The 57,671-nt window shown below is 39.2% G+C and carries 37 protein-coding genes and 2 pseudogenes (1 of these 39 cut by a window edge); 14 read left to right on the top strand and 25 right to left on the bottom strand.

Annotated features, from left to right (window positions below; translation table 11 throughout):
- Both FC85_RS02855 and FC85_RS02850 read right to left on the bottom strand, forming a co-directional pair.
- Window positions 1-109: the 5' portion of an MFS transporter gene (locus FC85_RS02855; RefSeq protein WP_057864052.1), read on the bottom strand. The gene continues 1,259 nt to the left of window position 1, outside the view; 109 of the gene's 1,368 nt are visible here — the first part of the coding sequence; the start codon lies at window positions 107-109; its stop codon lies beyond the left edge, outside the window.
- Between the two features lie 28 nt (window positions 110-137).
- On the bottom strand, window positions 138-1,682 hold the full coding sequence (locus FC85_RS02850) for an alpha-N-arabinofuranosidase (protein WP_225427578.1): 1,545 nt from the start codon (window positions 1,680-1,682) through the stop codon (window positions 138-140).
- 240 nt (window positions 1,683-1,922) lie between these two features.
- Here FC85_RS02850 and FC85_RS02845 point away from each other — a divergent pair, with 240 nt between their 5' ends.
- Window positions 1,923-2,816: an ArsR/SmtB family transcription factor gene (locus FC85_RS02845; RefSeq protein WP_057864050.1), complete on the top strand. Its 894-nt coding sequence runs from the start codon at window positions 1,923-1,925 to the stop codon at window positions 2,814-2,816.
- A gap of 48 nt (window positions 2,817-2,864) precedes the next feature.
- Here FC85_RS02845 and FC85_RS02840 read toward each other — a convergent pair whose 3' ends face one another.
- From FC85_RS02840 to FC85_RS02830, 3 genes are read right to left on the bottom strand one after another with little or no spacing between them, the layout of a single operon-like run.
- A complete protein-coding gene (locus FC85_RS02840) occupies window positions 2,865-4,616 on the bottom strand; it encodes a nuclease domain-containing protein (RefSeq protein ID WP_057864049.1) in 1,752 nt (583 codons plus the stop codon).
- Window positions 4,606-6,513 carry an McrB family protein gene (locus tag FC85_RS02835; RefSeq protein ID WP_057864048.1) on the bottom strand — a complete coding sequence of 636 codons (1,908 nt, stop codon included), beginning with the start codon at window positions 6,511-6,513 and terminating at the stop codon, window positions 4,606-4,608. The genes FC85_RS02840 and FC85_RS02835 overlap by 11 nt, the downstream gene beginning before the upstream one ends.
- Complete coding sequence (locus FC85_RS02830; RefSeq protein WP_147008519.1) at window positions 6,513-7,694, bottom strand: hypothetical protein; 1,182 nt, start codon at window positions 7,692-7,694, stop codon at window positions 6,513-6,515. Before FC85_RS02830 ends, FC85_RS02835 begins: the two co-directional genes overlap by 1 nt.
- Before the next feature lie 514 nt (window positions 7,695-8,208).
- Between FC85_RS02830 and FC85_RS02820 the strand changes: the two genes are divergently transcribed.
- Window positions 8,209-8,643: a MarR family winged helix-turn-helix transcriptional regulator gene (locus FC85_RS02820; protein WP_057864045.1), complete on the top strand. Its 435-nt coding sequence runs from the start codon at window positions 8,209-8,211 to the stop codon at window positions 8,641-8,643.
- Between the two features lie 9 nt (window positions 8,644-8,652).
- Window positions 8,653-9,093, top strand: a complete 441-nt coding sequence (locus tag FC85_RS02815) for a GNAT family N-acetyltransferase (protein WP_057864044.1) — start codon at window positions 8,653-8,655, stop codon at window positions 9,091-9,093.
- Window positions 9,094-9,210: 117 nt separating this feature from the next.
- Here FC85_RS02815 and mmuM read toward each other — a convergent pair whose 3' ends face one another.
- The 5 genes from mmuM to FC85_RS02790 are packed head-to-tail and all read right to left on the bottom strand — an operon-like array spanning window position 9,211 to window position 14,719.
- Window positions 9,211-10,158 (bottom strand): homocysteine S-methyltransferase, encoded by a 948-nt coding sequence (gene mmuM, locus FC85_RS02810; protein WP_057864043.1) that lies wholly within the window; start codon window positions 10,156-10,158, stop codon window positions 9,211-9,213.
- A 15-nt stretch (window positions 10,159-10,173) separates the two neighbouring features.
- Entirely contained in the window at window positions 10,174-11,538 is a 1,365-nt protein-coding gene (locus FC85_RS02805) for a Sapep family Mn(2+)-dependent dipeptidase (RefSeq protein ID WP_057864042.1), read from the bottom strand.
- On the bottom strand, window positions 11,532-12,386 hold the full coding sequence (locus FC85_RS02800) for an energy-coupling factor transporter transmembrane component T family protein (protein WP_057864041.1): 855 nt from the start codon (window positions 12,384-12,386) through the stop codon (window positions 11,532-11,534). The genes FC85_RS02805 and FC85_RS02800 overlap by 7 nt, the downstream gene beginning before the upstream one ends.
- 20 nt (window positions 12,387-12,406) lie before the next feature.
- Window positions 12,407-14,107: an ABC transporter ATP-binding protein gene (locus tag FC85_RS02795; protein ID WP_057864040.1), complete on the bottom strand. Its 1,701-nt coding sequence runs from the start codon at window positions 14,105-14,107 to the stop codon at window positions 12,407-12,409.
- 24 nt (window positions 14,108-14,131) lie between these two features.
- On the bottom strand, window positions 14,132-14,719 hold the full coding sequence (locus FC85_RS02790) for an ECF-type riboflavin transporter substrate-binding protein (protein WP_057864039.1): 588 nt from the start codon (window positions 14,717-14,719) through the stop codon (window positions 14,132-14,134).
- Between the two features lie 955 nt (window positions 14,720-15,674).
- On the opposite strand from FC85_RS02790, the gene FC85_RS02785 reads away from it, so the two are divergent.
- The gene (locus tag FC85_RS02785) at window positions 15,675-16,178 is read left to right on the top strand and encodes a thioredoxin domain-containing protein (protein ID WP_057864038.1); all 504 of its coding nucleotides are present in this window, start codon (window positions 15,675-15,677) and stop codon (window positions 16,176-16,178) included.
- A gap of 275 nt (window positions 16,179-16,453) precedes the next feature.
- Here FC85_RS02785 and FC85_RS15400 read toward each other — a convergent pair whose 3' ends face one another.
- Entirely contained in the window at window positions 16,454-18,793 is a 2,340-nt protein-coding gene (locus tag FC85_RS15400) for a BspA family leucine-rich repeat surface protein (RefSeq protein WP_225427579.1), read from the bottom strand.
- 288 nt (window positions 18,794-19,081) lie between these two features.
- The gene (locus FC85_RS02775; protein WP_057864037.1) at window positions 19,082-19,435 is read right to left on the bottom strand and encodes a hypothetical protein; all 354 of its coding nucleotides are present in this window, start codon (window positions 19,433-19,435) and stop codon (window positions 19,082-19,084) included.
- Window positions 19,436-19,731: 296 nt separating this feature from the next.
- Between FC85_RS02775 and FC85_RS02770 the strand changes: the two genes are divergently transcribed.
- Together FC85_RS02770 and FC85_RS15395 are read left to right on the top strand one after the other, a co-directional pair.
- Window positions 19,732-20,055: a type II toxin-antitoxin system MqsR family toxin gene (locus tag FC85_RS02770; RefSeq protein ID WP_057864036.1), complete on the top strand. Its 324-nt coding sequence runs from the start codon at window positions 19,732-19,734 to the stop codon at window positions 20,053-20,055.
- A gap of 18 nt (window positions 20,056-20,073) precedes the next feature.
- Window positions 20,074-21,063, top strand: a complete 990-nt coding sequence (locus tag FC85_RS15395) for a type II TA system antitoxin MqsA family protein (protein WP_225427574.1) — start codon at window positions 20,074-20,076, stop codon at window positions 21,061-21,063.
- Window positions 21,064-21,377: 314 nt separating this feature from the next.
- On the opposite strand, the gene FC85_RS16245 is transcribed toward FC85_RS15395, so the two are convergent.
- Together FC85_RS16245 and ppdK are read right to left on the bottom strand one after the other, a co-directional pair.
- The gene (locus FC85_RS16245) at window positions 21,378-21,545 is read right to left on the bottom strand and encodes a DUF5776 domain-containing protein (protein ID WP_307726100.1); all 168 of its coding nucleotides are present in this window, start codon (window positions 21,543-21,545) and stop codon (window positions 21,378-21,380) included.
- 297 nt (window positions 21,546-21,842) lie between these two features.
- Complete coding sequence (gene ppdK / locus FC85_RS02755) at window positions 21,843-24,500, bottom strand: pyruvate, phosphate dikinase (protein ID WP_057864035.1); 2,658 nt, start codon at window positions 24,498-24,500, stop codon at window positions 21,843-21,845.
- A 270-nt stretch (window positions 24,501-24,770) separates the two neighbouring features.
- Between ppdK and FC85_RS02750 the strand changes: the two genes are divergently transcribed.
- A complete protein-coding gene (locus FC85_RS02750; protein WP_057864034.1) occupies window positions 24,771-25,400 on the top strand; it encodes a helix-turn-helix transcriptional regulator in 630 nt (209 codons plus the stop codon).
- Window positions 25,401-25,558: 158 nt separating this feature from the next.
- On the opposite strand, the gene FC85_RS16055 is transcribed toward FC85_RS02750, so the two are convergent.
- From FC85_RS16055 to FC85_RS02725, 5 genes and pseudogenes are all read right to left on the bottom strand, one after another.
- Window positions 25,559-27,661 (bottom strand): DUF5776 domain-containing protein, encoded by a 2,103-nt coding sequence (locus tag FC85_RS16055; protein WP_225427575.1) that lies wholly within the window; start codon window positions 27,659-27,661, stop codon window positions 25,559-25,561.
- Between the two features lie 403 nt (window positions 27,662-28,064).
- Window positions 28,065-28,541: pseudogene (locus FC85_RS16290) on the bottom strand (DUF5776 domain-containing protein); the annotation flags it as partial.
- 2,474 nt (window positions 28,542-31,015) lie between these two features.
- Window positions 31,016-33,016 carry a DUF5776 domain-containing protein gene (locus FC85_RS15385; protein ID WP_147008521.1) on the bottom strand — a complete coding sequence of 667 codons (2,001 nt, stop codon included), beginning with the start codon at window positions 33,014-33,016 and terminating at the stop codon, window positions 31,016-31,018.
- A gap of 307 nt (window positions 33,017-33,323) precedes the next feature.
- Window positions 33,324-34,298 (bottom strand): serine hydrolase domain-containing protein, encoded by a 975-nt coding sequence (locus tag FC85_RS02730; protein WP_225427576.1) that lies wholly within the window; start codon window positions 34,296-34,298, stop codon window positions 33,324-33,326.
- A gap of 99 nt (window positions 34,299-34,397) precedes the next feature.
- On the bottom strand, window positions 34,398-35,462 hold the full coding sequence (locus FC85_RS02725; protein WP_057864032.1) for a hypothetical protein: 1,065 nt from the start codon (window positions 35,460-35,462) through the stop codon (window positions 34,398-34,400).
- Window positions 35,463-36,553: 1,091 nt separating this feature from the next.
- Between FC85_RS02725 and FC85_RS02720 the strand changes: the two genes are divergently transcribed.
- On the top strand, window positions 36,554-37,909 hold the full coding sequence (locus tag FC85_RS02720) for an MFS transporter (protein ID WP_057864031.1): 1,356 nt from the start codon (window positions 36,554-36,556) through the stop codon (window positions 37,907-37,909).
- A 124-nt stretch (window positions 37,910-38,033) separates the two neighbouring features.
- On the opposite strand, the gene FC85_RS15945 is transcribed toward FC85_RS02720, so the two are convergent.
- Together FC85_RS15945 and FC85_RS16050 are read right to left on the bottom strand one after the other, a co-directional pair.
- On the bottom strand, window positions 38,034-39,689 hold the full coding sequence (locus tag FC85_RS15945) for a DUF5776 domain-containing protein (protein WP_057864030.1): 1,656 nt from the start codon (window positions 39,687-39,689) through the stop codon (window positions 38,034-38,036).
- Window positions 39,690-39,878: 189 nt separating this feature from the next.
- Entirely contained in the window at window positions 39,879-41,960 is a 2,082-nt protein-coding gene (locus FC85_RS16050) for a DUF5776 domain-containing protein (RefSeq protein ID WP_225427577.1), read from the bottom strand.
- Window positions 41,961-42,467: 507 nt separating this feature from the next.
- On the opposite strand from FC85_RS16050, the gene FC85_RS02705 reads away from it, so the two are divergent.
- From FC85_RS02705 to arfA, 3 genes are all read left to right on the top strand, one after another.
- Window positions 42,468-44,828 (top strand): DUF5695 domain-containing protein, encoded by a 2,361-nt coding sequence (locus FC85_RS02705; RefSeq protein ID WP_057864029.1) that lies wholly within the window; start codon window positions 42,468-42,470, stop codon window positions 44,826-44,828.
- 15 nt (window positions 44,829-44,843) lie between these two features.
- Window positions 44,844-46,214, top strand: coding sequence for an MFS transporter (locus tag FC85_RS02700; protein ID WP_057864028.1), 1,371 nt, complete (start codon window positions 44,844-44,846; stop codon window positions 46,212-46,214).
- 89 nt (window positions 46,215-46,303) lie between these two features.
- A complete protein-coding gene (gene arfA, locus FC85_RS02695) occupies window positions 46,304-47,803 on the top strand; it encodes an arabinosylfuranosidase ArfA (protein ID WP_057864027.1) in 1,500 nt (499 codons plus the stop codon).
- A 220-nt stretch (window positions 47,804-48,023) separates the two neighbouring features.
- Here the strand turns inward: arfA and FC85_RS02690 are convergent, their stop codons facing one another.
- Both FC85_RS02690 and FC85_RS02680 read right to left on the bottom strand, forming a co-directional pair.
- Entirely contained in the window at window positions 48,024-48,908 is an 885-nt protein-coding gene (locus FC85_RS02690) for an AraC family transcriptional regulator (protein ID WP_057864026.1), read from the bottom strand.
- A gap of 799 nt (window positions 48,909-49,707) precedes the next feature.
- Window positions 49,708-51,324, bottom strand: coding sequence for a hypothetical protein (locus FC85_RS02680; RefSeq protein ID WP_157051261.1), 1,617 nt, complete (start codon window positions 51,322-51,324; stop codon window positions 49,708-49,710).
- Here FC85_RS02680 and FC85_RS02675 point away from each other — a divergent pair.
- Window positions 51,303-52,682: a hypothetical protein gene (locus FC85_RS02675; RefSeq protein WP_157051260.1), complete on the top strand. Its 1,380-nt coding sequence runs from the start codon at window positions 51,303-51,305 to the stop codon at window positions 52,680-52,682. The two genes, FC85_RS02680 and FC85_RS02675, sit on opposite strands and share 22 nt — an antisense overlap.
- Window positions 52,683-52,842: 160 nt before the next feature.
- Here the strand turns inward: FC85_RS02675 and FC85_RS15635 are convergent, their stop codons facing one another.
- Window positions 52,843-53,016, bottom strand: a complete 174-nt coding sequence (locus tag FC85_RS15635; protein WP_157051257.1) for a hypothetical protein — start codon at window positions 53,014-53,016, stop codon at window positions 52,843-52,845.
- A gap of 177 nt (window positions 53,017-53,193) precedes the next feature.
- Between FC85_RS15635 and FC85_RS02670 the strand changes: the two genes are divergently transcribed.
- Both FC85_RS02670 and FC85_RS02665 read left to right on the top strand, forming a co-directional pair.
- Window positions 53,194-54,750, top strand: a complete 1,557-nt coding sequence (locus tag FC85_RS02670; protein WP_057864022.1) for a glycosyltransferase — start codon at window positions 53,194-53,196, stop codon at window positions 54,748-54,750.
- A gap of 2 nt (window positions 54,751-54,752) precedes the next feature.
- The gene (locus FC85_RS02665; protein WP_057864021.1) at window positions 54,753-56,285 is read left to right on the top strand and encodes a glycosyltransferase; all 1,533 of its coding nucleotides are present in this window, start codon (window positions 54,753-54,755) and stop codon (window positions 56,283-56,285) included.
- Between the two features lie 239 nt (window positions 56,286-56,524).
- On the opposite strand, the pseudogene FC85_RS15810 reads toward FC85_RS02665, so the two are convergent.
- A pseudogene (locus tag FC85_RS15810) lies at window positions 56,525-57,671 on the bottom strand (hypothetical protein); the annotation flags it as partial.

Here is a 57,671-nt window from a genome sequence, read left to right as displayed (position 1 = left end):
ACGAAGCAAAGGTGAAATTAATCGCCATATCGCCAAATCCAAAGCCAACATAATCTTTAAAGCCAAGATTTTCTTTAAATGAAACTGCTTTTTGATGTGTAGCGTCCATTCATTACATCACCTTTCTAGTGACCGGCTTATTCAGCAACATCAAATGTCAAAACGTTCCAGGAAGCTTTTGGTAAGGTTAGGTTATCAAGGCTTTCATTTTCCGTTGATAGTTTAGTTGGTATGACATTATTAGGATTTTCAAACGTATTAATTGCTTTCAAATCGTCACCGGTAAAGGTAATGTGTTCAGTTAAGTTGATTGATTTAAATCCGGTCAAATGAAGGGCTAGCGTAGATGACTGCTTAGTATCTGAATTTAAGGCAAATACATGTAACTGTTGGTTGGCTTTGTCATACACCGTAGCGGTTTCAACTACCGGAATGTCACCATAGTCGGTTGATTGCGTGTCACTTTCAATGTGTGGCTTCAAAACTTCACCACGCCCGTATTCCGTTAATAACTGGAATGGATAATAAATGGTTTGCTTGAGTAAATGACCATCTTCATCCGTTGTAATGGGCGAAATAACGTTAAGTAACTGCGCTAAACAAGCAATTTCAACCGCATCCACATTATTCAAAATCGTAATTCCTAAGCCACCCACAACCAAGGCATCAAGTAAGGAGTACTTTTCCTGTAAAATTGCTGGATGCTCTTCCCATTTCTTAGCATCAGTTAATTCAAAGGTGGTCATCCCATTCAAATCATCCAAGCTATCCATCTTGATATCCTGCATGTTCCAAACATTCCACTCATCAAGACAAATCTTAATATCTTTATCCTTGAACTTCGGTTGCAGTGACTTCGAATAGTTCAACACGTTCTTCGTATTTTGAATGTGGTCATCCAGCTGTTTCCAAGAAGCCAAGAAATTTTGAGCGCCTTGGCCGGAATTCATATTGTAATTATGAGTTGAGATGTAATCAACGTATGGGTATAGCTGCTTCATAATGGTCTCATCCCATTTGAGATAGGTTGGTAACATTTCATAACTACTCCCACAGGCCACCAGTTTAATATCGGAATCGACCCACTTCATCATTTTGGCGGCTTCACGGGCTTTGTCAGCATATTGGGCAGCGCTCATATGCCCGGCTTGCCAATCGCCTTCCATTTCGTTACCTAAACACCAATACTTAATGTTGTATGGTTCTCGATGGCCATTTTTAATTCGCAGATCACTCCAGTAAGTTCCAGAATCATGATTACAGTATTCAACTAGTTCGGCGGCACTCTTAATCGAACCGGTACCCAAGTTAACCGCGATCATTGGCTCAACACCAACTTCCTTTGCCCAGGCGCAGAAGTCATCGATACCAAATTGATTGGGTTCAACGGTCGACCAAGCGAAGTCCATCCGCTTCTTGCGATCCTTCTTAGGGCCAATACCATCTTTCCAGTCATAATTGGAAACAAAGTTGCCGCCAGGATAGCGGATGACCCCAAGGTTTAAATCTTTAACGGCTGTTTTAACATCGTTGCGAAAGCCATTTTTATCCGAAAACGGCTTGTCCGGATCATAAATGCCACCGTAAATTGAACGGCCTAAATGTTCAGTAAACGAGCTCCAAACTTTTGGATCAATATTGCCAATCGGAAAAAGCGTATCGTAACTGTAAGTTGATTTCATCACTAATCAGTCTCCTTAGATAAATTATATTTTATAAGGTCTTATATCCTGTGCACATTTTTATTATATGGGGTGCTGATAACGCTTTCAATACTAATTAGTGTATTATTTTAGAAATATCGGCTTTTAGAAAACTAAACAGTTTGTTTTAAAGAGAGATAAAAACTAATTAGGTTGCATATTTACACCTTTAAGTTATATGATGTTACTAAAACAACTAAAAGGTTAGGTGATATTTCTATGTTATTAGATATGAATGATCATTCCTTACCCGTTTATAAAGCCCTTTCGAGTCCAGCAAGATTAAAAATCATTCGTCTGTTGGCAGCCAGACCATACAGTATTAAAGAATTATCGGCAAAGTTGGGAATCAGCCAGACGATCACTCTCCGACACGTCAATCAACTAAAGGCCGCGGGTCTGCTTAAATTCACTAAAGAAGGAAAAAGTAAGATTTCGCATTTAACGGTCGATGATATTAAGATCCAGTTTCCAAGCCAAGTCCAGGCATCTTCGTTAAGTTCGCATAAGGTAGACATCCCCGTTGGCCTACATACCGATTTCCAGATTGAACCAACCTGTGGGTTAGCTGACTTAAACGGCTTCATTGGTAAAGTCGACGAGCCCAAATACTGGATGGCCCCAGAACGCCGAAACGCCAGAATTATCTGGTTTGCCAAAGGTTATGTTGAATACGAAGTTGGTAACTTTCTCGAACCCGGTGAACAGGTGCAAATGCTGACATTATCAGCGGAAATGGGTAGCGAAATTCCAATGTCAAATGAAGATTGGCCCTCAGATATCACATTTACGTTGGATGGTAAAGAGCTGGGCACTTGGACCAGTCCCGGCGACTTTGCGGACATCCGTGGTAAGTTCACACCATTATGGACACCAGCAAAATTCAATCAGTATGGTACCCAAGTCACGCTAATTGTCTCGCACGAAGGAACTTGGATTTCTGGGCAAAAAATTAGCGGCACCACGATTGACGATCTCACCCCACTACCTAGTCGGATGAAATTGAGAATTGGTGTCGCTCAGGATGCGAAAAATCAAGGTGGCTGTACAATTTTTGGTAAAGGATTTGGAAACTATGATCAAGAGATGTGTTTGACGTTGTATTGCTCGTGAAACAGATTTCTAATCGAATACTTTTGTGATCTCATTAAAGTGTATGATCTAAAACAAATTATTAAAACGAGTTAAATAAACTACTTTATCGATAAGTTTGCCTATTTGTTTATCAAAAAAATGGTTCAGATCGACCGTACCATTTCCCGGAATCAATCCTATTGGTATGATATCTTTTCCTGAAAATCTTTGAACTAAATCATCATCTTGATCAGAAACGATTCTAGGGTAAAGAATGCCAACAGCTGACACAATTGATTTGGAGAAGTCAATTATGCTATGATTCTTTGCCCTCTCATAACGTTTCAAGGTAAAAGCATACTTCTCACTTGTCTTTATTTGATCTAAATATGACGCAAGTTGGTCCCACGCATCACGTTCAACATCTTTTAATCTACGATATTTTGTGTCTAAAACCAGCATTCCAATTAAGGTTTTGCTGCCATCTACATCACTTGCATCATATAAATCAACCCTAATATCAGGCCAGTTATGGCTTCCATTTGTCCAAACAGTAACATTTTTGTTAGCCGAAATTCTCTGATTATAAATAATTCTAATTTTCAAGTGGTGATCTTCTGAACTTAAAACACGATCACCAACCATCGTGACGGCTGTCCCATCTTTAAGCTCATCAAAGCACTCACGGCCTTTATTGAAAATCCAGCCGTCAATTGGCTTGAACCCTATGTTTTCTAAGGACTTTATGACTTGAATGTATCCCCATATTTCATACAAAAGATCTGTTCGATGCCAGTAATATTCATACTGGCGATGAAAATCTGTCTGCTTTGAAGCTGCTAATTTTAACTTCTTAACAAATTTTGTCATAAAGATATATTTATAGTTCATATTTCCTAATAAGTTGACTTCATGTGTGTTTTTAAGAGACGTGTTCCGCATCCACGAACAATTCAAGAAATCTAAGATTTCATCCTTATAGGACTTGAGCCTGGATAGATCATCTCGAAAACTATTATGTTGAGAATTTACTTTTCTATGAAGTAATCCTGAAGAATTCTCTATCTTTTGAATTAAGTAATTCACTCTTTTCAGAACATAAACAAGTTGCTCTTTCAATAATTTATTTTGTGGAATGTTAAAATTGATCAAGCGTGTCTTGGCAAAATTTTGCTTATTTTTTGCTGGATGGCTTGCCATTTTTTGAACAGACCGGTTGTCAAGCGGAGAAATTGATTTCACCGTCCATCTATATTGAGCCGCAATGTTAAATTTTGGGAAAGTACGAATTCCATACAGAGTTTGTCGAAAATTTTGTTCCTCTCGGTGAAATATTGCAAGCAGCTCATAATCTTCACTAGTTAAATCGTCATTATAGCTGGTTAACGTTCCATTTACGTTAGCATCGAACGATCTTGCTAATCCACGAATAGTGTTTTCAACATCAAGACGGAGTTGATGCAACTCGCTATTGCTTAGAAATTTTGGATCAATCTTAATCCATGAATAAAGCGGTTCCTTTCCTGTTCGAACCATTTTTAACCGATAAATTCCAGGTAAATAGTTGGACTGATTATTCTTTTCATTGTTATAAAGATGTAACGCTACTTTACTAGGTGAGACATACATCTTATTATTTTCATCTCGTTTGATGCGACTATCACTAATCAAATCTAGCCCATCAATATAAAGCTTATCCTCAGCATCTCCTTCAAATATAATTGAATATAAACAATTCTCCTTAGCGTTGAGCGTATTGAATGCAAACTCATCTTCACTAAACGTAAAAGTTTGTGAAGGCTCATTCCTGTTATTTACAAGGTTAACCTTATCTAACAAATCCATTCACCTTCAGTTCTAATTCTTTCTTACTCAGGATACGCTTCGATAATTCAAAATTAGACATCTCTGAATATGTATCCAATAACTGTACAATTTGACCCTTTTTGTCATCAGAAGAAGTATTGAGAGTCAACAAATCCTTGAGCATGGATTCCGTTCCCCTAACTTTTGGCAGGATTCGTTGTGCTACCTGATAATCAAGAGCCACCTTTCGATCAAATTCTTTGTAATTTGGCACATTAGCCAAAAAGACTTTAATACTGTTTAAAACACGCCACCCCAATCCAACGTTAGGTAAATGTTTTTCTATCAATTGATCAAATTTCCAAAAGAAAGTGAGTTCTTCTTTGCTAAGCTCAGAGTGATCGGCCTTCATATTATTGTACTGATCCAAAGTGATTTCAGAAAAGCTACTAGAGTCAACTTGTAAGGCAGGTTGTTTGTCCATAAATGGAATGATTTCTAGACTGATTATGCTTGCACGATCTAGTAGCTTATCAGATAGCTGGAAGGTGGATTCATCAGTATTCATTGTCCCCACAAATTTAACATTAGAGCCAATATTAATTTGGGATGGATATTTATCCGAATTATAAAGTCGACGTTCAAGTGACTTATCATATAATTTGATGTTTCGTTCCCTGCCTTGTTTCATTTCCAACACCGAAAGAAACTGTGAAAAATAATGTTCAACTTTAGCTAAATTCATTTCGTCTAATAAAACCATATAAATTTTATCTGGATTCTTATTCGCAGCTATTAATGTATCAACTAATCCAGAATCCCCTGGATGATAATTATTACTCAATGTGTCAACGTACCCTAATAGATCTGCATCATCTTGCCAAAAGGGACGAACTGAGACTAGATTAAATTGATCACTATTAGAATCATTATTTGACAAGATTCCAATTGCTTCCGCATATGCAGAAGCGATTTTTGACTTCCCCGTACCACTCAAGCCTGCGAGAATCGTAAATGTATTGCTCTTAATTGAATTATGGAAGTTAAGTAAATCCAAGAGATTAAATGTTAAATCATAATCGGGTGATTTTGTTATTTTGATAAATCGGTCAATGAGCCTATATTCTAAGGCTCGATCACCTTCAGGCTTTGATTTAACCACATTTTCACTATCAGAAACCGTATTAACAAGTTCCTCAGTTTTAGGGGCTATCTTTTCCAACTTTTTTGCCATTAAGTAACGACTGGGAATAAATGCTAAGTTTAAGTCCTCAACTTCATAAATGGCATCGATCCAATCACGTTTATTCCAATCACGTTCTGTGATGGCAGTGTTCTCGCTAGGAACATCATAAGTAATGTATTGATTCTGGATATCATGAATAATCAAATTCTCATATATTCGGTCAGTATCTGAATTATCAACTTCACCATCCGATTGAAAAATAGCAAAAGATTCATCATCGTTTAATAATTGAGCGTCATTAAACTCAACTGCACTACCATTCAAAAGAGCATGATTAAATGCTTTAAAATCAAGAATGTCTTCGGTCTTGTGGAAAACAGGTACTAATTCAAATTTATCCATATCTTGAAAATCATTATTTCTAGGTAGCCGTTTAACGTTAGTCGCAAACACATTATCTCTAGGCTCTTTTTTAATTTCCAAATTAAATGTAAAAACCCACTTTGGAAGTTCTTCTGCCATTTCATTAGTCGTCAAAATTTTATCAAATCCTATTTTCTCAAGTTCTTGGGGATACACATGAATTTCCATGTCATGATACTGATTATTGCTTAGTTCATTTAAAATCTTCACATTAAATAAAAGCTTGCCGCTTTTTTCCCTAATAATACCCCCTGTATCCCTTATAGAACCATATTCATCCCGCTGATCCCAAATTCCGATAAACAATTGTTTATTTTGCATTATATTTTTTGCCTCCAAAAGTCTTCTTTATTTTTAATTTCAATTACCGATTCAATATCTGGATTGTTTTTTAACGCATAACGATCCCCCGCTGTGAGAATTTCAGTGTATAACGAAACATAATCATAAAATTGCCATTCATGTCCAGTCACTAACGGAATTTCATTTACCGAATTATATTTTTTTGCTTGCATTTCGGGCTTATAGAATATAGCTGGAATAAGTATGTCTGCTTGCGGATATTGAGCTTTAAACTTTGCTGTATTTATTGTCTCTGGGGCACCAATTTGTAAAAATGGATGCCGACTCCTAGCAACATTTTCTTTCGAAGAGACAGTGGAAGTGGCTTCTGATTCACTTTCCTTCTTCTTAGGATGACTTAATGGAACGGATGTCTTTAATTTCGTGATTTCATCAACTAATTGGTCGTTATGTGACTCTAAGTTTGCCACCTTATCTTGAAACTTCTTATTATCACTGATTAGCTTATTAATCCTTTTCGTTAACTTTTCATAATATTTATCATTTCCTTCCTGCTTTTTTTTCATCTTATCTTCATTGGTACTTCGAACTTTTGTTAACTCTTCTTTTAATTTGGCAATTTCATTTTCATTATTTTGATCTTGCTTTTTTGGCTTCTTTTGCTTTTTTTTAACTTCCAACTGCTTTTTTAAAGATGTTACTTGATCTGATAATTTAGCGTTTTGCTTCCTCAAAGCTTCGTTTTGAATTAATGTATTTTCCCTTTCTTCAACGGGCTTTTTATTTTTCGACACGCGATCTTCTCTTTGCTTATTTAGTTTAATTATTCGATCATTGCTTTTAGTATTTTTCTCTACCTGTTTTCGTTTTTCAAATTCTTCAATTAATAAAGTTGCTTTGTCTACTTTCTCCTGAGAAAAATCTGACAATATTTGATTGAAAATATCTTCATTGGAAAGGTCAGACAATTGTTGTCCGTCTTTTATTGTCGGTTCATCCTCTTGGAAAACCTTGACTAATAATCGATGAACTTGATGGTAATTCTTACTATTCATCATTCTAGTGATATAAACTCGTCTTGTTAGATTGTTCATCTTATGTGGAACTGGACCCGCTTTTTTATATAACTGAATTATCTTCATAAAAATTTTTGTTGGTATATGCTCCAAAATCCATTTAGTTAACTTTTGCTCTTCCAAAATATACACCACTCTTCTCTTTCTCTTAGCAATAAAATGGTCTCAGATAAAGTCTCATCCTATGCTTAGTTATTTATAATGATTAATCTTCTATTTCACAACCTCGCTCATTATATTTTCAGTTAATAAAATGTTGGCTACCTGCAGTAACCAACTCTTTTTTCATGATTAGAAAATGTTCCAAGAAACGTCAATTTTGCACTCTTAAGAAACCAATCTGTCTTATATGTATTAACTAATATTTGTATTATATACCTAATAACGATGTGAAAAACTAATTTTACTAAAATCAAAATTTTGTCTGATAAAACTTCATTATTTTCAAAGTTGATTAAAAGATCTGGTGATAAAACCATACTGTGATCCTCAAGAAATTATTATTTAATCTTCACAGTTCACCTAACTCAATTCACGAAAATATATTATTTCAGCCAATAAAGTAGTGGACAAAAGCCACTACTTTATCTATAATTAAAAATAATCTAACCCAATCCCAACCATAAGGAGACACGCCTTGCTACCTTTAGATAAAGTTTCAAAAGTCCGTGAGTTCAATCGCTCATACACCGAACTCCTTGGCTTACTAAATAAAAAGGTCTTCGATACCAACATCAGCTGGCAGGAAGGCCGGATTTTACTAGAAATTAAGCTCAATCACTTGATCAATCCTAAGGAGATCGCAACCACACTCAAAATCGATAAGAGCTACACCAGCCGGATTATCAATCGACTTACCAAACAGGGCTTCTTACAAAAGATCCCCTCCCCAACCGATTCGCGTTCAGTGCAACTCAAATTAACATCTTCCGGTGAGGCAATGGCCAATGATCTGGATCGTAAGTCAGACGACCAGGTTGAGCAACTGGTCGCCAACTTATCAGCCGAGCAGCAAGCTCAATTTTACCAAGCCGTCGAAACAATCAATCAACTATTATTCCCTGGAAAGTAGGCCGTTATTATGTGGATAATCAAACCATTCAATGAATTAACAACCAATGAACTATTTGGCATTCTGTATTTAAGAACCAGAATCTTTGTGGTCGCCCAAAAACGAATCTATCAGGAAGTCGATCTGAACGATCCTAAAGCGATTCATGTTTTTAAAATGGTTGACGGTAAAGTGATCGCTTATGCCAGAATTTTTAAAGAAGCAGACCACGTGACATTTGGTCGAGTTGTCACAGCCCCGGAATATCGAGGCCAAGGATATGGGAAGGACCTACTTGACCAAGTCATGACCACTATCAAAAACGACTTTGCTGGGATGCCAATCGAGATTGAAGCCCAGACCCAAGTTCAAAAATTATACACGAAGTTCGGCTTTATTAGCCATGGCCAACCATTTATTTTTGAATCGACTCCTCACATTCAAATGATTCATGAACCGTTGGCGGGGTAATTTTCGTAATAACAAGTTTAAGTTAAACTATTATAAATACGAAAAAGAGTCATCAAGATAAATCCGGCAAGTCAGGCTTCGGGCCTAATTATGTGATTTATTTTAATGGCTCTTTGTTTATGCAAAAACGCGATCAGAATGAACGACGGTAAATATGTTATGAATATCATCAGGCGTGGTCCTGCAACAACCACCAATAATTCGGGCACCCTTATCGATCCAGTTTGAGGTGATATCAGCGAATTTAGGTTTATTGGGTGAAGACACCCATTTGCCCAAATTTGAATCATAATCATCCCCATTGTTAGGATAAACAACGATTGGCTTCTCAGAGATCAGATTTACTCGGTCCAAAATCGGCGTGATATTTTCGATATCAGTACAATTAACGCCAACTGCCGAAATTTGAGGAACCTGATTCAGATAAGTAATTGCTTGCTCAAGGTTAGTCCCATCGCATAAATCAAACACGTGATTAACGCTAAATGATACCCACGCACTAATCCCTTTAAAGTTATCCCTTAACAGTTCAACCAGAGCCTGAACCTCGGTAAAATTAGGAATGGTTTCAAAGGCAAAGAAATCAACACCTGCCTGCTTTAGTAATCGCAAATGCGGCAGGTGAAAGGCTTTGAACTCATTTTTCGATAAGTGATAGTTCCCGGTATATTCGCTGCCATCATTTAAATAAGCCCCATAAGGCCCGACACTCCCTGCAATCAAAGGCATTTGCGCCTTCGGATGATCCCTACCGAAATCACTTTTTGCCCGTCTAGCGATCTCAACTGCTTTTGTGATCAGTGGCTTATCAGTCGATGTCGACAATCGTTTTTTTAAGAATAGCGGGTTAGCCTGATAAGTCGCCGTCGTAATGATATCAGCCCCCGCTTCCAAATAAGCCCTATCAATATCGTATACCGCATCGGGATGGTGCAATAAAGCATCTGATGACCATAAGCCAGAATCATTGATGACGCCCAGTTTTTCTAATTCTGTTCCCATGCCACCGTCGGAAATTAGAATTTGCTTTTGATTCAATTTCTCTTCTAAAAGATCGCAAGTCAATCATCACACCTTCTTTCAAATAACCGATAACTCGTAAAGTGCCCGTGTGTAAATTGATAGTGTTTTAGGAATTATCGATAATGGCACATGTTCATCAGTTTGGTGAGCCAATTTCGGAATCGATGAATCAATTCCTTCAATACCAAAAGCCACACACCGACCTGAATAGGCTTTCGAATAACTGACACCACCCGAATAATACGGTTCTCTTGAATCATCGGGATTCTCTTGATAATAAACTTTCAACAACTTATCAACAAAGCGATTATTCATATCCGTCTTGGTAACCGGATCAACGTAAACCGTGGTGACCAATGCATCCGGTAAAGACTTAGCCGTTAATTCTTCAAGTTCCCGATCGTCAGTATCGTCGTTGTACCGAGCATCCAAAATCAAAGTTAACTGAGAGTTGTCCAACCGGATTCGATTCAAACAAAGGGTGGTTTTCCCCATTCGGGATTGCCCATCCCCAATTCCAATCTCAGTACCATAATAATCGGTAAACACTTTAACGTATGTTTTTGCCCAATCTTCTTGATAAAACACATCAATAAACTTTAATGCCGGAATAATCGCATTTTCGCCATCTTTGGGCAATGAGCTGTGCGCAGACTTGCCTAAGAAGATAATCCGCTTATCTTCACCTAAAGTGAAAGCCACTTGTTTGGCCACCAAAAATTCAATTGCCCTTTTATTATCATTCTCGGGTATCCAAACATCAACCCGATCGCAGATTGCGTTACTACTTTGATAGGTTCTAATCTGACTAACCCGCGTTTGAACTCTCTGAAAAACCTTCGCTGTCCAAACGCCCTTTTCCCCAAGGCAAAGTGGAAATGACCCATCGGGAGTATACGCAAATTCCGGCAGTCCGGCTTCATCGATATAGCGTTTAATATCGGTCATTGTTCTTTCTTCATCAGTTCCAATCACCAATCGAAGCGTCCTATCTGGAATAATACCCTGATCTTTGATAATTTTTAACGATAGCAAATTACTCCATAGTTGAAACTTCATGTCTTGTGTCCCTCTGCCATACAAATTGCCCTCGCTAACTTCTGCGCTGAAGGGAGCGAAACGCCATTTCCCCGATACAGATACAACGTCGACATGGCAAACTGATTCAATCCGATTTGAACTTTTGCCATCAAGTTGAATCCCCAAGACTTCATTTCGATACAAATGGGTTTTCAATCCCCATTTTTCAGCAATCTTTTTTAACCAGAGCAAAACGTCTTTCAACGCCTTACCATGAGGGGATCTTTTCGATACCGTTTGTTTGTCGTATACCGTCGGCCACTTGATAAGATTTACCAGCAAACTAATATCACCGGTATACGGTTGAACGATTTTATCCCAATCAGTTGGTTTAATTACCATGGATACCACACCCTTCCTGCACCAGCGGGTCTTAGGAAAACAACGACTACTAAATAGATCGCAAAAACAATCAATTGAATGATCACAATCAACCTGAAGAACTGATCATTTCTAGTGGGCTTCTTGTAAGAATAATAGGAACGTTTCTTACCAATTCCGTACAATCGTAAATCCATTGCACTGGCAATCACATCAACTCGTTCAAACGTTGACAGTAAAAGCGGAATCAAAATTGTGACACTTTGTTTTAAACGTTTAAACACCGACACTCTCTTTTTATCCAGTTCCAAGCCACGCATCTGAAGCGAATTCTTAATTTCACGATAGTTTCTGGAAATGTCCGGAATTGATCGTAAACCCAATGAAACCACCGTACAAATCTTATAAGGGACGTGGAGCCGATAAAGCCCAACGCCAAGCTCACTGGGGGTGATACTTAAGACAAACCAGAGACTGGCAATAAACATGCTGAATATTTTGAGCAACCTGACGCTTAGATAAAACAGGGTTTCAGGAGTCACCACATACCGGCCGATAATCGAAAACCAGACATCACTATGGCCAATTTCACTAACTCCGATTGTTGGTGAAACCAGGTACATCAAAAGGATATTAAATAAGTTCATGAAAACAATGAAATAGGTAATCCCGCGAATCTGCCGCCATTTAGGCTTTACTGAAATTAAAAAAATGATATTCAGTGCAAAAGTGGGGATCAAAATTCTGATATCAAACGAAATCATTATTAAAGAAAGCGATGAAACCAAAAGCAACAGTTTGGTCGTGCCATTCAGTTTTTGAATCAAATGTTGGCCTGGTAAATAACTAATTACAAATGAATTTTCCATTTTATTTCCCTCGATTACCTTCAGACGTTAATACTTGCACGAGCAAGGTTTTCACCGTTAACCCCAATTCTTTCAGCCAGTCGATAGATCGAAGTCTGCCTTAGGCCGGCCTGACGAACAATCCACTTATCGTTTAACACTTTAAACGGATCATCATCCGCAATAACGGCGCCTTGATCAATAACGATCGCCCGATTAGTATGCTCCAAGGCTAACTGCATATCATGAGTAATCACAATTAACGTCATCTGTTTCTGTTGGATAACATGATCAACAAACGCCATCATTCGCTGATAATGCTCAAAGTCCTGCCCAGCCGTTGGTTCATCCATGATTAAACATGCCGGATTTAATACCAATAATGACGCAACCGTCAAACGTTTCTTTTGACCATAGCTCAAGGCGTTAACCGGCCAGTGACGCATTGCGTATAAATCAGTTACATTCAAAGCTTCAGCGACCCTGTCACCAAGTTCCCTGCCTGAAATGCCACGCAGTTGTAACGCTAGTCCCACCTCATCCTCGACAGTATCCTTCACGATCATTTTGTTTGGATCCTGCATGATATAAGCCATCTGCTGGCCAATTTGTTGAATAGTTTGGTGTTTAATCGATTTTCCCAATTCCAAAATGTCACCGGTTGTTGGCCGCAAAATCCCGGTAAGCAACTTGGCAAACGTTGATTTACCAGAGCCATTCTTACCAATAATACTTATTTTTTCACCCCGTTTGATGTGTAAATGAACCATATTGATCACTTGATGCTGGCCATCATAACTGTATCGAAGGTCAGCCACGTCAATGATGCCTTTAGCATCTTTTTGAGTGAGTTTATCAGGTTGACTGGATCGGTTATTCAAGAACTTTTGAAAGTCACTTTGATAATCACTCGGGTTGATTAAGTCAACATTCCACAGGTCATGGTCCTGTTTGAGGTTCCCAGAAACCTTTCTTAGGGCGTCAAGATACAATGGATTTCTAATTCCGTATTTCTCTAAAATGTCATCCTTCAAAAAATCATCAGGTTTTCCAATCTTAACAATTTGGCCTTCATTCAACAGAACGATTTTATCAATTTCTTTGTGAAGCACTTCTTCAAACCGATGTTCAACGATCACAACCGTTTTATGTTCCTGATGGTTGAGTCGATCAATCAAATCCACAATGCTTTCGCTCATACTGGGGTTTAAAGCAGCCAAGGGCTCATCGAACAAGAGAATTGGCGCGTTGCCATGCAGGATTCCGGCAATTGACGTCCGCTGCTTTTGACCACCTGATAAATCAAACGGCAAACTACTCAAGAAAGAATCCAACCCAACGACCTCAGCAGCTTTCGTTACCTTTGCCTGCATATCATGAAGCGGCACATTCTTATTTTCCAAATAAAATGCAATGTCTTCTCCCACACTCAAGCCAACAAACTGGGCATCCGAGTCCTGCAAAACAGTCCCAACATCGTTGCCTCGTTGAAAAATACTGGTGTGGTTGATCTCTTTGCCGTTAATGACACATTTTCCAGAAATCATTCCCTTATCCTGGTTGGGAATTAACCCATTAATGCATTTAACCAACGTGGTTTTTCCACTCCCACTCGGCCCCAAGATCAATACCTTTTCGCCGGGGAAAAGGTCTAAATCAAGATGTTTTAAAGTGGCTTCCTGCTGAGTTTTATACTTGAACGAAAAATCTTTAAATGAAATGATCGGCTGACTTTGGCTCATAGATCTCCACTCCCCCTCGTTACCTTATTCCTTAGTTAAATTTGAATTTTTCTTATACCTTCGTGTCAATGCGTAGAGTAATGGTAAGCCGGCAACAACCGCAACAATACCGTCGGAAACAACGGCGATCCATCCTTGAGCAAAGTTAATTGCCTTTTCACCCCCATAAAAGACAGTGTTAAGAAATGGTGAAATGAATCCAAAGGAGATTAATAGGCCAATAATCGTCGTAATGGTGAAAATGGTTGCATGCTTAACGTTAAAAATGCCGTCCTTAATTCTTGCCCCGTAGAGCGGAAGTAATCCAATTACAAAACTTGCGATAAAGTTGCCAATCCACCAATCCGGCCAAAATCCGGAACCGGCAAGTAGGTCCGCAAAGATATTTCCAAATAATCCAACCAGCCCAGCTGGAAGTGGGCCAAATAGTGCCCCAACAAATACTGGAATCAAATACGCTACCGATAACTTAGTGTTGGTAAAAACAGGGATGCTCACGAAATCAAGCAATACACCAAACAATGCAGCCCCAATTGCCACTGACACAACGGTTTTTGTATCCCAACTGCCAAGTAACTTTTTTGAATAGCTTTCTTTCTTTTCAATTAACATATCAATCTCTCCATTCTGAATTTCAAATAAATAATAGCCAACTTTCGCAAATTAAAAAGCGCCCTCGTATATTTACGAGGACGCTTTTCACGTGGTACCACCTTGTTTTGAACATTACTGTTCCTTAGAGTTGGCTTTCCGGAAAACCAACTACACATGCTGATAACGAAGCGAACCGTCTAAAATTAATTTAGCCTTTAACGCGAAACACTCATGACCCATATTCGATTATTTGGAAAGGCTGACTCTCACCTGACACAGCTCTCTTGAACAATCCGCATTAATCTACTCAGTCAATCAACGTGCTTTAATTTGTATGCATTAAACTAACACTCATTTAATGTGAATGTCAAGATATTTTTTAAATTACTTTTAATTTTTGCTGCTGACATTTGACATTTTTTCTGGTTCTTTCTTATATCATTTTTCTTAAAATAACCTCGCTGATAAAACAAGCATAACCACCAAGTCAAAATTTAGTTCGCAAGATTCTTAGTCTCTAACTGATATTTGGTACGGGGTCTTAAATAATTATCGATCAAAACTCCCCCACCATTATTCCATTTCAGTAAACGGCATCCTGCATCGGATAAAAGATGCCGGAAATAATTCCAATAATTTAGGGTTGACAATCAGAAGTTTGGCCTCTAAGATGATTAAAACAATATGATACAACATGGTGTTGATGGAAAGAGTAAACCACATTAGTAAATTCAAAGCGACTGCTGTTAGTGAAAGAGCAGGCTGAACATGTGATTGAAGATGAGTCCGGAGCTTTGTTGCCAGTGCAAGCTGGTAACACGTGAGGGTCCGATAAAGCCCCAGGCATATTTTGTGCCTTTGAGATAGTTAGTGCGCTAACTATAAACTTGGGTGGTACCACGGGAAACCGTCCCTGCATATTTGATATGCGGGGACGGTTTTTGTTTTACAACTATGAAAGTGAGGGACGGTTATGAGCGAATTTAACTTTAATTTTTCAGATCAATCTACATTAAATTTTGGGGAAGCGGATGCGGATCATGAACTAATCGCCATTTTAAATTTGGCATGTCCCGACAGCCAAAAATGGTTTCTGGAAAACAAATCGGTTTTACTAAATAGTGTCGGTACCAGACAGCTACTACTCCATTTAAAATTTTGGAACAAGCCTAAACCGTCGTTACTTAACGGCAACGTTGCCAATGAGTACGTCGATTATGGCCATCCCAATCAAGCCCTTGATTTTATAACCCGTCTCTTTCAACATCAAGAACAGCTACGCAATCAAGCGCTTGAAAATGTTGAGTTATATTTACAAGATACTTTTAATGTTCAACCATATGAATTAGCGGATAAAGTTGCTAAACAAATCTTAGTAGAAGTTAATCAGAACAATATCACAAGTGTTCCAACCATCATCACCAACAACCGGTCTTACTTTGATGATGGCCTAATTCCTGTCTCACAGCTTTTCTAGGGAGGCCAATGTCCATGAATCGAAAACGATCTCAGAAAGTGATCCGCTGGCTATCCCTCTGGCGTGGAAAATCACTGGTGGATACTGCCATGTCCCTCGTGTGATTGCTAATTAAATCCACGACATACAGGAAAGCAGGCGCTATCAATGAAAGCTATTCAGAAGATTTCATTACCTAACAATTATTAATCGCTTTAGTGTTGGGCATCATTTTATCTACTTACCAAGACTAAAAAGCCTGCCAACTTCATATCGGCAAGCTTCTCAAGTTAAAGTTATTTATAAACATGAACATATTTAGGATTAGCCGTAATGAAACCACCGGCAACCCGGTAACGCAACACACCACGTTTTGTATGATTGTTTGCGTTCGAATAATCATACCCATAAACTTTGAGGATCTTATTTTTGGCAATTGCCCGGCTTTTCTTCGTCAAATTAACATTTCGATAACGATTAATTGACCGCTTCGTCTTAACCGACTTCACTTGCTGATGACGGCCCATATTAACCAATTTACGATTAGCGGTAACATAGTTGCCATTTGCTAACACATATCGAGTCGTCAAGTTATGTTTAACAATTCGCTTAACTCGCAAAACAATTCCTTGACGATAATTTTTAACTTTATTTGTCAAATTGGCATTGCGGTATGCATTAACGCCACGCGGATTAATGACCGTGATTGTTGAATACTTGTTTGCATAGTAAACCGGCTTTACATACTTCTGACTTGCAGTAACGTATCCGGTCTTACCAGCAGCCTTGGCCAAATGATTAACATCACGAACCTGATATCTTAAAACGCCGTCCGCTGATCGCTTATAACCAGTGACAACAAACATTGGCCGGTCAATCCGCGGTTTCTTGGCATACCATGTGAGTCGATTAGCCGTTGAAAAACCGGTTGACTTGTATAAACCAATCTTTTTGATTGCGTAAATAACTGTTCCTTTAGTCGCCACATAAGTTGGTGTTGTTGGCTTGTCAGGTTCGGTTGATGGCGTTTCAGGCCTCACTGGCGTACTTGGTCCAATTGGCGTTGCAGGTGTGGTAGTTCCTATCGTTGAACCTGAGCTACCAGTGGAACCAGACCCACTATTTTCAGTATAGACAAACGTAACGACTTGAACGTCTCTACCAAAAATTATGTTTTTAGGTAATTTGGTTTCATCCAGCGTATACCCATTAATACTTAATTTGTACGTTGGATTATTCACGTCAAAAACATCATCAACAAAACCAGTTACAGTTTGCGGATCATGAATTTGCTGACCATTCTGATCAACGTACTTAACTGTTATCTTACCAGCTTCAATGCCGTTTTGCTCCCAAACATATGTCTTATCGGTCGTTGGTTTGCTAGGATTCGCCATTGTATACAAATTAACCAAGTCGGCTGCTTGATATTTGTTGCCGGTTGGATGATGGACACCGCCATTACCAATTCCCCGCCAATTCTGACCAGTATTTTGAAATGTAAAGCCTGGAGTGTCAACATCATAAAATGGTTTAGGATTACTGCTGGTTCCAGTCGGATCTGTTAAATAAACATCCGGATGAAGCAGTGTGTTCGGACTTAGCTTCAATTCCCATAAATTCGGCAGGCCCTGGAGCATCCCATCAAAGTTCGTCACATTCTTGGTATTAAAATTTCCGGAAAGGTCAATCTTCTGTAACGCACCGTCATAACCTGGCATAAAGAATAACCCATACATAGTTGTGACTTGGCTTGTATCGTACTTTGATAAATCTATCTTTGTCAGCTTAATACTATTACTGAACATCGAATTCAGATTGGTAACTTTAGATGTATCAAAATTTTCATAACCTTTAAATTTTGAACTTTCCAGATTCTTCATTGCCATAAACATGCCACCCATATTTGTGACATTCTTGGTATTAAAGTTAGAAACGTCCAGCCCTGTGAGCGATTGAGTTCCAACAAACATGTCTTTCATATTCGTAACATTTTCAGTATCAAATTTAGAAACATCCAACGTCTTGAGTCCAGAATTATAGGTAAACATGCCCGACATATCTTTGACCTTTGCAGTATTAAAATTACCAAGATCAAGTGCCGTTAGACCACTATCAGAATCAAACATATTAGCCATTGTTGTGACATTTTCAGTATTAAGATGATTTAATCCCTTGATTTCATTTAAGTTGGTATCGTTCGAAAAGAGATTAGCCATGTTCGTTACAGTTGCTGTATCAATGTTCTGAAACTCGATCGATTTAATGTTAATCAAGGTTGCAAAAAGGAAGGAAGAATCTTGTGGTAATTGAGCACCCTTTTCAACAATAATCTTGGTAACATTATAAGCCTCAGGATGATCAGCGATCGGTGACTGTCCCCCCTTCGCTGGATCAGCAGGTGTCAACGTTCCAGGGCCAATCGTTAACGTATCACCAGAGACGGTACATGTACTGCTTCCCCAATCAAAAGTTGCTTCATCGTCAGGACTGGCCTTGGTCGACCTGACAACGGGATTGTCAACTTGACTGGCACTAACATTCACTGATGGTACAGCCATCCCGCCACTAATTGCTAATACGCCAACACAAACAAATAACCATTTGTAACTTTTAGTAATTTGACAATTTACCATATGCACTATCATAGCCCCCCAAAAAATAATTACAACTTTGAAACCACATTCAACAATTGTAATCATTAATGCTAATTATAAATAAAGTTGATTAATAAAAGTTAACCCCTTTACATTTAGTGTAACAGTTTTATATCTCCTTTTAAACTAACTATGATGGCGTTTTCACTTTTTACTATTCTCACAGTGAATCCACTTAATGAGCAATAAAAAGGGCCAAGAAATTGATTGACGCAATCTCCTTGGTCTTCAAATATCAATATTCTCTTGTAATGGTTCATATCCGGTTTACCGAACTGAAGTCAACCAATGATTGCCAAAGACGAAAAAGAATGTTCGGTAATTATGATAATAGCGGTACTTGGATTTAATCACCCGGCCACCCCCGGTACTCATCAAATATCCCGAAGCAAAGACTTTTGATCCTTTATGCAAATAGCCGGCAAAATGAAATCGATTGCTGGCTTCACTGTTTCCGGTTGTTACCCGGTAAACCCGGACTGTCTTTCTTGCCCGAACTAAATGAGTCGCCTCACGGGCATAGCCGTTTCCATTCAAATACGCAGCATTTGTCCCAATGGGCATTGCAAAGAACAGCAGCCCCAACGCCAACGTTGTCAGTAATATTAAATGTTTTTTCACAGTATTATCCCTTACTTTCTCCAATTGATTCTTTAATTACGATTCAAGTATAGTATAACGATTGAAGGATGATCGTTCTTATTCGAAAAAAATTAGTAATTTTCAAAGCCGCAAAAGTCCTGATCATTACGTTGCGTGTGATCATCCGCCCTGTAACGGCTACCCCCCCAATTTTTCAGTCCAATGATTAATAAATTACTATCACTAATGGAAATTAATTCAATATTAAGGCCAAAATCATTGCTACAATTTTGTAGCAATGATATTCTATATATATAAATAGCCGGAGGAATCGAATGGTAAAAGCAAGTACTCAAACCATCACCCGCTTCTTAATTGATTTCAAAAAAGCTTTGTCGCATGGTGATTGGGAAATCGTTGAACGCCGAGCAGATTACGCACAGATGACCGAAATGCCCGCAAAAGCCATTAAAATTGTTTTGCTGGGGCTAACACCAAAGGATTATGTGCGGGGACCGGAAGCTGACCGCAATGGTTCGGGTGAATATGTTTGGGTGTTTTTAAAAAATGGCGTTATTGAACGCAAGTTGTACATAAAATTAAAATTAATCAACGGTCACGCGAAAGTTCTTTCTTTCCATGAGTCGTTATATGACTAAGCAGGGGAGATGATTTTTATGGAAACAACTTATGTAAAGTCAATTGATGAAATTTATACAATTCGGGGTGAAAAGATTATAGTTAATGCCCCAACACGATTTAATAGCAAAACCAATGAACAAGTTTTTGATGAAGAACTGGACAATCGGGCTGTAAATCAGGCTTTAGATGTTTACCGTGCCAATCATAACGTGATTAGTCCCAGCCGGATTAAAGCTTTGAGACATAAATTTGGTCTTAATCAGCGGGACTTTGCATCCCTTCTAGCATGGAGTCCAACGACCATTGCAACTTATGAAACGGGCGCATTGCCATCAACGGCTAACGATCAATTCCTAAAAAGCCTAGAGTCGGATGATTCAAGTTTCGTTAATCGTTTGTATGAAAACACTAAAAGCAAGATGACTGAACGAGGCAGAAAAGCCTTCGAACAAAGCATCAGGAAATCAAACCCAAATAAGGCTTCAGACCTTATTGACAAGGGGATTAACGAATATTTTGCTGATACAAATTTTACTGAGTATTCAGGCTTTAGCAAGTTTGATTTAAAAAAATTTACCAGCATGGTTCTTTTCTTTGTGAACAAGGTACCGAAGTTAACTAAAACTAAGCTAAACAAATTAATGTTTTATTCGGATTTTAAATACTTTAACGATCATACTGTCTCTATAAGCGGTGCTTCGTATGCTAAATTACCGCATGGTCCAGTTCCTAATCAGTACAGTTTATTGTATGCTTCCATGGAAAGCGCCAATTTAATTGATGAAGACGTAACCAGTTTTCAGCAGTATCAATGGAATTATTACCAAGCCAATAAAGATACTGATCATTCCCTTTTTAACGAGGATGAGCTGGCTACTTTAAACGCTGTTGCTGAGAAATTCGGTAATTTGTCAACTAAATCCGTTTCCGAAATTTCACATGAAGAAAAAGCATGGTTGGAAAATGAGACTGGGCAATTAATTTCATATGAATATGCCACTGAGTTGTCGATTCTTAATGGGTAAAATTGTTTATGCTGAATTTTAATGAATTGTGTGACCTATCGAAAACAAAAAATTCTTAAAGTACCAAAGCCACCGACCAAACTACAATTAGGATGTATGGCAAAAACAATGGCTTTTATAACAAATGGTCAATTGCAGAATAACCTCATTTGCGGATTGATACCGTGGATAAACTGGATAAGGTGCTACGAAAAATTAACAAAATGAAATATTTATCTCTCCGTTAATGGTTACGTGTTCCTAACACAAAAAGGATTCCGACAAATTTTTGTCAGAATCCTTTTATTTTTATTCACACGCAACCCACGAAAGCTCTAATAATTACCAACAATAACCAACTTCTTAACGGTCAACCGAGCGCCCTTCTTATAGTGCTTAGCTTTGCCAGTTAAACTAGCTGACTTGTAAGTATTCACACCCTTACGAGAAATAATCGTAATCTTCTTCGGTTTTGGAACACTAGCATAATAAACCGGTACCACATACTTCCGGCTGGCAGTAATGTAACCGGTCTTGCCAGTTGTCTTGCAACCATGATTGACATCGCGAACCTGATATCTTATTTTGTCTCTACCATATTGTTACCTCAGCGTAGAAACCAATTACACCACAGCCGACATCTACGTCCAATAAATTCTGAGGATGACATTTAATACTTGAACTGGTTATTTTTGCGAACCGTCTTTAAACCAAAAACCAGTCCACCATTTAAGGTAACCGTATATTTGATTGCACGTATCATTCATCATCCTCTTTAAAGGACAACCACTATCATCAGATTAGTTAACTGATTTGACACTCACTGTTTGAGAAACAACCCGATTATTTCTCAGAGATGCTTGAGCGGCCGCCAGCCGGGCAATCGGTACTCGAAACGGTGAACACGAAACGTACGAAACATCAATTTGCTCAAAGAATTCAATTGACTTAGGATCGCCACCAATTTCACCACAAACACCAATTGGTAATTGTGGCTTAATGGATCTCCCCTTTTCGACAGCCATCTTCATAAGCTGACCAACGCCATCAACATCAACAGTTTGGAATGGATCAGCTGGTAAAATGCCTTGTTTAATATACTCTGGCATAAATGACCCAACATCGTCCCGTGAATATCCAAATGTTAATTGGGTCAGGTCATTGGTACCAAAACTAAAGAAATCTGAAACTTCCGCAATCTCATCGGCAGTTAAACAAGCCCGTGGCATCTCCATCATTGTTCCAACCGTGTATTCAAGACGAACATTTTTATTCACCAGAAGTTGTTCAATCCGGTTCACAACCAGATCCTTAACCCAGCTCATTTCAGACTTCAAAGCCGTTAATGGAATCATAATATGCGGTTCAATGATCACATTCTCATCCAACAATTGCAGTGCAGCACCAATAATGGCATCAACCTGCATTTGATAAATGTCTGGAAAAGTTACTGCTAATCGATCTCCGCGATGACCCAACATCGGATTCAATTCTTTCAAAGAATCAACCCGCTGCTCCAAATACGTTGGCGTAACATCCAGTTGTTTCGCCACTTTGCGAATTTCTTTCTCATCATGCGGCAAAAATTCGTGAAGTGGCGGATCAAGCAATCGAATTGTTACCGACCGGCCGGCTGATAATTTGTATAGCTCATAAAAGTCTCCCTGCTGCATTTTCAATAATCGCTTTAATGGCAACTGCCTTGCTTCAGCATTTTCAGCGATGATTAGCCGTCGCATCTCAAGCAGTCGCTCCGGCTTAAAAAACATATGCTCAGTTCGGGTCAATCCAATTCCATCGGCGCCAAACCTCAGAGCTTGGGAGAAGTCTGCCGGAGTATCAGCGTTAGCATAAACCCCAAGATGGCTTTCCTGTTTTGCCCATCCTAACAACGTTGAGAGGTTCTCATTAACAACCGTATCAGCAGTTTTAATCTGACCAATATAAATATGACCCTGAGTGCCATCAACTGAAAGCCAGTCTCCTTCATGTAGCTGATGGCCTGAAATCGTTGCACTTCTTTTTTGATAATCAACTTGCAGTTCGTTAACGCCAACAATGGCTGGCGTTCCCATTCCACGAGCAACGACAGCCGCATGAGAAGTCATGCCGCCACGTGAAGTGACAATGCCTTCACTAACCACCATTCCTTCAATATCCTCCGGAGAAGTATCCTGGCGAACAAGGATAACGGTCTGTTGCTTCTCATCATGGGCAGCCTTAGCCGCCTCGGCGGTAAAATAGATTTGCCCAGTTGCAGCACCCGGAGAAGCTGGTAAGCCACTAGCAACAAAGTCATGATTAGCAAGATCCTTCTCATCAAACTCGGGATACAAGATTGATTGAACAGATTCCGGCTTAATTCGCATGAGCGCTTCTTGCTTAGAAATCAAATCTTCATAAACCATGTCCACCGCAATCTTAACAGCGGCGGTTGGCGTCCGCTTACCATCTCTGGCTTGTAGCATGTACAGCTTCCCGTTTTCAATCGTAAATTCCAAGTCTTGCATGTCTCGGTAATAGAACTCAAGCTTAGCCGCAATTGCTTCAAATTGTGCATAAAGGTGTGGCATTGCTTCTTTTAATGTACTAATCGGCTGTGGGGTTCGAATTCCAGCAACCACGTCTTCTCCCTGAGCGTTCAGTAAATATTCACCAAATAAATGCTTTTTACCGGTCGCTGGATCTCTGGTAAAAGCAACCCCGGTGCCAGAATCTTTACCTGCATTGCCAAAGACCATCATTTGAACATTAACAGCTGTGCCCAAATCACTGGGAATATTATTTTCACGGCGATAAACTTCTGCCCGGTGATTATTCCATGATTCAAAAACCGAGTTAATGGCGGCTAATAACTGCTCAGTGGGATTTTGTGGGAATTCATGATGCAACTTATTAATATAAACTTTTTTGAATTCGCTTACAATTTGTTTTAAATCATTTGTTGTCAAATCCAAGTCAGATTGATAATGATTTTGATGTTTCATATCTTCGATCACAGTATCAAAGGTTGCTTCAGAAATGCCTTCAACCACATTGCCGTACATGGCCAATAAACGGCGATAACTGTCATACGCAAACCGTTCATTAGCCGTTATTTTGGCAAGTGCGACCACTGTCTGATCATTTAAACCAATGTTTAAAATTGTATCCATCATCCCTGGCATTGAAATTGCAGCCCCTGAGCGAACCGATACCAGTAATGGCTTACTTAGGCTATTGAAGCTTTTACCAACATTTTGGCTTAACTGATCCAAAGCCGTTTTTAATTGGGCTAAAGTTTCATTATTCAACTGATTATGATTCTTATAAAAAGCATTGCAAGCCTCGGTTGAAATTGTAAAACCGCTCGGAACAGGGAGACCTAAATTAGTCATTTGCGCTAAATTAGCCCCTTTTCCTCCTAATAAGCGTCGCATGTCTTTATTGCCTTCTTTGAATGTGTAAATATATTGCATTCTATTACGCCCTTTCTTAGCTTATTGAAACATTTTATTAAGCACCATAATCATATATGAGACGTATTAATAATGCAAGGACGTTTTAAAAGAACGTTTCTCTCTGTGAGCGCTAAATACTTTTCCAATACCATTTTGCTGCCACAAAAAAATATTTTAATTAACTTATCTAAAACCAATAAGACGTTTTACTTAAATCATTTTATGGTATGATGAATTTGTGATTTATCCTATTATGGATAATTTAATCTAAAATATGGAGCGATGACGTTGGAATTAACCCCGCGACAGGAACAAATTATTAGTATTGTTAAAACAGCTCAGCCAATCACCAGCAAAAAGATTGCCGACAAACTTCAGCTCAGTATGCCGACAATTCGAACAGATTTAAGACTTTTAACGGCGTTTGGAATTCTGGATGCCAAGCCTAAAATTGGTTACACATATGATGAATCACCCAAGAAAGTTTTGAACTACCAGCAATTGTTTGAAACACCCATTTCAGAGATTCTCCAAAAACCAACTGAAATTGAAGAAGCCGCTACGTTAACTGAAGCTGTTAACACGCTCTTTATTGAAGATGTTGGGTCACTTTACGTGGTCGATAATCATCTTCATCTAGTGGGATTGATTTCCCGCAAAGATTTGTTGCGAGCAACATTAAACAATACAAACGCCTCATTAACGCTTGCAAGCACGGTGATGACACGTATGCCCAATATTTTTACCGTAACACCAGATATGCCAATCATCGATGCAGGCAAATTATTATTAGATCGAAAAGTTGATTCGCTACCGGTTGTTGCTAAAAATGACCACAAAAAGGTTGTTGGCAAGATTACTAAAAATCGGATTTTCCAACATTTTATTACAATTGGGCTAAGCGATAAGAACTCGTAACAGCAGCGATTATCACTAGCAGCACATTTGCGACCTTTCCGACTAAGTTTTTAAATTCCTTGATCAATCAATTTAAATCTCAAAATTCAAAAAGAAGGATTCCGGCAATTTTTGTCGAAATCCTTCTTTTGATATTCATTCGAAGAGTTGTGAAAATTCTAATAGTTACCCGCAATAACTAACTTCTTATTGGCGGTAACAAAGTGGCCATTGCTTAACTGATAACGAGTAGTTAAATTATGCTTAACCAACTTCTTAACGGTTAAACGAACCCCCTTCTTGTAGTGCTTAGCTTTACCAGTTAAGTTAGCTGACTTGTAAGTATTGATGCCTTTACGAGAAATGACCGTAATCTTCTTCGACTTTGGTACACTTGCGTAATAAACAGGTACCACATACTTCCGACTAGCGGTGATATAACCCTTCTTGCCAGCTGTTTTACGACCATGGTTAACATCACGTACTTTGTATCTTAAAGCACCATTAGCAGCACGCTTATAACCAGTGACCACAAACATTGGTCGATTGACTCGCTTTTGTTTTGGATACCAAGCAATTCGCTTGCTCTTGGTAAAGTTGGTACTCTTATACAAACCGATCTTCTTGGTAGCATAAACGGCTTCACCTTTAACAGCAATATTAGGACCTACTGAAGTAGATGGCTTCGTTGTCGTGGTTGGTGTAGAACTGCTTGAACTAGATGTTGATGAAGAAGAACCGGTAGTTGTACTACTGCTAGAGGAACCAGTAGTATCTGATGGAGTTGTAGTTGTACCACCACCAGAGTTATTTCCAACAATAACATGAATCGTCTTCTTAAATGTCACTTTATTACCGTTTGTATATGTAAACGGATAGTTATAAGTGATATCGAATGAGCCGGTTTGATTAGTATTCAATGTTCCATCGGCATTCAATGGTCGAGTGCTTGTAACAGTTGGTTTTGCGTTAGGCAATAGCTCTTGGTACGTTTGTTGTGGATTCCAGATTTTGACATTATCCATTGGATTCCACTTTGCACCAGGATTAAGAAATAGTTGATCCTGATCGTTAATTCCATTGACATCAATAACTTTAACAATTTGCATGCCATAGTTGCTAATGCCATCCATATTTCCCCAGTCACCCTCACTAGTTGAACCGGAATCATTGATCTTATTCATATAGCTCCAAGCATAGTATGGAAAGATCGTTCCAAGCTTATCATTGTAGGGTGCCGCATAACCATTATTTTGAAATGTCTGAACCAAATTATTACCATTGATATCTTTTATTGTTTGGTAATTAAGGAAGAAATTACCACCACCGGTATATATATACGGAAAATCATTGTTTTTTGGATCGTATCCGCCAAAGTCATTAACAACAGTATCATCTGGTTTGATAACCGGCATTAAGTTTTGAATATCGGCTGCATGATAATATTTTGCAGGCTTATCATTAGTTCGATAAGTAACCACATATTTATTGGTACCGTTAATGCCAAGTTGCTTGTAAGCATTGACACCACGTGCAAATCTCACATGATCGACATAATACCCATTAGATTGATTATTAATGGTGACTGAGTTAAATTTTGCGCCATTAAGCAAATCATCCAATTCAATATTTTCAGGATCTATCAACTTTAAAGGAACGTCTAATTGATAATGTTCCTGACTTTGTAAAGTACCACCAACACTGATTTTACCAAGATCTTGTAAATCTGCAGCAGTAACATTTTCTTGCGGAATATAATATTTAGTAAACGAAGAATATTTTACGTCTAATCCCTGAGTAGTGCTACCAGCAGTGGGAGTAGCAATTTTGTCGCTACCATAAACCGGCCAGTTTGTATTTACCGTAGGTTTACCGCGCCAAAATTGCGGTAAACATAAATCAATAGAAAATTTCATTGGTTTGTTAGAATCATTTTTAATTAATAGATGTTCATACAAAGAACTTGGATCCTTTGTATAATCGTCAAGGTTCAAAATCGAATTAGGATTACTCCCAGTCGTTGGTCCAGTATAATTAGAATCCTGACCAGCCAAACTAAACCAAGATGTAAAATACTGTTGTGGCTGAGTCTGTCCATCACTCGAAACATTTGTCACCATATCTCTTTGCGGATTTTTCCCATTGTAAACAGCTGGTACACCCGATGTGTCGTCTGCACTAGCAGTTGTTGCTACCGCAGTCGCTCCAAACGTAAAAAAAGTCGCGGACAATAAAGCAATTTTAAATAAATGCTTTAATCCGCGATGTGTATCTGTACTCAAATAAATCACTCCCCCGAATAATTTTTAGCACCCCTTATACTGACGTGCCATTACAGTACAAGAATAGCATATATATATATCAATGTATAAATACAACAAGGATAATCATTTAAATAACAATGTCTGATCGCTACAATCTGATAAAGCATGTCATCAAATATGCGTTATTTTAGCGGCAATTAATCTTCTCAATTACAAAAGTTATCATGTTCTCGTGAAATGGACTTAGTAATAAACAGGCACCACATCCGACTTATCTTCAGTCTAAGATGTGGTGCCTGTTTAAATTAAAAATATATTGGTTGCTGATTATTTCTCAACAAAGCAATTTTAAAACTCTCCACGATATTTTTGAATACCATTTTATCTATTGAATCAACAAGATAATCAAGTTTATCTCGGTTTAATAATTCCCTTGAATGATCAGTTTCTTGTTTGCAGTAACGTAATAACCATTGCTTAATTGATAGCGAGTGGTTAAATTATGTTTAACCAACTTCTTAACAGTCAAACGAACCCCCTTCTTATAGTGCTTAGCTTTGCCAGTTAAGTTAGCTGACTTGTAAGTGTTGATGCCTTTAGGAGAGATGACCGTAATCTTCTTAGATTTTGGAACACTCGCATAGTAAACAGGAACCACGTACTTCCGACTAGCAGTGATATAGCCTTTCTTACCAGCGGTCTTGCGACCATGGTTGACATCGCGAACTTTATATTTCAAAGCGCCATTAGCAGCACGCTTATAACCAGTGACCACGAACATTGGCCGGTTAACCCGCTTTTGCTTAGGATACCAAGCAATTCGATTAGCTTTAGTAAACTTGGTATTCTTATACAAGCCAATCTTCTTGGTAGCATAAACGGCTTCACCTTTAACGGCAATATTAGGACCTACTGAAGTGGAAGGCTTGGTTGTAGTTGTCGTTGAATTGTTGCCACTGTTTGGTTTTGAAGGTGTGGCAGGACCAATCGGCGTAGATGGGCTACCATTAGTTGAGCTACCGTCATTTGTGGATGGTGTTGGCGTTGGTGTAACGCCTGGTACTGGTTTAATAAATACACCTTTACCACTAAAAATCAGATGAACTGATTTATCAAAGAAAGTCGCAATTCGATTCTTTCCAGCAGTTGTCAGTGCCACATTATATTGCTCTCCAGCCACAGGTTTAGTGACAGCATTACCATCATCATCCTCTAGCTGAAGGTCACCGTTAACTGGCGTATACGCAGCATGAGTAGGGTCACCAGTGAAGGTAACTTTATAATCACTAGGATCTAACGCGTTTTTATTATTTGACGAACCCGTTAAACTAGCAACAACTGTATTTTTAGCAGGTGCTACATAAGTAAAGTAAGCATCATTGATGGCGGAATCAATCGTTACATTCCCGGCCACATTTCGAATAGCTTGTTCAACTTTAGCTTTCCCTGAATTGTTTAAAATAACTTTATAGACCTGACCAGGTCGCATTTGATCGGGATTAAGATTACCATTATTATCTTCAATATCTAAATCAGCTGCGGACAAATTATTAACCGTAAACGTATGCGGATTATTGGCACTATCCCGATACATCACATTGACATAGTATTCAGCTGGGTTTAAGGAAAAACCAGTTGTGCTTCCCTTTAGTACATAGGAATTTGGCGTTAATACTGTCAGATTAACCGTCTTGGAAACGTACTGGGTCTCATTACTACCCCGGAATGTTGCATCAGGGACTTTAAAGGTAACTGGATAAACACCAGCCTTATTTGTATTAACTGGATTACTGTCACTTTGAATGACCTGTAATTTGTGAGCGACAGCTGTATCAAAATCGGTGATTGTTGAAGATTTAGTTGTCCATTTTTCAAACCCTATGCTAGGATCAAATTTATCTCCAACATGAATGGTCCAATTCTTAGCATCAAGGACCTTTCTTAGAGAGACATAACTCGCGTAATTATTCGGAATTAAAGGCAGTGGATTTCCCTGCTCGTCAATAAACGATGTTGGGTTATCACTTGAATTATTCGGCCGACTATAAGTATAGTACGGAAGCATGACGTTATCGGTTGGATTATTATTCACATATTCCATTGACCAACCAAATTGAGAAACGGTTTTAAAAATCGGTCGATTATTAATGTAAAACACACCAGTGTTAAAAGCTGGAATTGTTGCTTGATTGGCTGCCGCTTTCTCATAACCAACATTAAACGGATCAAAAATGATTGGATTATCCGTTGACGTTGGGACTAGTGACTGAGCATCGTCAGGTAACACTTGATATATTCGATGTTGCGGATCTGATGACAACATTTTAGTTACTAAGTATGGCTTATTGGCCACCGTATTCCTAATATCTTTAACGAAGGTCGGTTGCAGAACAGGATTTGCATAATCGCCATTATAACTAAATTGTGACACTGTAACATTAGTAAAGTCCTTATTGTTAGGATCCGTTACAGTCAATGGAATCTTAAGCGAAATGGAATCATTGTTTGCAAGATCGCTTCCGTGAGAGCCATCGGGTGTATTGATTTGGATAGAAAAACCACTATTCCAGTTATCACTTTCTAGTTTATTCCAATCGTCATCAGTTGACGAATGAAATGTATATAAATTACCGCCAACCCTAATTCGAACCGTTCCCACTTTACCGGTCAATGTTTTGGCATCCGAAATGACTGCTTTTTTATCCGCATCATTGATATAAACACCATTAGTAGCTGACAAATTGGACAAACCAATCATTTGATTAACCGTTTGTGGAGAACCGGAATCATTGTGAATCACCAAATTGGCTGAAAACTTCTTGCTATTGGTACTCTCCCACCGATTATAATCAATGGGTAAATTAGTCGTCCCCATCGAAGACGTTGGAAAACCTTCCCCCGTCTGATTACCAGCGGCATCCTCGCTAGCCAGTGTTACAGTCGCTTTTATACCTGAATTAACGACAAATTGATCACCGTTATTGTAAAACGGTCCATTATAACCAGCAGCATGTGCTGATAAACTCATAAAACTAATGCTGATAATGAAAGTCATCAATACCCTGATAATCAACGTCGTGTTTTTCCTTTTTAAACACACAATATTATCCCCCTACTAAATTATTTGCGTTGGCACAGTAACGTAAGCTCTGATTAACCCATCTTCTAAAAAAACATAACGCTGCTGTTCAATGACTTTTTAATAAAAATTCTAACAAGATTATGCGTTTAAGCATATTCTTGTCAAACTTGTTTAACTTGAAAAAATGTCAATATTGTAAGGAGCAAACTCATTCTCAACGCAAAAAGTATTCCAACAATTTTTTGTCAGAATCCTTTTTAGGTTAACCTATTAATGAAGCTTTGTGACGCTTAATAATTACCAGCAATAACTAATTTCTTATTGGTGGTAACAAAGTGGCCATTGCTTAATTGATAACGAGTGGTCAAATTATGCTTAACCAACTTCTTAACAGTTAAACGAACCCCCTTCTTATAATGCTTGGCTTTGCCAGTTAAATTAGCTGACTTGTAAGTATTGACACCTTTAGGAGAGATGACCGTGATCTTCTTAGATTTTGGAACACTTGCATAGTAAACAGGAACCACATACTTCCGACTAGCGGTGATATAGCCTGTCTTACCAGCCGTCTTGCGACCATGGTTCACATCGCGGACCTTATATCTCAAAGCACCATTAGCAGCACGTTTGTAACCAGTGACCACAAACATTGGACGGTTAACCCGCTTTTGCTTAGGATACCAAGCGATTCGATTAGCTTTGGTAAACTTGATATTCTTATACAAGCCAATCTTCTTGGTGGCATAAACCGCTTCACCTTTTACAGCAATGTTACTGCCTCCATTAGAAACAGATGTTGAAGGCTTAGTGGTTGTAGTTGTTGAAGTCGAGCCAGTATTTGTTGAATTATTCGAATTATTATTGACGTCACCTGTCGAACCATTATTTGTGGTGTTTGATGTGGTTGAGCCGGTCGTTCCACCTGTATTGCCACCAGTTGCACTGCCTTTACCAACAACAACGGTAATGGTCTTTGAAACTTTATCTGGCGTATAAGTATAGGTCACTTGGTAAGTACCATCTTTAGTCATATCTGTCGGGGCACCTGCCACTGTCACATCGGCGTTTGGCAAACTGATTTGGCTGCCATCATGAGCATAAACAGTTACATCAGAATAAGGATTCCATTTTGCGCCAATCGGCAGTGTAACATTATCATGATTGGCTTTGATAACCTGTCGTAATTCAACAGGAATTGTGCCGTAACCATCTTTTCCGTAAAGATCAAACTCTTTAAATTCATTATTTGTAGACGGATAATAAACGTCTTTTGCTGCACTTCCAACGTTAAAATAGGCATAATATTTGGATAAATTCTCATTTGACGGTAGTACTGAATACCCACTATTACGGACAGCCTCCTGAATTCGATCTAGTTGAAGAAAATATTTACCACCCGTGTACCACTGACTATCGCTGGCATTCTGATAATCAGTTGGGTCATTGCCTGAAAGAAAATTATTGATTTTAATGTCATTCTTGTTCATTTGTGGCATTAGTTGCTGAATATCATTAGGAAGTAATATTGCTCGCTTTGTTGAATCCCTGCTGTACGCAACATAACGACCAGTGCTATCCAATGGGCTTGTGCCATCACTGTCCCGAACAACATTGCCGAATCTAGCGTACGTGTATGCATCATAAGAACCAGTACTATCGTAAAAATACATGTCCATTTCTATAGATGGTGTATTAATATTAATTGTAGCTGCCTCTGAAATGGCAAGTGGTAACTTAAGTTTCAAATCCTGATGTGCCTTCAAGTCTCCTTGTACGTGAAAACTTGTTATTTCCCGAGAGCTGTTTTCCTTAGGGAAAAATGCTATCCCTTGATCAGGACTATCTTCATTCGGAGCTTCTGTTATCCCTTGCTCCGCAAACTGTTCTTTCCAGTTTGCACCCAAAACAAATGTATCGCTAAACGCTGTTGGCAACATGATTGAAAAGTTTACATGTTGAGATGTGCTCTGATGATTAATCAGCTCAACACCTTGACTGACCGTTGCCGAATTTATCTGTTTAGTATCAATAATCGCATTACTATTAGGCTGATGCGAATTTGAAACTGCAAAGGGACCTGATTGCCCATTTACCTCTAACCACGTTGTATACGAAACATTGTCAGTCGTTGGCCAAGTCTGACTAGTATCAAATCCCTTATTAGTATATATAGCCGGGTCATCTGCACTAGCAGTTGTCGCCAGGGATGTCGCTCCAAACATAAAAAAAGTTGCGGATAACAAAGCAATTTTAAATAAATGCTTTAATCCGCGATGCGTATCTATACTCAAATAAACCACTCCCCCAATAAAATTTAGCACTTTATAACTACAGTACTATTACAATTTCATAATAGCATATATATATATCAATGCATCAATACATTAAAGGTAATTGTTTACATCTAAACAATAACAGTTTATAGTCACGGTCTACTTAGCTGTAATTAACTTATGCGTTTACCCTACTCGCAATTGATCTTTTCAATTACGAAGATTATCAATTTCTCGTAAATTAGATTCACCGAACAATAATGGCATGCCTTTCTGGAAAGTAGGCATGCCATTGTTAATAATTATTTATTATTTTCGTTACCCTTCAATCAGTCGTCTTAACAATCTCCTTAATCTGTTCCGCCAATCCCTTCAATGTGTTCGTCGGTTCGGGTTTAACATGCTGATTGGTAAACAGAATGACCCCGTTTTGATTATCCTCATCCATGTCCATGCCATTTTCATAACTCGTATTTGAAAGTGTTCCCCGAACCCACTTTTGATTATCATCCTCATGATACAAGCCACCATGATAACCATTATTACCAAGTGATGTGTGCCCTGAATAGGCTAAATAGTTGTAATCATCCTTAATCAGAATTTGGCCGTCTTCAAGTCCCTGCTGAATTTTTAGATAGTCTTCAGGGGTGCTGTATAGATTGCCTGCGCCAACCACCGATGATAACAAGGCCTGGGATGGAAATGCCGGATCTTGATTATCCTGTTTGCCATCTGAATGAGCACTTTCAGCCACAACCGCGTTATTGGGCTTCTGATCCCAGAAGAATGTATGCTTCAGGCCCAATTTTTGGATGATCCGAGTGTTCACCAGTTGCTCGTAGCTCTGATTGGCAATTTTCTTTAAAATACCTGCCAAAATTGTATAGTTGGCATTGGTATAATCAAATTTCTGTTCCGGCTGCCCTGATTTCAGATTATCAATCGTATATTGAATGGCGTCATCTTCACTCAAGACATTTGGCGGTGTTAATTCATCCATATCAATTCCTGAAACGTGATCCAATAAATCACGCATGGTAATTTTATCGGCATTCGGAATCTTTGGGAAATAATCACTCAGCATTTCTTTCTGATTTAACTTTGAATGAGTTTCATTCACTAACTGGGTAAAAATCGCCCCGGTAATCACCTTCTGCAACGAAGCCAACGGGAAAACAACATTCTCATCGGCATTTTTTACGGCACTTGTTGCATTGCCGACATTAATCGAATGTGACTGCCCGTTCTTAACGATAGCCACTCGGCCTGAAATGTGTTGTCCTTGCAAAAGTGGAGTCACCTTACTGTCGATGGCTGCCCACTTATCACCCGGTTGGCCGGAAGAAGACCCTGCCGACTGGCTGGTTGAAGTACTTGAACTCGTCGATTGAACAACTGGCTAATTAACTGTAACGGTTTTCACCGGAGTCTGAACAGTGACCGTCTTGGGAGCTTCCTGACTTTGATTTTGACTTTCCAGTATTGTTTGCCCAACCACTCGGCCATTGATTAATTGAAAATCACTACCAGACTTCGTGATTTTTCCAGTTGATGAGGAGCTAATTGCTTTCTTTTGGGACAAAAACGCGTTAAATAGCCTTTGAGCCACAACTTGGGGATCCCCTGATAAATCAGCATGGTAGCCAATCGTTTGGACATTATTTTTCAAATCTTCCTGTGATAACTGGTTTCCCAGCAAACTGTCATAATGATCCTCAAGGTTTTGGTAATTCGACTCGGTTGGCTTTTGGTAATAAGGCTTGAAACTTGCCAGCATTTTCTTGGCTGCAGTCGAAATAGCGGAGTCAGATTGTGAATTAGTAGCATTGTTAGTCTTTAAATCATTTTGAAGTAACTCGTCAAATGCTTGGCTAACTTTTGAAAGTTGACTATCCGACTCAGGGGTATTCTTCAGTAATTTGCGAATATTATTTGGTAAGGCACTCACTGATAACCAGCCGCTTTCATGCCGACTACCTTTGGAAATCGTCAAATAAACCAGTGAATGACGATCAGTTGTTTGGCTTGCTGAATTGATTTTCACATGATAGTTCCCTGGTTTGACTGTACTAATCTTTTTGGTTTTAGACTGATTCCATAAAGCCTGTGGCCGAGTCACTTGAAGAATAGCTTTAATAGTATTAGGTTTTGAAGAAACTGCCTCAATGCTCAATTGGTGGCTGGGGATGCTTGTTGGATCTGTGGCACTGGGAATGGTGACCTGTGTCGGCTCATAAGTTGTGTTGGTGGTGGCTGAACCGGAATCGCTTGAAGATGACGGGACAGAATTGCCTTCATCAGTGGCACTTGAAGTGGTAGCTGATGTTGTTGCCGCTCGTGAGGTGCCAATATTTGTGATTAATGGTAATGATCCACCGATAACCGTTAGTGAGACGAAAACCAGAAATTGTCGTTTAGCTTGTCGAACCCTCAAAACATGATTGTTTTCCCATTTATGTAACATTCAACAAATACCTCCTGTCAAAGATAACGTCATAATTACTTTGTACAGGGGGTATTATATTAGGTTGGTGTAAATTTGGGGATAATATTGGGATATTAATGTGTAAAATCAACATAAAAGGTTTAGTTCTTTAGGCAAGATTTCAAATGTAAAGAGTTAGTTCATTAACCTAGTGAGCTGTTTTACAGATTTGGTTAACGAATGAGTCGAGAGAATCGTAGCAACTGATAATTGACTTAATTGATCCTATTCTTATATTCTCAAAGTTTTGAAACGATGTTATTTGGTTAATAATAATTCTTCGTTCCCGCTCAATAGAAAATTTCGGGCAAAAATTCAATACTAATTTTACTTGAAGAAAAAAGCCAAGAGTCATACTCTTAGTTGAAAGGTAGGACTCTGCATATTCAGTTAATTGCGTTAGGTTGCTCACTATCAATGCCGATTAGTTACTTATGGCGCTTCATACCGAGAACTTTGGCTGATAAAACCGTCGTTTTATAGTGGGTTGGTTACCTGCTGCTAGGTTGGTTACCTAGATGTTTGTCCATGATTTATGATCTCCTTTCTTGCCGCTACAAGATTGGAGTTACATGCTTGTAAAGACTACTTCTAATTGGAGGTAGCCTTTTTCTTTGGAAAAAAGGAAATTGCACCAAACGCTTTTTGACATCCATTACTGAAAGCGAATATATTTTAGATTAACCATAATTAGCAGACATAGTATACTCTGATCCAGCAATAATTTTTTTCAGTCCTGCTCAGCATCCTTCAACCATAGCTCATATCATGAACTCTATATCTCAAAGCACCATTTGCGACACACTTATATCCCGTTGTCACCGGTAGTGACTTATACTAAATATCAAAATCAATCAGTTAGAAATACATTCAACTCCGCCATTTTCGTCTTTATAATCAACGTTTTTGTCGTAACACAATTATTTGTGATTATCTTAATAATCGGAGTCCAAAAACGCCCTGCTTCTTTTGCAAGATGTTAAAATACAGATGAAAACGGATTCATTGAAGTGCCGCTTCTAGTCTACTGCTTGTTATCGCTGCTTTCAACTCGAAAGAAGGGAAAAATTATGGAAAATAGTTCTAAAAGAACAACCAACCGTTGGCTAATCATTTTCGGCACAATTCTCATTCAAGTGTCCGCTGGTTCATTCTATGCTTGGTCAATCTTTAACAATGGATTTATGTTAAAATCCGGTGGTGTTGTTCAAACGGTCGGTGGGGTTAAAAAGATTGTCGGGGGGCTTCCGGCAGGATCAGTCAGTTTTACATTTACTTTAGGAATGCTTTGTTTGTCATTGGCAACGTTAGCCGGGATTCCACTGGCTAAAAAGTATGGTATCAAAATTATTGCGCTTTGTGCTTCTGTTATTTATGGTCTTGCTATCTTAGGTTTAATGATGATTGGTAAAGGGTCATCAATTTGGATGCTGTGGTTATTTGGCGGTGTTTTACTTGGCGCAATGAACGGTGTGCTTTATTTAACAACGCTTACGAACGCGATTAAATGGTTTCCAGAGAAAAAAGGGTTAATTTCAGGGATTAGTGTTGCCAGTTATGGTCTTGGTTCATTTATTTTTAAATATATTGATATGGCAATTGCCGGTGGTAATGGTGCCATTACAGCCGAAAACATTGATCGGGTCTTGCTTTGGTGGGGAATCCTGGCATTAATCCTGGCCGGCATCGGGTCATTCTTCTTAAAGGATGCACCGGATAATATGGCGGTTCCATCAAGTTCAGATAACGCTAACGAGGTCGATAAAACCAACTTTAAAACTTCTGAAATGCTCCACACATCCCAAGCCTATCTGATGTTTTTCTGCCTGACAACCGCTGTTATGTTTATGGGACTCTTGGGTGCCGCGGTAACTAACATGGCCGCTGCCGGAACTCAAGCTCCAAGTGAAGTCTCGGTTTGGGGTGGTACAAGTGCTGCCGCAACTTTTGTGGCAATCGTTGCCTTGGCTAATACGATTGGCCGATTTATCATGGGTTGGTTATCCGATATCACAGGTCGAAAGACGGTATTTCTCATCACTTTCACCATCCAACTCCTCGCGTTAATCGCACTATTGCTGACAAAACCGGGCGCTATGAGTATGGCAATGATGTATGTTGTTGTTATCGCAATGGCCTTTTGTTTTGGTGGTAATATTACGGTATTCCCAACTTTTGTTTCCGATTATTTTGGACTAAAAAATACGTCACGAAATTATTCTATGATCTATCAAGGATTTGGAATTGGCGCAATTATCGTTGGCTTCTTGATGGCTTCCGGTAACCCTCTAAATCCTCAAAGGGTCGTTCTTTCTAACGGCGCAGTCTTAACGCAAAACTTTAATTTAACTTACTGGGTACTTCTGATTATGGTCATTATTTCATTAGTCATTTTTGCATTTATTAAAAAACCAGTTAAAAAGTAATTAATCTGATACCATTTTTAACAAGTCCAAAGAACAACTTCATAAATAAATCAAACCAAAGAGGATTCCGGCAATATTTGTCAGAATCCTCTTTGATTTGATTTATAAAGATGTCTTGTTCAATCTAATGATTACCCGCAATAACCAATTTCTTATTGGCGGTAACAAAGTGGCCATTGCTTAACTGATAGCGAGTGGTCAAATTGTGTTTAACCAACTTTTTGACGGTTAAACGAACACCCTTCTTGTAATGCTTAACCTTACCAGTCAAACCAGCCGTCTTATAAGCAGTCACACCGTTGGGCGAGATGACTGTCACTTTTTTGGACTTCGGAACACTTGCGTAATAAACGGATACAACGTACTTGGGACTAGCAGTAATATAGCCAGTCCTGCCCGCCGTCTTGCGACCATGGTTAACGTCGCGGACCTTATATCTCAAGACCCCATTAGCCGCTCGTTTATATCCCGTTACCCTAAACATCGGCCGGTTAGCTCGCATTTGCTTTGGATACCAGGCAAGTCGCTGAGATTTTTTGAAGTCAGTACTCTTATATAATCCAATGTTCTTAGTAGAATAAACCACTTCACCTTTAACGGCAGTATTTGATGGAACGTTTGCTGAATTATTCATTGGCACAGTATCAGTAGAGGTTGTTGCGCCCTGCTTTTGTGAGGTTGTAGTTGTTGGCAAGGTAGCCGATGAGGAACCCGTTGTTGTAGAAATATTTGTTGACGACGAATCTGTTCCCGGTGTTACAGCCGTTCCACTACCTGAACCACCACCTGGTGTAACTGCTGGCGTACCAATTGCCAAGTTAAACGTGTAAGTGCGTCCCGTTGGATTATCAGCATCACTAACCGTAACCTTAACGGTCTTACCATTTAGAGATGGATTATCCAATCCAGTTACATTACCGTCTTTATCCACTTTGACAGATGAATCACTTGAACTCCACTGAGAAGTTTGATAGCCATCTGCTTTTAATACGGCTACCTTGGTACCTTTAGGAACGGTAATTGCAGCGGAATTATCAGCCGATACAATTTGCTCGGTTCCATTGTCAAATTTATAACTATAATTTACTGGAGCGCCAAAGTAATAGGTTAAAGGATCTCCTGTTAAATAAGTAGTATCTTTTGGAGAAATTGTTACCTTTACTAAATCGTTTGGATCTTTCAATTGGTCTAACCCAACAATCGTCCCCACGGGGTTTTTGGTGTCTTGTAATTTATCATTAGCAACTGTGACTCCAGTCGGTGTTATCTCTGATACGTTAACGGTAAATAATTTCCCGAGATCAGCATCAGTAGCCACACCCAATCCTTCTTTAATGGCCTCAAGAGCATTTATTGTTTTAGAACCAATTCCCATTTGGATACCTGTTGCATACTTTTGCATAAACCCATATTCTGAACCAATCTGCCCGTAAAAATTCATCTGAGTTCCCAGTGGTATTTTAATTGGACTTTTTATACTGTTATTATCGTAATTTGATTGTGGCAAGAGGATACTGTCATATGGTGTCAAACCAGAAGGCAAGGTTGGATTATTAAGCCCATAAGATGCTGTCGTTGGCATCCCATTCACATCTGCCGTCCAGCTTGACATCCAATCAATATCTTTAAGATTAAACGTTGTTGCCGCTTTAGCAGTAACAGACTGATCAAGCATAGGAACTCCAATTTCCAGATACATTCCACCAAGCATTAAACCACTGGCAAGTCCAACTAGCATAGCTGATTTTATTAAATTTAATTTTCTCACATTGTTTCTCATCGATATAGTTCTCCCCCCTGAAATCCGATTATCAATAAATAGGTCTCACAATCTATCGCACTAATAGTATCACTTTAATTTGCAATTAGATAACATAGTGTTGTGTTCATAAAATGAAGGTTTGATTTTATCCATTTCTAAAACAAACGATCCCACCAACCATTAAGTTGATGAGATCATTTTTAGCTCCTATTTATAAGCACGAACATATTTTGTATTGGCAGTAATATACCCACCAGCTACTCGATAACGTAAAACACCGTGCTTCGTAACATTATTACTTTGAGAATAATCATATCCGTAAACTTTTAATGCCCGATTCTTTGCAATCGCATGATTCTTTTTGGTGAAGTTAGCATTGCTGTACCGATTAACTGTTCGTTTAGTTTTAACTGATTTCACTTGTTGGTGACGCCCCATATTAACCAATTTCCGGTTAGCGGTAATATAGTCGCCATTGGTTAAAACGTATCGAGTGGTGAGATTATGCGACACAATTCGTTTAACATGTAAGACCGTCCCCTGTCGATAATTTCTAGCTTTCTTGGTCAAGTTAGCTTTACGATAAGCGTTCACGCCCCGTGGATTAATCACGGTAACGGTTGAATGCTTGGCAGCATAATAAACTGGACACACATACTTCTGACTGGCGGTAATGTATCCCGTCTTACCATTCGTCTTAGAAGTGTGATTAACGTCTTGAACTCGGTATTTCAAAGCCCCATTGTCAGATCGCTTATAGCCGGTAACAACAAACATTGGCCGATAAACTCTTGGCTTCTTCGTATACCAGGCACTTCGCTTAGTAGCTGAGAACTTGGTTGACTTGTACAGGCCAATCTTGTTGATGGGGTAAACTACCGTTCCCTTTGCAGCTGCATAACTTGGCAAGCTGGTATTGTTTGAAGAACTGGACGATGAAGATGGAGTTGGCGTACTTGGACTAGTACTGGAAGTTGAAGATGATGATGAATTTGAAGTAGTACTAGAGGTTGAATCGTTCGGCACTGCTGACGTATTTGTTGTCGATGGAGTTGCTGGTGTAGTTGATGTTGGTGAATCCTTGTTATACCAAAAAGTAATCGCTTGTGGTATCGTGTCGAGTTTGATATCTCTAATTACATTTCCATTTCTATATTTTGTAGTACCATTTTGCAGATAGTTATAAACGCTAAACGGCTTGTCAGAAGACTGAATAAGTTCATACAAAGCAAGAGAAAAATTCAGACCAGCATTAGGATCTTTGGTGCCAATTCCAAGTGAAAAAGCCTTTGAAAGGTCAATATAATTTAATAGGGATCTTGTTGGAATTTTTCCAAACAGTTGATCATATTCCTCACTCATCGTTTTAATTTCAGAGTCATTAATATTTACCCCGGGAATGTTCTTAATAGCTGAATTTAATGCATCAATAATTTTTTCTTTTGATACTGTTGCCGTTTGGTATTCAATACTATTAGCTGTTTTTAAAGTGTACCCTTTAATTTCTGGGGCCTTAATATCCCCTAACTCATATTGATATGACTTGTTTTCTCCCAAAACAGTCGGTTTAGCTATGTCATCACCAGTTTTCGAATCCTTGTAGAAAATTCGAACTATTTGTGGATCAGTTACACTTAGATAGTCATTATTTAAATAATTCTCGTTTAGCGTGCCAGATGACGCCTTCAAATGATTCGGATCTATATATCTAATTCGAATAGTTGATTGTATATGATTATCTTTATTTTCCGATTTTGTGCTAATAGACACTGGATTAACCATATACTTTTTTAGAGGGAAAGAAAACGAAGTTCCCAAAGATTTTCCGGCTGAAAATTGATTTAACTTAATGTCACTATTTGGAATAAGTGTGCCGTCAATCGCAATATTGCCTAAAGTGGCAGGCAGACTAGCGATATCTTTTGTTGATGCAAGAACCAGGTAATGATAGAAGGTAACATCATCACTAATTGACGCCTCTGCCTCAGTGTCACCTGTGGAAGCCCACGCTGCATCTATCGAAAGTATATCTTGTATATTCTCGTTTCCCTCTACCATATTTAAGTCGTCGTCAAAATTAAAATTAAGCAATGGATTTTTTTGCCAATTATTCCAATTAACAGGATTGGTAACACTGTTATTGCTGTGAGAATCCTGTGTTTCATCTTGCTCATTACTATCAGCATATACGCTTTGAATAAACAAACTGCCGCTTTTCTGATAAGTACTAAAAAACGGAATCAATGAAAAGCAAATTACTATTGTGATACTCAATAAAATTTTTTTCAATTTATATACCTCCGTTAATTATTAACCATTATTAATCCTAACACTTCATGAGAATTACTTCGCCACGTAATAATCAAATCGTACAGTTAGCCTTAATTAACTTCACCCGCCGATGACAACCAATACAAATTGTTCCGGATTAGCAGTAACCTGAATAACATTCCAACACAAAATTTCGTTTAGAAGTTACTTAAAACGCCTAATTTCAAAAAATTCAACACCCAAATTCTGTGAAATAGTACAAACGTCTTGTTAACTTTCAAAAACCAATATTACCTCGATAACACCTAAGCACCACCCATCCTTCACAAAGCCAGACCAAATACCCACACCCAAATTTGTTAAATAACACAAACCAAATGTGTTTTTTTAAACAAACTCTGGTTGATTTTTTGTAAACGCTTTAGTGTTTAACCCATTTCATAATCGCCTAAAGCCCGGTATTCTGTATACGTAAGCGATTACAGAATATCAAAACGTCGATTATCAATGAGGAGGTTCACACTAATGAAATCCAATTATTTCACTATCCAGCAAAATAGCCGGGGTGCAATAACCGGGTTAAGGCTCAATGATGACTCCACCAACATGAATTGGGTCATTGATCCCAACTATCTCAAGTCACTTAATTATCAGGATGAAGACAAACTATTTGGTGAATTTCACATCACCGTCAATGGCCATCCCTATCGAAGCATTGACCAAACACCGATCATTCACAAAACCAACGACCAAAGTCAGCTCACCTTTGCCTTTGATAACGTTAAAGTTTCCGAAACATTCGAACTCGTCAATGATCGTCTAAAATGGCAGATTCAGCTTGAAAATACCGGCTCAAATCCGATAACGATCAACGACTTTGGCATTTGGATCAGCCTGGCCTACGTGATGTTCCGGGACAAAGATGTGTATCGAAACGCGAATCAATCAGCCGCCGTCTTTCCAAGCATCTCGCCCAACTATACTAAGCTGGCCGCAGTAAGACGAGATAATACCGCGCCCAACCTGGGAGTTTATCAAATTGGCGGCGAAGTCCTTTCTGTCGGCACCTACAACGAATACACGAACCGCTTTTTTGAAAATGTTTCCCCTTCATTAGACGGCATGCTTTTTCATGAATTTGTTCTGGCTGGCGGCTATTCAGATGATCAGCGCCCCCATCACGATTGGATTTATCCCCAAACCGCGATCAACCTGTCCGCTAACCAAGCCCGTTCATGGGACTTCGTGCTCCAATCATATACAGATCAAGCAGACTTCTATCACGTTGCCCAACAGCTTGGTCATCCCTACATTCAATTTGAACCACTCGTCCAAGCCGATCAAAAACAAACCATTCGAATCTCACCAGCCGCCAATCAGCAAGTCGCCACCATCAAAGTTCGGTCGCAACAGACGCTTGAAGAAGACTTAACAGCCGATTTCACCAATGGCAGTTTGAACTACCAACCCAAAGGACTCGGCGAACATGAATTGATCGTGACCTTTACTGACGGCACCACCGACATCGGCGTCTTCAACGTCATGGCATCAATTTCAAAATTACTTTGCGACCGCGCTGACTACTTGTGTGATCATTCCTATACTGGAAAATCTGGCAAAATCCCATATAGTTTTAGCCCCGTTTCCAATCAAGGTGAGTCAATTGGCAAGATGACGTTCATTCTTCAGGAATGCCTACTCGATGCCAGCATTTCAGACTCAGCCCAAAAAATCCAAGAAGTCGAAACCAGTGCGGTTAACTATGTCCGGCCAAAATGGTTCGTCGATGGCGACTTCAAACATCCCCGCAAATTATATGGTGACTTTTACCGCGTCATGGACCTGGAATACATTGCCCATTTATTCTATCTATTATCTAAATGTCCGGCAGATGCCCTAAAGCTTCACACCCCCAAAGAATACCTCGCGTGGGCGGCTGAAGTCTTCGATGTTCGGGTCAACCCCGATTTGCATGATAACCAACGGGGTAAAGAAGAGGCTCAAATGTTGGGCGTTTACTTCATGTACATTGAAGACCTCTTGAAGGACGTTAAAATGGCCGGTCTGGACAAAGAATATTCTGAAATCTCCCAGGCTTGGCAAACCGCTACCGAACGAGTTGAAAAAAACAGCCCCCAACTGCTGGCTGCTATGACCGAACACTTCTTTGACAATGCCGGCTTTGGCCCCGCCGCGGCGGCATTGGCATTAACCCATCACCAATCCGGGGCCAAGATCTATGGTGAATTATTGAAAGCCAACATCGGCTTTAGCAATGATTTCAGATCTCAGAGCCCGGATCGCTGGTGGGAAGCCCTCTCCTATATGATTCACTCACTATGGGGTGGTGTCACTGCCGCGGCAGCTCAGATCACCGGCGAACAGTTAGGCGATGTGGCTTTGGTTCAAGCCGCCTACCGGGCAACCAACGCGGTGCTTTATATGTATGATGCCAATGCAACCGCGACCGACCGGAAACTTCAACCCGGCGAGGCGGCTTCCACTTACAGCATTGCCGGCCCTAATCTGAACCGCCCGGATTTATCCCGCAATCGGTTTGGCCAATCCATCTTTGCTTCGGATGGCGGTATCTTTGCCCGACTATTTCCGGACGGCTACACCGGCGAAGATGATTGGGACATGGGCGAAGAACTCGTGGCCTACTTAAACGGCTTTGGTCAAACGACCTATCTATACGCGGATGTTAACGGCAACTACCAAGCGATTAACGGAGCTGTTAAAAAGCATGCCGATAACCATTATGAAGTGACCAGCTTTGCCCCTTATATTCATCGCTATATCGATTTAGATACCGGTAAGCAATTTAATTCAACGAGTCTCACTGTTAACTTCGATACTAACAAGCAATTATTTAGTCAATTGTAATTTGGAGGGATTAACATGAAAAGTTCTGTTGGAAACGCAATCAATAGCAAAGTTAAAATTCCATTTCATAGAATGCTGGCCTACGCAAGTACCGATGCAGCCGGTAACTTACTTTACACAACGGTTACGACTTTTATTTTGTATTACTTTACCGATGTTTTTGGCCTATCCATCGCCGCAGCCGGAACCATCCTGCTGGCAGCCCGAATTTTAGATGCGTTTGATGCGCCAATTTGGGGATTCATTATTGACCATACCCATACCAAATGGGGGCAAAGCCGACCGTATTGGCTTTGGATGGCCTTTCCATTCGCAATCTTCTTTGTTTTAATGTTCTGGTCACCGGATTTGAGTACGACCGGTAAGTTCTGGTGGGCCTTAATTACCTACCTGCTGTTCGGGATCTCATACACTGGAATTGGAACACCGATTACGTCAATTTTGCCGAACTTAAGTAACGATTCCGATCAACGAATCAAATTGAACAGTACCCGAAGTATTGGTGGCATGATCGGCTACTTCATCACGGCAACCTTCACCTTAAGCTTCGTGTCGTTCTTTGGCAGTACCCCACAATCCGGCTGGCGAAATACCGCGATTGTGCTTGGCATTATTGGATTTGCGCTATTAATGTTTGCCTTCGCAGACACCCGTGAAATTAATAAACCGAAAAAGGCCGTTTCAATTCTTAGTTCAATTAAAGCAGCTAAATCAAACTGGCCTTGGTTCATTTTAGTGATTGTCTTTATCTTCTACTGGTTGGGAAACGCATCACGAACATCAGTTGTTGTTTACTATACCCAATATAATTTAGGCCAAAAGGGCTTTGCCTCAATCCTAAACGCGTTGGTAATGGTCCAATTAGTCGGAATGATTGCGATTCCATTCTTAGTTAAGAAATTCAGAAAAACCTATGTGTTAATGGCCGGCATGTTCTTAGCTGCTTTCGGTCAAATCCTAATTGCGTTCACCGGTCAGTCATTGATCGCCCTGTCAGTTGCCTGGTCAATTGCTTCAATCGGAACTGGGATTTCCGTTACCCTACCATTCGCAATGTTAGCCGACACCGTTGACTACGGCGAATGGAAAAACGGCATCCGAGCCAGTGGTTTCTTAACCGCCATTGGAAGTTCCTTCGCCATTAAAATGGGATCCGGCCTTGGTGGCTATGCCCCATCCGTTGTTTTGGCACACGCTGGTTATAAAGCCGGCGCCGTTCAAAACAGCCAGGTTCTGTCAGCCATTAAATTCAGTATTTCTTATTTACCCGCAATCTTCTTTATCATCGGTGGCCTGCTGATTCTGCTCTACATCAAGTTTGAAAAGCAGGAAACCGGCATTCGAACAACCTTGTTGGAACGCCGTGGTAGCTTAAACGAAGACTAATAAAATCGAAAATGACTACTGCTAACGTTTAAGGTCGTCACTAAACGACCAATTAGCCGTTATCAGTAACTCTATCAGGAGGAAATTAAATGAAAGCTCTTTTAAAAGTTGATCCGGCAAATCAAATTTCAACCATTGATGAGCGCATTTACGGCTCATTCATCGAACAATTAGGCCGGGCCGTTTACGACGGTATTTACCAGCCTGGTCAGGCAACTGCCGATAAGGACGGTCTGCGTCAGGATGTCATCGACGCGGTGAAAAAGTTAAATGTCCCGATTGTCCGTTATCCCGGTGGTAATTTTGTCTCCCAGTATAAGTGGGAAGATGGCATTGGCCCCAAGGAAGACCGGCCAACTCGCTTAGATCTGGCTTGGCGGTCAATTGAAACCAATCAATTTGGCCTACATGAATTCATGAATTGGGCAGATAAAGTCGGCACAAAAGCCAACATGGCGGTTAACTTAGGTACCCGAGGGATCATGGCCGCCGCTAACCTAGTGGAATACTGTAACTTTCCAAAGGGATCCTATTGGAGTGACTTGCGGCGCCAAAACGGTCAGGAAAAACCGTACAATATCAAGACTTGGTGTCTGGGTAACGAGATGGACGGTCCTTGGGAAATTGGTCAAAAAACCGCTTATGAATATGGCCACTTAGCCAATGAAGCTGCCAAAGCCATGCGGGCGGTTGACGATTCCATCGAGCTGGTTGCCTGTGGCAGTTCTTCAATGGACAATCCCACATTTGGTGATTGGGAAAAGACCGTCTTGGATCAATGTTACGATAATGTGGATTACCTGTCCCTTCACCGTTATTATGGCTTCTATGGTGATGACGACCCCAACGAACTCGATAATTACTTGGGTAAAAATATCGATTTGGATGACTTTATCAAGGGCGTTGTCGCAATTTGTGACGCGGTAAAGGCTCGCAAACGAACGAAGAAAACCATCAACCTTTCGCTGGATGAATGGAATGTTTGGTATCATTCCAACGATCAAGATGCCAAGACAGCCCCATGGCAAAAAGCGCCCCACCTTTTGGAGGACGTTTATAATTTTGAAGATGCGTTATTAGTCGGCAGTTTATTAATCACCTTGCTGAAAAACAGTGACCGGGTCAAAATTGCCTGTCTTGCGCAACTGGTTAACGTGATTGCCCCGATTATGACTAACGATCAGAAGGTTTGGTTCCAGTCAATCTTCTATCCTTACATGCAGGTTTCAAATTATGGCAAGGGGATCGCTTTAACCCCCAAAGTTGACGTGCCAACTTACAAGTCACGTGAGTTCGATGCCGTGCCGTATCTTGACAGCATTGCCACTTATGACAAATCACAGAAAACAATCACCATCTTTGCGGAGAACAAGAATCAATCTGAGAAGATCGACTTTAAAACCCTCTTCAGAGACTTAGACGTTGAACAAGTGATTGAAGCAACCCAATTCTATGGTTACGATGTCAAAGCTGACAACCGGGATGGGAAGATGAAACTTCAACCACTAAACGCCACGATTGACGATCATGAAGTTAAGGCGCAGTTACAGCCGCTTTCTTGGAATATGATCCGGGTTCGGGTTAAATAATCGGTTAAATGCCAACTTGTTTTAGTTAAAATCAAGCCAATCACTGGCCTTGTGGTTATTGTTACTTTGCTGAAACGTGTGCAGCCAAGCAGATCCCGGCCTTGTGGTTATTGCTACCTAGCTAAAACGTGTGCAACCAAGCAGATCCCGGCCATATAAGCCCCCTAACGTGATATTCCAAATTCAGGAATATCACGTTAGGGGGCTTATATTCTGGAATCTAATCGCTTGGCGGCACACTCTGTTTTTTGAACTTCTCCCGATACGCAATCGGCGAAGCGCCATAGTACCGCTTAAAGACGGTTGAAAAATAATAAATATTGTTGTACCCAACATCAAGGGCAATCTGGCTGACTGATTCGGTGGTCATTAACAAGCGCTTGGCCGCTTCCTCAAGCCGGTACTTGGTTAAAAAAGCATTAGGGGTCATTCCGAATGTCTTCTTCATACTTAGCGCAATTGAATTAGGATGAACATGGAATTGTTTGCCCAACGAGGCGTTCGTAATTCGCTCATCAAAGTGGTCACGCAAATAACGTTCGATATTTTCCGCTAATTGCGCATACGATGACTCGCCCTTTACCTTGACCTGAATAATTTGCAGCAAGTCAATGAACTGTTGTTGTGCCTGCCAAAAGCCGACGTTGTTCTGCAACGCGCTATTTTTAAAAATCCGGTTAATCAGCTTAAAAGTCACTTCTGAATCTGGAATTCGCTGCAGCTTTTTTAAGCACAAAGTGACCGACGGCGTGAAATAGTGCAATGTGGGAATGTTGATCTTTGAACTAACATCGACTGGCTCGGGTTCTTGAACCCACCGGCCGCTGACTGAAAAATGGACCCAGTAATATTCGGTTCGAGCTTCAACCGGCCTCCAAGCATAGTGGTGATGTTGCGGTAATAGAATAAAATTATCCCCTGGTTTAAGGGTATAGTTCTGACCGTCCTCCGCAATAAACAAAGTCCCTTTAACAATGAACATCAAGACAAAGTATTGTAAATCATTCCGGTTGGGATGCATTTCACCGGGATCAAAAATCGCATAGCCGCCTTGGATAAACGTTGGTAGCGGGATGCAGGAAATTGAGATGTATTCGTCTTCCATAGCTTGTTCCTTTCGAAATCGCTTTTATGTTTCTAGTATAAGCGATTTCGCTGGGATTTACGAAAGCGGTTTAATGAAATCTTCTATTCGATATATTTTTTATTTTTTCCATTTAATAATCAGTTCACGAGAAATCAAGAAGGAAGGACAATCCTCATTAATCGATAAATAACCCAGATCACTAAATACACGCTCGAAACAAAGATGTAACAACATTGTGCAGAACATAATCTTGGAGTTAAACTTGATAAGGAAAGATGAATACATCCCTTATTAAAAATAAGGATTTCTCGACATTATCGTAAATACGATAGTAACTGGATTATCAATCGAGCAAGGTTTAAAGTCCTACCTTCTTCGCCAGCATTTAAGCTAGACAATGATAATCGATTCACCGAATAGAATTGGAGTCTAAATAATTATGTTTCGTCGTTTTTCGTATTTTATATTCGATAAGTATAAACAATGGGCCGAAAATTTAGAGGATTATTTTAAGAAGAATCCAAATAAGAGAAAAATATTTGATTGGCTCATAGGTAATAATCCTTTAAGTGGCTATGATCTTAGTACAATGATAATAGTGTGCGTCATTATTGCCGTCATGACCTGGGTGATCAAAAAATTTTTTTATTAGCCCTAGGCAGTGGTTTGGGCATATGGTTCTGACCATCATCTACGATAAATAAGACGCGTCGACAATAATCACCAGAACGAAACATTGCAAATCAGTACAGTTAGAAAGGCACCTTACTACAATTCAAAATTCCCTATCACCTTGAATGAATACTGGCAACAACGTTTAAATAATAATCAACGAATTTTCATTTAAAGTCTGAGAATGATCGAATTCCTCATTAATTTTTATAATTAACAAACAGAATAAATAAATTAACACGCAATAGTTTTGCTCGTCTTGAGACTTTGAAATGTTTTCAGCCGATCCATGTAAATATTTATTCCTAATCCCCAATCCATTGGAAAAGCGACTGCCATAGTAATAATCAATGTAATCAGACTCCTTTCTTGTGAATAAGTTGTTTCTAAAAGACAATTGTCCTAACTTAACCTTAGAATCAATGCATTCTCTAGTATCTGAATCCTTCCAAAAATAGTTTATTTCATCATTGTAAAATAAATCTCTCATTACTAAATAGTCCTCTGAAAAGATGTAAACTTTACCTTTCAAAATTGTCAAAAAGCCATTCCGTGTTAACCAATTCAACTCCTTAACGTTAAAATTTTTGAAACACGAAACTGGAACTCCTTTTAATAATTCATTTTGGAATGATAAGCCATTACTAATGTGACCAAAAGAAGATTGATCTGAAAATATTTGTTGCATAGCCGATTGCATCTTTTCTCCAGAAATTACATACTTCTTATCACAAAGACTTTTTAGCTCATTGAGATGAGGAACTTTCATTTGATCAACAATTTCAGAATTAATCTCACCACTTTCTGAATAAAGTTGATATTCCTTCAAAATTCTTTGAAAGTTGACACAAAGCATCATTATCCTGCTACGTAACGAATCTTCAAAATTAAATCTCCCGAAGTAAAACCCTTTTATTCCAAGATATTTAGGTAAATACGTATCAAAATACCATTTAATTACACTTTCAAACTTTATTCCTCGTTGTCTTAAAAATTTGATATATAGTTGCATTTTTGATGTCAGAACCATTTCACTGTTCTTAAAAGCCTCACCATTATGATACTCATTTTTTCCCCATAAAGTAAGAAAGCGCTCAAAAAAACCTCCTGATTCATTTTTAGAAATACCTGTAAATTTTAAATTATTATCTACGATACCGAATACATAAATAAGATTTTGTAAAATTGTTGAATAGTCCACAAATTTATTAAGCCACTTTTCGTTAAATTGCAATAATAGTCTACTATCCTTGTTATCATTAGATATATTTTCTTCTACAATACGATCCATCGAAACTATACTAGATTCGACAGTCGTCGTAAATGTAAATGGATCATTCTTTATACTCCTTGTAATAATCTGTGCTTCCCGTTTACTTGCATTATATTTTGTAGATATATCAACATCTGGTTTAAATCGTTCGATAGCAATGAGATGGATATAACTCTGTTTTGCTTTTGGAGAATCAATATATTGTTGAAATAATTCATCGCGCTGATCTTTGTCCAGAAAATTATTAATATTTATTCGTTGCTCTTTCTTGTTGGAATCAATTATTGAATTCAATATAATTTCAACATTCATAGGATCCCTCAGAAATTCATTGGCAATCTGTTTTTTATATAAACTTTTTATTGGATCTAGTGTCGACACAATCGGAAGTATTCGTGAACCAAGCTTGGTAAGAATTTGGCGAAAAAGGGAAGCCGTTATCTTATCCAACATTTTAATCTTGATAATTGCCTCAAAAAAAGTATCCAACTGTTGGAAGTCCTGCTTCATCAGCAACCTTTACTTTGAAGACTCCAGGCTCAGATGCTGACAACTTGGCATACAACGAACCTGCTTGGTCACAATACAAGGTTGGCCGTGCTACTACTTCTGACAAGAAGGTTATCACGACTACGACACCATTCTCTGGCGCCACATTCACTGTAACGGCCGCTAAGACCACTACTCGTGAAGGCGACACTTGGTATCAACTTTCAGCTACTCCTGCTTCATCTGCTAGTGCTTCAAGTGCTAACTCATCAGCAGCATCTTCAGCTAGCGCTTCAAGTGCTAACTCATCAGCTGCTTCATCAGCATCAGCTTCTGCTGCTGCTCAATCAGCTGCTGCTCAATTGAACGGTAAGTGGGTTAAGGCTTCGGCTTTGCAAGCTACTTCTGCTTCAAGCTCAGCTACTCCAAATCCAGCTCCAGCATTAAATGCTGATCAAGTTGGTGTTCATATTGTAAGTACTGATAACAAAGTTGATAAATATGTTGTCTTAACCAAGAATTCCAATGAAACATCCGGTACTCAAACTATTACAGCTGCTTATCCTGGACTTGTTAGCTTAACTAACACACCAGCTACTGCTAATGACTATCAATCATTATTAACTCGTGCTTCAGTAACTGGGTATGGTTCAGCTGCTTTGACTAACAGTCAATTAGCTGCTAATGCTTCTGCTGTTCAAGGTGCTACTTATGGTAAATATACCACAATCACTGTTGCACCAGCTAACCAAGCTGCTTTCGCAACTTCATTGACTCTTAACGTTGACGCACCTGGTGCCGCTGGAACAACTAGCAATACAGGAACTCAACAACCAGGTAACAATGCCGCTATTTATGCTGGCACAGCTAACACAACCTTTGGAAGTCTAAAGAACTCTGTATTAGGCGCAGTAAAGGGAACAGTTGATACCACTTTGACCGCTGATTCATTAGCATCCGATCTGAAGTCTGTCAATGCAGACACGGTTTACCTAGTTTGGAACAACACTGATGGTGCATTTTTGACAAGTGCTGATCTTAATAGCAATGGTACTGTTAAGAGTGATCTTTATGGTAAGCAATTCTTCGTTGTTAAGTCAACACTGAGCCGTGACGATGCACTTTCAAGTGCTTCAAGTAATTCTGCAACTAAAGTTAGTGCCTACGCATTGACTCTTGATAAGAACGGAAACGTCACTAATGAATTTGGACCAGCTGCAGGAAGCAAGTTTGGTGTTACTAACCAAACATTGCAACTTAACTATAATGTTGCTAAGTCTAACTCATTCCAGATAACTCAAAATGGTAGTGCATCAAGCATGAACTTTGCACAACTTTATGCAGCAAACATTAAGTAATAAAGTTGATTAAGCAAGAAGTAAATATTAGTATTTAATATTAAATAAAATGGTGCTTCTCTTGAACAGAGGGGGCACCGTTTTATTTTCATAAATTTTCAAAAAACTTCCGCTCATTTGTTGAGGGAAGTTTTTTTATTATGAATATGAAATAGTAATTCTATTTCACACCAATCGCGTTGCGCCACTTCTTCCAAACTTTCGGATAACCATAATCTTTAGCAGATTCATAAACATTTTCGCTCATTCTCTGAAGCATGGCGTCATTGGTCAACAATACAATAATATATAACGTAGAATCGTGCAAGTCACCCATTTTAATCTCAAAAAACATTGACCTACCTCATCATTGTTGCCTTCTCTAAATACCGTATATTACTTTTACTTTAAATCTTTCCGTATCACCCCCCACCAAGGCCTACAAGCGTCTTCAATATGATACACTTATAATATTATTTCAGTCACTTTTATACCTGAATATACTCTGTAGTTATGATAAGGAGAGTTATAAATGTATTTTTTCTACGATGACAATATCAGTTTCAAAAAGTCTGGTATTGAACATGCTGAAATTAAACGACTAAGATTGTTTAATGAAAAACATGTTCCTGCCAAGATTATTACCCGGATATTCTCAATGAACATTCATGATGTCATTGCCGATGCGGGAATTTCTGAAGATCAATTTGTAAATCTGTTTGATTTTTTCCAAGGAACGATGAGCTTTAAGCCACGTAAGTTAACCATTGAAGATTTACCAATGCCTAAGGGCTATACGTTAAAACCAGAAAAAGATAAAACCAAGACCGATGTCTATCAAGGCGACCAACTGGTTATGATCGTTGGGACTCGTTCCGAGAAAGACAAACGTCTCGACTGGGTTCAATACTCTGGATTTAACGGCCGACCTGTTCGCATGGTTCGCTATGACACCCGTGGTTTCGCTGCTTTGGAACAATTTTATTCATATGGAACCAAGTTGGTTTCCGAGCAGATCCTTAATCCTGATGGCCAACCCGTTATTCAAAGGTTCACGCATCCACGTGGTGACGGTGAAACAGAAACTTCCCTTCATCAGTTAATTAACTATAAGGGTCATGACTATGACTTTGCGACATTTGAGGACTTAACAACCTTCTGGTTAGACCAACTAAATCTTTCAACGGGCGAAGCCAATACCATTATTTGTGATCGAGCTTATGAATTGGCTTACTCTGTTCAAAAAATGGAAACACCAATTTATTCTGTTATGTACCTACATAATAATCACGTTAACTCTGGGACTGACCACATGCATTCATCATTTAACTATAATTATGAGTACATGTTGGAAAACCGGAAACGTTGGAATGGCATTGCAACCCTTACGCCATGGCAATACGATGACTTTACTGAGCGCTTTGGCAAAGAGAAGCCTAACGTTTATATGATCCCTGGTGCCGTTACCGACCAGAAACTTCTAGATAAGCCACACGTTAAATGGACGACTCGAAAGTCGAAATCAGTTATTATGGTTGCTCGGCTATCTGACGAAAAGCAACAGGATATTTTAATTCAAGCATGGCCTAAAGTGATCAAAGCAGTTCCGGATGCAACCCTTGATTTCTGGGGCTACAGTAATGGTGATTACGATAAAACACTGGCTAATTTAGTTAACCAGTTGGGCTTGAATAATGATATTACTTTCCATGACTACACAAAAGATATTGGAGCTGTTTATGATTCAGCCCAATTACTCATCTTGCCAAGCCGAGCGGAAGGACTGCCACTGACATTAGTTGAAGCCCAAGCTCATGGCTTGCCGATTGTCGCAACTGATATCAAGTATGGTCCTCGTGATGTTGTCAATGATGGCAAAGACGGCTACTTAGTTGAAAACCGCAATGTTGATCAATTAGCTGATCGGATTATTGAGCTACTTTCTGATCCGAAGAAATTGGAAACCTTTAGTGAAAATGCCTATAAAGATAGTTGGAATTATTCATCCGATGCAATTTGGCAAAAATGGCAACCACTGATCAAAGATGCTAAGAAGAATGCCAAAATTCCAGAAAGTCTCGAGGTGTAACCATGTATTACTTTTTAAATCAGTATATTAAAGCATTAAATTCCAGTGTTGAACATATTGAATTTAAACGCCAAGCGTTGTTTAAACACGAGCGAGTTCATTCAAAGATCGTGACTCGTGATTACGACAGTATGCTTCATCTAAATGCAGCCAACTTTGGTTTAAACCAAAATGATGTTCTTAATATGTATGATTATTTCCAAGGAACCACAGATGTTAAGGAAAAATCATCCAGTGTTTCAGACTTAAACATTCCGATCAGTTATCAAATGCACTATAACAGCAATGTTTCCGAAGCCCTTCAAGGTGGCCGATTGGCCGAAACAATTCATCATACACCAACTCGAGTAGGTGAAATTGCTTCCGTTGAACATTATGATGCCTTTAGTAATATTGCTAATCGCGTTATTTGGGATTCACGGGGATTCAAATCATGTACCCAATTTTTAGACTTCGATGGCGATCCATTGGCAGAAATCTTTTATCATTTAGACGGTACCCGTGCCTTGGAGCGATATTGGGAAATTACTGAAGATGGTAAGGGTAAAGTAATCTTCAATATTCACTTGATCAACTACAAAGGTTCAGATTATTACTTCAATACAGAAGAAGATCTGTTTACGTTCTTCTTAGATGAAATTAACGAACAAAATCATGAAGAAAATACCTTTATTGCTGATCGACCAGGTGTTGCGGATATTCCATTGATTCGCATGAAGAGCAAGGCAAAGAAATACGTCTTCTTCCCGATTCTTCACGCAGCTAATCCAGATGATCTGATTCATTCTGAACTCGAACCTAGCTATCAAGAAGTGTTTAATCACTTGGATAAATTAGATGGTTTAATTGTCATGACGGATAATCAAGCCCGTCAGTTACGAATTCGTTTGAAGCGGTTAAAGGGTAAGGGCCGAAATATTCCAATCAGTGTGATTCCTGGTGCCGCCATTGATAATAAAGAATTGAAAGCTGAACATTTATCACCATTAAATAAGCAGGGTAACCAAGTTATCTATGCTGGTCGGTTAGGTGTCGATAAGGGCGTGGATAATCTGATCCGGGCATTTGCGTTAGTTGTCCCACAAGTTCCCGATGCGGTGCTTGATATTCGTGGCTTCGGTGATGGTGACTTTGTTAACTCACTTAAAGACTTAATTAATCAGTTAGGTATGCAGAATAACATTCACATTTCTGGTTATTCCAATCCAATTGATCCACTTTATGATCAATCTAAGATCTTTGCGGGTGCAGCTCACCAAGATGCTTTCCCACTAGCAATGGTTGAAGCGTTAGGCCATGGATTACCATTGGTTGCATTTGATACCAACTTTGGTCCAGCTGAAATTATTGATGATAAAGTTAATGGTTTCTTGGTTCAACCGGGAGATCTGTATGGCTTTGCGCAACATATTATTACATTGTTAACTAATGACGCTATGCTTCAAAGAATGAGCGAAAATGCTTATGAATCTGCCAAGAATTATAGCTATCCGAAAGTTTGGAAGAAATGGCGAAGCGCTGTTGGTGTGAAATAACGATTTCAAGTTCTGTTTAATGATTTTATTGAATATTAGCAATAAATACTGATAGCTAAAAATGAGTTGATATTTCCGCAATCTTTGGAAATATCAACTCATTTTTTAAAATCAAATTTCAAAACACTATTAACGACAAAAGAGCCCAAGATACTTGCTGAGACTTGCTCATTAAATATCTTAGGACTCTTTAATTTATTTCAGAATGAATCAAGTTACTTAGTAATTTCAACTAAAAATTACTTTGAGTTCTTGATGCCTAATGAATAGAAGGTATTGAAGTTTGAACCAGCAGCAGTTTGAGCAAAGTTAGCGTATTGAGTCTTGGTATTATCATACTTAAACGTTGCTTTGTTGTCGTTTCCAAATGTTGCTGTGTTCAAAGCAGCAGCATTAGTGGTATTTGTTGAAGTGAAGGTTGCGGTGTCATTTGATACAGTGATAGTTGCTTGGATAGCTTGGAAAGTAGGAGTTACACTACCAACACCACCATAAACATTGTTCTTAATAGTTGCGTTATTTCCGTTTCCATTAAGTGAGTCAAATGTCAAATATCCGTTTCCAGCAGGAACGTTTTGTGCAGTTGAAGGGTTAGTTAAACTCTTTTGAGCTGAAGCGTCTTGGACATTATTTGCATAAACAAAGGTGATAGTGTCAAGACCAGCAGCTTTCACTGCAGTCTGAATTTGTGCATTTGTAGCACTTGTCCCACGAGCACCTTTCAAAGCATTAACGGCCAATGCGCTTAATGAACCGGCAGTAGTGTAAGTACCATTGCTCAATTGAACAACTGCATTAGATGGTAATGCAGAAGTATCCTTAGCGGCAGCATTGCCAGCCGAACCAAAGTTATCAAGATTGAATGTTGCTGAATCCAACAATGATGTAGATGCAACAGGAGCTACCACGATAGTCGCAAACTTACCATATGAAGAACCATTAAGGGCTGATTGGTTAGCTTGTAGTTGTGACAATGTTAATGATGATGAACCGTAGCCAGTAACCTTAGCATCTGCTAATAATCTAGCATATGCCTGATTTACCGTGTCATTTTGTAGATCAGAAGGTGTTAGTAAAGCTGCACCATAATGATTACCAAGTGTTTGTGCGGCTGTTGTATCTGAACCGTTCTTAGTTGCGACTGCGTATCCAAGAACTTTACCAGTTGTATCAGTTACCTTTACACCAACTTGATCAGCATTTAATGCTGGAGCTGGATTTGGAGTAGCTGAGCTTGAAGCAGAAGTAGCTTGCAAAGCCGAAGCCTTAACCCACTTACCGTTCAATTGAGCAGCAGCTGATTGAGCAGCAGCAGAAGCTGATGCTGATGAAGCAGCTGATGAGTTAGCACTTGAAGCGCTAGCTGAAGATGCTGCTGATGAAGCA

It is taken from the genome of Lentilactobacillus diolivorans DSM 14421 (assembly GCF_001434255.1).
GTDB classification, from domain to species: Bacteria; Bacillota; Bacilli; order Lactobacillales; family Lactobacillaceae; genus Lentilactobacillus; species Lentilactobacillus diolivorans.
This window is presented reverse-complemented; position numbering and strand designations above follow the sequence as displayed.

Bases quoted from the DNA above. Each gene is read 5' to 3' on its own strand.
- FC85_RS02705 (WP_057864029.1), top strand. From the start codon at position 42,468: ATGAAATCCAATTATTTCACTATCCAGCAAAATAGCCGGGGTGCAATA.
- FC85_RS15395 (WP_225427574.1), top strand. From the start codon at position 20,074: ATGGAAACAACTTATGTAAAGTCAATTGATGAAATTTATACAATTCGG.
- FC85_RS15400 (WP_225427579.1), bottom strand. From the start codon at position 18,793: ATGGTAAATTGTCAAATTACTAAAAGTTACAAATGGTTATTTGTTTGT.
- FC85_RS02700 (WP_057864028.1), top strand. From the start codon at position 44,844: ATGAAAAGTTCTGTTGGAAACGCAATCAATAGCAAAGTTAAAATTCCA.
- FC85_RS02665 (WP_057864021.1), top strand. From the start codon at position 54,753: ATGTATTACTTTTTAAATCAGTATATTAAAGCATTAAATTCCAGTGTT.
- FC85_RS02720 (WP_057864031.1), top strand. From the start codon at position 36,554: ATGGAAAATAGTTCTAAAAGAACAACCAACCGTTGGCTAATCATTTTC.
- FC85_RS02690 (WP_057864026.1), bottom strand. From the start codon at position 48,908: ATGGAAGACGAATACATCTCAATTTCCTGCATCCCGCTACCAACGTTT.
- FC85_RS15945 (WP_057864030.1), bottom strand. From the start codon at position 39,689: ATGAGAAACAATGTGAGAAAATTAAATTTAATAAAATCAGCTATGCTA.
- FC85_RS02805 (WP_057864042.1), bottom strand. From the start codon at position 11,538: ATGGTAATTAAACCAACTGATTGGGATAAAATCGTTCAACCGTATACC.
- FC85_RS02670 (WP_057864022.1), top strand. From the start codon at position 53,194: ATGTATTTTTTCTACGATGACAATATCAGTTTCAAAAAGTCTGGTATT.
- FC85_RS02785 (WP_057864038.1), top strand. From the start codon at position 15,675: ATGAGCGAATTTAACTTTAATTTTTCAGATCAATCTACATTAAATTTT.
- FC85_RS02790 (WP_057864039.1), bottom strand. From the start codon at position 14,719: ATGTTAATTGAAAAGAAAGAAAGCTATTCAAAAAAGTTACTTGGCAGT.
- FC85_RS02795 (WP_057864040.1), bottom strand. From the start codon at position 14,107: ATGAGCCAAAGTCAGCCGATCATTTCATTTAAAGATTTTTCGTTCAAG.
- FC85_RS02815 (WP_057864044.1), top strand. From the start codon at position 8,653: ATGTGGATAATCAAACCATTCAATGAATTAACAACCAATGAACTATTT.
- ppdK (WP_057864035.1), bottom strand. From the start codon at position 24,500: ATGCAATATATTTACACATTCAAAGAAGGCAATAAAGACATGCGACGC.
- FC85_RS02800 (WP_057864041.1), bottom strand. From the start codon at position 12,386: ATGGAAAATTCATTTGTAATTAGTTATTTACCAGGCCAACATTTGATT.
- FC85_RS02850 (WP_225427578.1), bottom strand. From the start codon at position 1,682: ATGAAATCAACTTACAGTTACGATACGCTTTTTCCGATTGGCAATATT.
- FC85_RS15635 (WP_157051257.1), bottom strand. From the start codon at position 53,016: ATGTTTTTTGAGATTAAAATGGGTGACTTGCACGATTCTACGTTATAT.
- FC85_RS02725 (WP_057864032.1), bottom strand. From the start codon at position 35,462: ATGTTACATAAATGGGAAAACAATCATGTTTTGAGGGTTCGACAAGCT.
- FC85_RS02770 (WP_057864036.1), top strand. From the start codon at position 19,732: ATGGTAAAAGCAAGTACTCAAACCATCACCCGCTTCTTAATTGATTTC.
- arfA (WP_057864027.1), top strand. From the start codon at position 46,304: ATGAAAGCTCTTTTAAAAGTTGATCCGGCAAATCAAATTTCAACCATT.
- FC85_RS02835 (WP_057864048.1), bottom strand. From the start codon at position 6,513: ATGCAAAATAAACAATTGTTTATCGGAATTTGGGATCAGCGGGATGAA.
- FC85_RS02845 (WP_057864050.1), top strand. From the start codon at position 1,923: ATGTTATTAGATATGAATGATCATTCCTTACCCGTTTATAAAGCCCTT.